The following is a 56,805-nucleotide window of genomic DNA, read 5'->3' on the forward strand; positions in this document are numbered from 1 at the left end:
GTTGTCATTCACGTCGTCCAACACATCTTTGAGTCGGCTTCGCGCTTCGGTAAACGTCACAACCTGCATATCTCCTCCTGTACAAGTTACGGTACAAGTATATCGGCAAGGTGATTATTTATCAATCAACTCGTCTTCACTTTCCCTGCCACCAGCAGCGCCGTCAGCAACATCAGCGTGCCGGAGATGACCAGCGGCGACGTCAGCCCAAGGTGGTCGAGCGCCACGCCGCCCACCGCCGCGCCGCATGTGTTCGCCAGCTGGATCACCGCCACCTGAATCGACCCGGCTTTTTCAGCCTGATCGGCCAGCGTGCGGGTGATCCACGTCGACCAGCCCACCGGCACCAGCGCAAAAGCAAAGCCCCAGATAATTGCAATCGCCGAGGCAACCCATTTGTCGCTGCCCCACAGGATCAGCACGACGGCACTGACAGCCAGTACCAGCGGGGCGCCAGCAAGCGCCACTTTCAGGGAGCGCTTCAGGAACTGAGACGACAGCGAGGTGCCGACAAAGCTGGCGATACCGAAGCTGAGCAGCACCAGCGTCAGGCCATCCACGTCAAAGCCCGCCATGGTCATAAAGACCGGGCGGATATAGGTAAAGAAGGCAAACTGCCCGGCAAAGGCCATGAAGATGGCGGTCATCCCCGCCAGCACGCCGGGGCGCTTAAGCAGACTGAACATGTTCTGTTTGTGGTGCGCCGCTTCGCCCGGCAGGGACGGCAGCGCTTTCCACACCCACAGAATGCAGAGAAAACCCATCACCGCTGCGGCGTTAAAGACGTTACGCCAGCCGATGATTCCCCCAAGGAAACTCCCCAGCGGCGCGGCAATCACCAGCGCGATGGAGACCGCGCCAAAGATAACGGAGAGGGCTTTCGGCACGGTGCGCGTCGGCACCAGTCGCATGGTGAGCGAGGCCGACATTGCCCAGAAACCGCCCAACCCCAGACCCAGACAGGCGCGGCCGAGCAGCAACAGGGTGAAGCTCTCCGCGAAAGAGACCAGCAGACAGGAGAGCGTCAGGAGCACGCTGAAGAGAATGACCACTTTGCGGCGATCAATCGCGCCAATAACCTGCGTGATAAACAGGCTGGCAAACATCGCCACAAACGCGGTCACGGTAACGGACTGCCCTGCCACGCCCTCGGAAATACCCAGATCCTGCGCCATCGGCGTCAGCAGGCTGACCGGTAAAAACTCAACGGTAATAAGACAGGCGACACAGAACGCCACGGAAAAAACCGCCGACCAGTTGGGGCGAGAAACCTCTTTGGTCTGCGGTCTGATCGTGGGCTGGATATGTTCTGTCATGGCGTCACCTGAAGATAAAAACGTGCGGGAAAGTCGCGCAGTTTATCATCAAAAGTGTGACGAATTTAACGTTTAGACAACTTTTCTTGCATCGCCGCTTTCGCCAGCCCGACGATCCACTCCTGATGCGCGTTGATCATGGGGTTCGGTAGGGTACGTGCTAATTCCTGCGCCGGTACGCCTTTCTGCGACTCCTGAGTCAAAATACGGACGCGGTTACCCGGTAAGTCTTCAAACAGCCAGGCGTGGATCACATCCAGACGCGAGCTGGCATCGCCCTCTACCCAGCCGTGCCAGGCGATCCGTGCGGCTTCACCGTCAACGGGCGGAATATACTCCGTAACCTGCGCCTCAACCGGAAAACCAAAGGTGGTGAAACGAAAGCGGGCGTCGGCACTCAGTTCCGGGCCACTGCCATCATGGAAACGAATATCGCTGGCGTTGCTGTAATAGCCCGGCCACAGGCTGGTGTCGTTGAGCTGCGCCCAGATCGCTTTCGCGCTCAGTCCGGCGACAATGATTTCATTGGACGCAAAGTTATCGGTGGTGCCTGGCAGGTAATCGTCTGGCCAGATAATGGCGGATTGTTTCATGGTTCACCTCATCGTGAGTGGATAAGGTGATGGTGCGCCCGTGAGTGGTATAAATCTAATGATGATGCCTTATACTCATCATCACGGTTCGTGATATCAGTGCAGGTAAAACACGCCCTCTTCCGGCAGAAAGAGCTGGTTGTAACGCAGCTGGAAAGCGTTCAGCTCCTGCGGATCCGGCTCCATCTCGCGCATAAAGCCGAGGGCGAGGCGGATTTGCGCATCGGTGATCGGCGCGGCCAGACGGGCTTTACGCAGCATGCGGTGCCAGGTGTGGAGATTCTCTTCGCTACCGTCGACGATACACACCTGCCAGATGAGCAGCACCTGGGCGGCGTTTTGCAGATGCGCTTCGTCCGGGCGTTCAAGGTAGCGGATAAACTCATTGCCGGGCGTTTTACCGAACTGATCGATCATCGACTCGACCGGCATCGGGGTGATACCCAGCCGTTCGCTTAAGCGTTTGATGGCGCGGCGGGAATCCGAGGTCAGGACACGAAACCCAACCACAAACACCACGGCAAGCGTTGCCAGCATTATCCAGACCATGCGTTCTCCTTTGAATAGCCGCTCATCATAGCGGGAAACTCAGGGTATCGACAGCGGGCACGGCCATAATAGTGAACTGAAAAAAGGTAGAATATCGTCATGAAAACGGATCTGCGCACGCTGGATCTTAACCTGCTGAAAACGCTCGACGCCCTGCTGGATGAACGCAGCGTCACCCGCGCGGCGGCGCGTCTGGCCCTGACCCAGCCGGCGGTCAGCGGCATGCTGAACCGCCTGCGGGATTACTTCGACGACCCGCTGTTTATCCGAGCGCCCCACGGCATCGTACCCACGACCCGTGCGGAAGAGCTGGCCGCGCCGGTGAAGCGCATCCTGGCAGATATCGACCTCCTGCTGCAGCCGGTGGCGTTTGACCCACTGCAGGCCACCCTCACCTTCACGCTTGCCGCCACCGATTACGCGCTCCGCGCGATTGCGGTGCCGTTTATCGCGGCACTGAAGGTGCGGGCACCGGCAATACGCGTGCGGGTTATACCTGTCGATTCCGAGCGCATGATGAACCAGCTTGAACGCGGGAACGTTGACGTGGCGCTGATCACGCCCCATACCACGCCAGACGACCTGCACAGCCGGGCGCTTTATGATGAACGGTACGTTTGCATGATGCGTGCCGACCACCCGGACGCGGGCAAACCGCTCTCTCTGGCGCGCTTTTGCGCCCTTGAACACGTGCTGGTCTCTTATGAAGGTGATAGTTTTCGCGGCGTGACGGATGGCGCGCTGGAAAAAATGGGCCGGACGCGGCACGTGGGGTTATCGGTGAGCAACTTCCTGGTACTGCCGGATGTACTGGCGATAAGCGATATGATCGCCGTGGTACCGTCACGGATAGCGGAAAACCAGACGGGAATGTTTGTCTGCAACACACCGGTTCCGGTGCCGGGTTTCACCAAGTGCATGGCCTGGCACGCCAGAACACACCGTAACCCCGCGCAAATGTGGCTGCGCGGGTTGTTGCTGGAAACCAGTCAGCGAGCCTGAAGCCCTTTCAGCAGTGCCTCGTGGAAGCGTGCAGGATCCTGCATCTGCGGCGCGTGCCCCATGTCGTTGAACTCAACCAGCGTTGCGTGCGGGATGCGTTTCGCCGTCTCCTTCCCCAGCACCGCATAGTTGCCGAGCGTTTTGCGGATCTCAGGCGGGGCGAGATCTTTCCCGATGGCGGTGTTGTCCTTCGTGCCGATCATCAATAATACCGGCATCTTCAGTTCACTAAATTCGTAGATCACCGGCTGGGTGTAAATCATGTCGTAGAGCAGCGCCGAGTTCCAGGCCACACGTTCTTATCCCGGCCCGTTGTTCAGCCCGGCGAGCATGGTGACCCAACGCTCATACTCCGGCTTCCACTCTCCGGCGTAGTAGGTATTTTTCTCGTACTGACGAATGCCATCGGCGCTGACCTTCAGCTCGCGCTGGTACCACTGATCGACCGTAATATGCGGCACGCCGCGCGCTTTCCAGTCTTCCAGACCAATTGGGTTGACCATCACCAGCTGCTCCACCTGCTGCGGCCACATCAGCGCATAGCGGGTCGCCAGCATGCCGCCGGTCGAGTGGCCGATAACCGTCACGCGATCGACGTCGAGCGTTTTCAGCAAGGCGTGGGTGTTATCAGCCAGTTGCTGAAAGGTGTACTGATAATGCTCCGGCTTGGTGGATTTACAAAAACCAATCTGGTCGGGAGCGATTACCCGATAACCGCTGGCTGAGAGCGCACGGATAGTGCCGTCCCAGGTACCGGCGCAGAAGTTTTTGCCGTGCATCAGCACCACGGTGCGGCCGTTGGGTTTTTCCGGCTTCACGTCCAGGTAGGCCATATTCAGAGACTGTTCCTGAGAGGTAAAGGTAAAGTGCTTTACCGGCCAGCCGTAGTCGAAACCTTCCAGCTTCTCGCCGTAGGTAGGCGCATCCGTAGCCATTGCGGGGGTTGTCAGCGCCATCAACAGCGCCAGGCAGGATAATCGTCGGGTCAACATGCAAGCTCTCCCATAGCAAAAGGAATAAGGCTGCGCGAAAGGCGGCAGCAAAAAAACTGTAGAGCAAGGAGAGGGGTGAGTGTGTAAAGCGGGGTAAAGACTGGAATTTAAAATAAAAAAGCCCGGCATCACACACCGGGCAACGAAGTCACCTGCACACTCAGGCTGCTTTTAATTTCTGCACACGATTTTCACGGCGAATTTTACGTTCTTCGAGCACCGCAACCATCGCCATCAGGACGATACAGCCGATGGCGGCGGCATCCAGCGCCGCAAAGGTGCCAGCCCAGCCGGTGAGGCCGAAAATCGGCGTGCCGTCGGCAATCATCCCCAGACCCAGCTTGGCGAAGCTGTCGCCGATCAGGTAGGCGAAGGTACCTTTAATCCCATCGGCGGCGCCGATCGCTTTTTTCGGTACAAAACCTACCGCCGCTACGCCGATCAACAGCTGCGGACCAAACACGAGGAAGCCGAGCGCAAACAGGGACGCCAGGTAAACGTACTGGTTGCTGGCGTGCTGGTAGACGCCCAGGGTAGCGATAATCAGCGCCAGCGCGACGCAGGCCACCAGCGCACGACGACCGTTGGCGAGGTCAGAGAGCCAGCCCCACAGCAGGGTGCCGACCAGCGCGCCCACTTCAAACAGGGTGAAGCCCTGAATCGCCACCTCTTTAGAGAGCTTCAGCTCCTGGAAGGCATACACGGTCGACCACTGGTCAATACCGATGCGCACCACGTACAGGAAAATGTTGGAGAAGCAGAGCAGCCAGATCACTTTGTTTTTCAGCACGTACTCAACAAAGATCTGCCATTTTGTCATCTCGTTCTCTTCGGTCTCTTTGTCCTCTTCGCTGATCGTCTCGCCGAACAGCTCTTCGGCTTTGCCGAGGCCGTAAGATTCCGGAGAGTCGCTGCCGAAACGCAGACCGATAAAACCGACAATCAGGGCGATAATCGACGGGAAGATAAACATGCCGATCACGTGACCGTCAAACAGGTAGTTCGCACCGAACAGCGCCACGCCTGCTGCACCCGCCCCGCCGAGGTTGTGGGAGATGTTCCACATGCCAAGGTATGAACCACGCTTACGGCGCGGGGTCCATTTGGTGATGGTGGAGTAGCTGCACGACCCACCGGTACTCTGGAAGAAACCGCTCAGGGCGTAGAAAGCGATCATCAGGAACAGGCTGATGGAGCCCGCGCCCATGCTGGCGCTGAAGCCGAGCATACAGATGGCGGAGAGGATCAGCATAAACGGCAGGAATTGCTTGGTGTTTTTGCCGTCTGCATAGTACGAGACAACGGTTTTGCCCACGCCGTAAGTGATGGAGAAGCCCAGGCCAATCATCCCCAGCTGCGTCATGCTCAGCCCGTAGGTGGAGATCATGTCGTTCTGCGCGATGTTAAAGTTTTTGCGGATCAGGTACATGGTCAGGTAGCCGATAAAGACCACCAGATAGGACTGCATGAACGGTTTGAACCACATCTTGCGCCGCACGTCGAGCGGCAGATCCAGGGTCGGCTTGCGCACCTGATTTAAGAAGGCCAGCATGACTGAGTTACTCCTGAGCTGATTTTTGCAGCATTGTAAAAATCAGCCGGGAGAGATGCCTGAGACAGCGTCCAGGTAAAACCGGGAAAATTTCTTAGTTTTGCGCCACTCGGGGTGAAAAGGTGAGGCGCATCACATCACCCTGGCTTCACGCGGCGCCTGCGCATGCAAAAACGGCAGCAGCAGCAGGGCCGATATCCCCGCCGCGATGGCGATCACGGCAAAGAAACCGCTCCAGTGCCAGATATCGATCACCCGCGCCAGCGGCCAGCCGGAGAGGGACGCGCCAAGGTAGGCAAACAGCCCGACGAAGCCCGTCGCCGCACCGGCCGCCTCTTTATGCGAGCATTCTGCCGCCGCCATGCCGATCAGCATCTGCGGGCCAAACACGAAGAAGCCGATGGTAAAGAAGCACGCCGCCTGCATCACGTAGCTGGCGAACGGCATCAACCACAGCGAGCCGACGGAGAGTAAGATTCCTGCCGCAAAGATGAGGTTCATCGGGCCACGGTTGCCGTTGAAGAGTTTATCCGAGCCCCAGCCCGCCACCAGCGCGCCGATAAACCCGCCCAGCTCGAACATGGTCACCGCCGAGTTGGCGGTCACCAGATCCACCCCCAGCGTCTCGGACATGTACAGGTTACCCCAGTCGTTGATGGCCGCGCGTACCACGTAGACCAGCACGTAGCAGAGCGACAGCAGCCAAATGTACGGGTTTTTCAGCACGTATTTGGTAAGGATCTCTTTGCGGGACAGCCCCGCCCCCTCCTGCTGCTGGGCAATCTCCATCTCGTCGTGCCGCCAGTCGCCTACCGGCGGAAGCCCCACAGTTTGTGGCCTGTCGCGCAGTCGCCAGCAGAGGAACAGCCCGGCCAGGATCGCCAGACCACCGGCAATCATCATCCCCGCGCGCCAGCCGTAGTGCAGCGCCGCTGCGCCCACCACCATCGGGATCAGCGCTCCACCGACGTTATGCGCGGTGTTCCAGATAGCCCACCAGCCGCCGCGCTCGTTGCGGGAATACCACGCCGTGAGCAGGCGGGCGCAGACCGGCGCGCCCCAGCCCTGGAAAAAGGCGTTCAGCGCCCACAGCAGGGCAAAGGCCCAGAGCGAGGTGGAAAAGCCAAACAGAATGTTCACCACGCCGGTGGCGATCAGCCCAAAGCCCATAAAGTAGCGGGCGTTGGAGCGGTCGCTGACGATGCCGGAGAAAAACTTCGACAGGCCGTAGGTGATGTAGAACAGCGTCGCCAGCAGGCCGATATCGGTGCGGGTCATCACGCCGCTGGCAAGGATTTCCGGCGCGGCGGCGTTGAAGCTTTTGCGGGTGAAGTAAAACAGCGCGTAGCCGAGCCAGATGGTGATCAGGATATGGCGACGCCAGTAGCGGTAGCGGGCATCGATCTCCGCTTTGTCACCTATCGGCGCGGCGTTAGCGGGGGTTTTAAACATGGTGGCTCCTTAGCGGCAGGCTGACGCTGACGCGTGTCCCGTGGGTGCAGGAGATACTCAGCGTGCCGCCCAGCGCCTTCACGCGCTCGCGCATACCCGCCAGACCAAAGCCCTGCTGCCCGGAGCCGGGCGGCAGACCGCAGCCGTCGTCTTCAATCACCAGCCTGAGGCTTTCATCCTGCTGCCAGCCCTGCAGCGTCACCGCGCTGGCGTTGGCGTGCTTAACGATATTATTCAGTCCTTCCTGACAGACGCGGAACAGCGTGACGCGTTGGCCTTCACTCAGCGCAGATTCGTTAATCTGCCAGTCGAGATGGCTGACAATCCCGCGGCTTTCCAGCTCCATCTCGCGCATCAGGGAGCGCACCGCCTGTTCCAGAGAGAGATCGTCCAGCTGGCGCGGACGCAGCCTGCCCAGCAGGCGACGCACCGAATCGTACACGCCAAGGGAGAGCTGTTCGATATGCGCCCCGCCCTGCTTCACCCCGGCGTTATCCGCCGCCAGACGCTGGACGATACCCGCCTGGGTGCGGATGGCGGTGATGGTCTGGCCGATGTCGTCGTGCAGCTCGCGCGCCACTTCCTGGCGTACATTCTCTTCAGTCTCCAGCAGACGCTCTGCCAGACGGCGATTGCGCGACAGCTCGGTTTGCAGGGACTGGTTCAGCTCACGCAGGCGCTGAATGCCCGCGCCGAGCAGCAGCCCGGTCAGGCTCTGCGCCAGCAGGGAGAGCAGCAAATCCACCGGATGATCGTGCCAGGTCTGGCTGGCAATCAGCGCAATGGCGTTCATCAACGTGGCGATAAGCGCCCCCTGCCAGCCGTAGTGCCAGGCGAGCGCAATGATCGGCAGCGCGAGACAAAACGGGGTAAAACGGGAAAGCTCGGCAGGCAGGCCAAGCTGTAGCCACAGGCTCACCACAAACAGAAGCAAGTACCAGATAAGATGCCGGGCGCGCCAGTTTACCGGCTGAGAGACCAGCGACGGACCGAGCGGCTGCCAGACGGTGCTGGTGAGATAGTGCCAGAAAACCAGACAGGTGGGGGCCAGCGTCAGGCCGCCGGTCAGGGTCAGCAGCAGGGCGTTAAGCATCTCCTTTTCGCCTACCCACGGCAGGGATTGCAGCAGCGCGGCGGCAATCAGCGCCGCCCCCTGACGCAGCAGCGTGCGCCAGTCGCGCTGGTGACGATAGCGGGAAATCAACGCAACCGGGAGGAGCGTGAGCAGGCTTCCGGTCATCAATAAGGGCAGATGCGCGAGGGCGACTTCCTGCGACAACCAGATCAGCATCAGCCACTCTGCGCCCAACAAAACCGGCCAGTAGCCGCGCGGGCATTGCAACATCAGCCCCAGACGCAGGCCAAAGGGAAACAGCAGCACCGCCAGCGCCGGGCGCTCCACCAGATGAAGGCTGATGCTCCACAGACAGAACCAGGCGGCAGAGAAGATAAAAAAGCTGGCAACAACGGCGATCAGCCGCGAAAAGACGGGGCTCATTGCCAGCTATCGAACATGCGGCGCGCCAGCTCGACGTCATTACTGACGTTGAGTTTTTCCATCAGGTTGGCGCGGTGAACGTGCACGGTTTTGGGCGACAAACCCAGTTCGGCGGCAATCTCTTTCACCGCCATCCCCTGAGCGAGTTTTTCCGCCACCTGACGCTCACGCCGGGTAAGCGGATCCTGACGTCCGGCGGCCAGCTTGAGGGCGATGTCCGGCGTCAGGTAGCAGCCGCCCGTCGCGACGGTGCGCACGGCGGCGATCAGCTCATCCGGGCTGCAGCGTTTTGACAGGAACCCACGCGCGCCGGCGTTGAGCGCCTGCTCCACCAGCGCCGGGCTGTCGTGAACCGAGAGCATGATAATCGCCATCCCTTTCGGTAACTGGCTCAGCAGCTCCAGTCCGGAGAGATCCGGCATGGAGATATCGCAGATACAGACCTGTACCCCACGCCCCGGCAGGCCCGCCAGCGCCTCGCGCCCGGAACCGAACTCGGCCACCACCTGAAAATCCGGTTCGAGGTTAAGAAGCTGGGCAAATCCGGAGCGGACGATAAGGTGGTCGTCGATAAGAGCGATGGTGGTCATGTCTGTTCCTGCGGTCTGAAAACGCCGGATGGCGCTGCGCTTATCCGGCCTACAAGAGCGAAAGACGCTTACCTTAAGCGATTTATTCGAAGAACACCGCAATTTTGTTAAACATGGTGGGATCGGACTGGTTGCGCGCCACTTTGGTAACGTCTTCCAGCTTGTCGATCTGGGCCATCATCTGCTCCAGACGCTGGTCATCGTTGACCAGTAGCCAGATGCGGCTGTGCTCGCTGCCCTGAATCGGCAGACAAAGAATGCCTTCCACGTTAAACGCGCGGCGGGCAAACAGCCCGCAGACGTGGGTCATGACGCCAGGGTGGTTGCGGACGGTGAGTTCCAGAATGACGTTTTCATGTTGTTTCTGCATGGCTTATTCCCCCACCATCTCAGTATTTGCCGCACCCGGCGGCACCATCGGATACACTTTTTGTTCAGGGTCGATACGGACGTGGATCAGCGCCGGGCCCGGACGAGAGATCGCCGCCTGCAGCGCTGCGTGGGCGTCCTCTTCTGCGTTCAGATCGCAGGTATGCAGGCCAAAACCGGCGGCAATTTGCATAAAGTTAATCATCCCCGGATAGGTCGCCGCAAACACCCCCTGCTTGTAGAACAGGCTTTGCTGCTGGTGTACCAGCCCCAGCGCCTCGTTGTTCATCAGGATGATTTTCACGTCTAACTGGTTTTCGGCCGCGGTGGCCATCTCCTGAATGTTCATCATCAGGCTGCCGTCACCGGAGAAGCAGATCACCTTGCGGTCCGGGTTCGCCAGCGCCGCACCAACTGCCGCAGGCAGACCAAAGCCCATGGTGCCCAGGCCGCCGGAGGTCAGCCACTGACGCGGACGGTTCAACGGATAGGCCTGGGCGGTCCACATCTGGTGCTGGCCCACGTCGGTGGTGATGATTGCGCTGTCGTCCACGCAGGCGGCCACGGCGTTAATCAGCCCGTAGTGGCTCAGCGGGTCGCCTTCGGTTGGGATCGCACCCGGGAACTCGCGTTGCAGATCCGCCACCATCTGACGCCAGTCGGCGCGGTCAGTTGCGTCCGTCTGCGGGATCAGCTGCGCCAGCACGTCGGCCACGTCCCCCTGAATCGCCACGTGCGGCTGTTTGATTTTACCCAGTTCGGCGCGGTCGATATCCACGTGAATGATTTTTGCGTTCGGGCAGAACTGCTCGGTTTTACCAATCGCCCGGTCATCAAAACGTGCGCCCATCACAATCAGCAAATCCGCCTCTTGCAGGATGTAATTGGTGCTGCGCGCGCCGTGCATGCCCAGCATTCCTAATGACAGCGGATGCGCTTTAGGCAGCATGCCGAGCGCCATCAGGGTCATGGTGGTGGGCAGGTTGGCTTTTTCAGCGAACTGACGGATTTCATCTGCGGCGTTGATTGCCCCGCCGCCCAGATAGAGCACCGGACGTTTAGCGGCATTGATCATGGCCGCGGCATCGCGCACGCTCTCAGCGCTGAATTCTGGCGCAGGTGCCCGCTCGCCCGGCTCCGGCAGTATGTCGATCTCAATTTCTGCGGTCTGGACATCCTTAGGAATGTCTATCCACACCGGGCCTGGACGACCGGACTGCGCAATGCGGAACGCATCGCTGATAACCTGAGGAAGCTCGGCGATGTCGCGAACTAAATAGTTATGTTTGGTGATGGGGATAGAAATACCGTAGGTATCCACTTCCTGGAACGCATCGGTACCGATCATTGAGGACGGCACCTGGCCGGTAATGCAAATCAGCGGAATGGAATCGAGACGCGCGTCGGCGATGGCGGTCACCAGGTTGGTCGCCCCCGGACCGCTACAGGCCATACAGACTGCCGGTTTACCCTGCGTACGCGCCATGCCCTGAGCGATAAACCCCGCGCCCTGCTCGTGGCGCGCCAGCACGTGACGAATCTGCGTGCTTTGGCTTAATGCATCGTACAACGGCAGTACCGTACCGCCCGGAATACCCGCAACCGTGGTAATGCCCTGTCGTTCCAGTAAGTGAACGATCAGCTGCGCGCCCGTAAAACGCGTCTTGGTGGATGTTGTGCCCGAACTTGCCATGCTCCAGTCCTTTTCTTCTGGGCCGACTTTCCGGGGAGGCTCTTAAACGAAAAACCCCGCCCGGTTTGCGCCGGCGGGGTTTTGGATTCGTGTGTTGATCCAGTCCCTACGGCGCATTGCCGACGACCACCACCACACGCACGACGACCACTGCGGCTGGTTGCGCAGTTTTTAGTAGGGTCGCGGTGTTCATGGATGCAGTCATGGGGGACCTGTGTTTGGAATCATTGATTGAATTTATACAAACACAGGTTTTCGGGCGTGACAATGGAAATATTTTCATCTGCGCAAAAATGCGTCAGGGATCACGTTTTAGTATGTTGCTCGCTCATTCCAGGCGTCACTATAGATGACATTTCCGTCGCAATGCTTCCAGGTGATTTTCTCATAGCGTATGAGAACCGTTTCGAGGTGTGTTCCGGTGTTGGCACCTGGATACAAATCGGGTGTAATAGAAGTTATTTTTACATTCTCCATGATGATATTAAAATACTCCTGCTCTAAACCAGCCTCATTAATCTGATACATCTTTATGGTGGCTGACTGAAGCGTTCTCCCCGTACTCAACGCCCGAAATAAAAACGGAGTGACACGATCAAATTCCTTCTGGAACATGACGGGCATATGTATGCGCGTGCCCGTCAATTTCCCGGTATTCCCGTCGACCGGGATATTGACATTATGAGTGAACGATTTGAGTTCAATTGCACCTTCACGCCCTGACACCAGGCAGGGACCTACCATTGGAGAACCATTTTCATCTGTCAGAAACAAATAAGCCGGATTTGACATACAAACTCCTTTTTATAAAACTCAATCGTACTTATCAAAGCGCCCGAAAATTATCGGATGAACAATAATAAATACAACGATAGCAATGAATGTTAATAATACCCAGTGGTTGGGCACCAGCCAGAGAAACAAAGAGGCGCAAGCAAAAATATAAACAGGGAATAAAACATCTGTAAAAAGAATGGATAGCAGACTCTTAAACATGCTACCTATCCTTTAAGTCGTTATAGATCGCATCAAAATCCTTGTAGAATCCCGTTTGCACTTTCTTAATGATTTCAGCCAGGAATGGTTCAAAAAAGTAGTAAAGCATCTCCAGTTGTGCGGCATAGAGGGTGGCGTAATACTTAGGATCCAACATTTTCAGACGACGGGCAGCAAGAGCGCACTTCTGGTCCGTACCCATCAGCTGCAGAGCCATAACAACATTAGGTACACGGCGCGCAAGCCGTTCGACGACGATTTCTGAAAGCAAGCCGGATTCCGATAGGGATTTAGCCAGCGCCCATGCTATCGCTAAACGCGCTGCCTTGCTTGCCGGGATGTTTTTAACAAGGCTGGTTACTTTTGAATCCGTCTTGCGAACGCGATTTTTTTCATTCCCATTTTCAGAATCGGTCATAATGCTTTCAAAATAAAGATAGAGCATGTGTGCTATTACATTGCGATAACGGTAAATAGACACAATTGAGAGGTACATCCTTTTTTCTTCTGAGAGTAACTCTTCACACACATCGTGATAGCTGGGGATTAAGCATGATGAATACCAACTAACACGCTCCATTCCTGAGTAGATATCAGAACCGATCCCCTTTAATGCTTTCCATGTCCCAGCAACGCCTTGTTGTCCATAAATAGCTAACTGCCTGTCGCTCTGGAACTTCATCTTCAAGTAATCAGATGCTTGCATAAACTATCCATACTGTTTTTATGGTTATGTGAATATACGTTGAAAAACCTGGTAATTCAAATCTGTGGGTTTTATTTAAATACATATTCATCTTAAAAATAAACAGACTTAGTTTTATTTAAATAATCTATATTTAAGGATTATTAAATGAAACATTAATATGTACCTTATTTCTGCCGGGTACGTTGCCAATAAGTCAACTGGCATCCCGTTCTGTACAGAAAGCAGAAAACAAAAAACCCCGCCGGAGCGAGGTTTTTATCAGGGTTTTACGGTTGGTCGCCGCAGAACACACTGTGTTACGTCAACGCACGAAGTATACGCGATCGAAGACGAACGCGCAATTCCGGCACGGATTTTGACGTTTTTGAGTATGGAACGGGTTTCGAATTTTGTCCACAAAATACTGTTCATGCATACAGTATTTATCTATAATGAGGATGTTCGCAGTGAGCGAGGGGGCCGCAGTTCTACCGGCGCAACGAAGTCCTGGCTGAAACGGGTGGTGCCGTCAGTGCCTTAACCCCTGAAGTGAGCACACTGTGTTACGTCAATCCAGGTGCTGGCAACAGGCGGCGGAAAGGTACGCCAGCATCGTGCTCCTTTTTACCAAAAGGAGACGCGTATGAGCGTAGTGGATATGGTGATTCTTATCCTCAAACTCATTGTTGCTGTACTGCAACTGCTTGATGCTGTCCTGAAATACCTTCGGTGATTCAGGTTCAAGTCGCACCTGAGAGGGGCGGGCAACCGCCCCTCTTTAATAACGAGGGAATGCTATGTCGCGTCTGTTAATTGAACCCATTACGCCAGAAGAGCCCGGGTACATCGCGCTTAAAGCCGAGAGCATCGCGGCGAATTTCAATATGCTGCGCAGGCTGGAAGAGAACTGGCTGCGCGGTGAAAACCGCTTTAACGCGCCGGGTGAAAAGCTGCTGGGTGCCTTTTTAAACGGCAAGCTGGTGGGCGTCTGCGGCCTTAACCGCGATCCCTTCAGCCAGCAACCGCGTGCCGGACGTATTCGCCATCTTTATGTCAGCGAGAAGTGCCGCGGTCTGGGCATTGGTAAACAGCTGTTAACGGTGGTGATGGCCGATGCCAGCATCTGGTTTGATTTCCTCAATACCCATGCACCGGATACGGCCTGCGGGTTCTACCGTCGTGCGGGCTTCAGCCTGGTGTCAGATGAACCACGGGTCACTCACCGTCTTTTTTGCGCGGTGTAGCTGGCTGGCGGCATGAGGTCGTGAATGTTACAGTTGAATGACAATTCACCGCCAGAGACGCCATGACCATCACCGTTTTCTGTATTTTGCTGTTTGCCGCGCTGCTGCACGCCAGCTGGAACGCCATCGTCAAAGCCGGAACGGATAAGCTCTACTCGGCGATCAGCGTTAGCGGCTCCGCCACACTCATTGCTCTGGTTTTACTGCCTTTTTCCCCGCAACCGTCGCCAGCCAGCTGGCCCTTTTTAGTAGTCTCCTGCGCGCTGCAGGTGGTGTATACGGTACTGGTGGCGAAGACGTATCAGGTCTCAGACATGAGCCAGACCTATCCGCTGATGCGCGGGACAGCCCCACTGCTGGTGGCGCTGATCAGCGTGCTGGTGCTCGGGGATAGCCTCTCCTGGCTCGCCTGGGCGGGCATCGGGGTGATCTGCCTGTCGATTCTGGCAATGGCGATGAATGGCCGGCTGCAGTCACGGAAGGGGATCTGGCTGGCACTGCTGAACGCCTGCTTTATCGCCGGCTATACGCTGGTGGACGGAACGGGCGTACGTTTATCGGATACCGCTCTGGGCTATACGCTGTGGACCTTCTTTATGAACGGCTTCTGCCTGCTGTGCTGGGCAATGGTAGCGCGACGCCGCGAAGCCTCCAGCTACCTGCGTTTGCACTGGAAAAAGGGATTGCTCGGCGGGGTTGGCACCATGGGCTCGTATGGCCTGGCCTTATGGGCAATGACGCAGGCGCCGCTGGCGGTTGTCGCTGCGCTGCGAGAAACGTCGATTCTCTTCGGCGCGTTGATCGCATTTGTGCTTTTAAAAGAAAAGGTTGCCGGACTGCGTATCGCAGCCGCGCTGGGTATTGCGGGCGGGGCGATCCTGCTGCGCCTGGCGTGATTCACTGGCAACATTTGTTGCCAATCTTGTTTACAAAACCTGCCTTACCCCCCTTCTGCATTCATCATGACAATGCTTTATTTGTCATCTCATTGTGGTAGATTCCTCGCGCATTTATGGGAATGCGTAGTCACTTATTCTTCATTTTTCTCTTTTGGCAAAAGTATTCAGCGACATGAAAAAACAAAGGAACGTTAACTTATTGTTGATGCTGGTGTTACTGGTGGCCGTCGGTCAGATGGCGCAAACCATCTACATCCCGGCGATTGCCGACATGGCAAAGGAACTCAACGTCCGTGAGGGCGCGGTACAAAGCGTGATGGCCGCCTACCTGCTCACCTATGGCGTTTCGCAGTTATTCTACGGGCCGCTGTCCGATCGCATTGGCCGCCGTCCGGTCATTCTGACAGGCATGTGTATTTTCATGGTCGCGACGGTGATCGCCATTACCACGCATAGCCTGACCGTACTGATTGCCGCCAGCGCGCTGCAGGGGGTTGGCACCGGCGTTGGCGGGGTGATGGCGCGTACCTTACCGCGTGATATGTACCAGGGCACGCAGCTGCGTCACGCCAATAGCCTGCTGAATATGGGTATTCTGGTCAGCCCGCTGCTGGCACCGCTGATTGGCGGCCTGCTGGATACGATGTGGTCCTGGCGCGCCTGCTATGCCTTCCTGCTGGTGCTGTGCGTGATTGTCACCTTCAGCATGGCGCGCTGGATGCCGGAAACCCGCCCGCAGGACGCACCGCGCACGAAGCTTATCGCCAGTTACAGAACGCTGTTCGGCAACGGAGCCTTTACCTGTTACCTGCTGATGCTGATCGGCGGTCTGGCGGGTATCGCGGTATTTGAAGCCTGCTCCGGCGTGCTGCTGGGTGCAGGGCTTGGCCTGAGCAGTATGGTGGTGAGCATTCTGTTTATTCTGCCGATCCCGGCGGCGTTCTTTGGCGCATGGTTCGCCGGACGTCAGAACAAACGTTTCTCGACGCTGATGTGGCAGTCCGTAATCAGCTGCCTGCTGGCTGGCCTGATGATGTGGATCCCGGGTCTGTTTGGCGTGATGACTGTCTGGACGCTGCTGATCCCGGCGGCGCTGTTCTTCTTCGGTGCGGGGATGCTGTTCCCGCTTGCCACCAGCGGCGCCATGGAGCCGTTCCCGTTCCTCGCGGGTACGGCGGGTGCGCTGGTGGGCGGTTTACAGAATATTGGCTCCGGCGCGCTGGCCTGGCTCTCCGCCATGATGCCGCAAACCGGGCAGGCTAGTTTGGGTTTGCTAATGACGCTGATGGGGCTGCTGATTTTACTGTGCTGGCTGCCGCTGGCGTCGCGTGTTCCGCATCACGAGCAGCCTGTTTAACCGCATGATGGCCCGGCTTCTCGCCGGGCTTTTCACATACCGGGGCAATCATCGCCTCCAGCAGCGGCTCTGGCGCTGGCCGCCAGGCCCCCTCTTCTCCGTCATAAAACTGGAAATCGGCGTTAATCGCATAGGGAATGTTCGCCTTTTGCAGCTCGCACGCCATAAAGGTCGCGAAAGCCATTTGCGACGCGGTGGGTGTAACGCGGTTTGACTCCCCCACGCCCCAGCCCCCGACCCAGCTGACGTGTCCGGTTTTTTGCTGCCAGTGCAGCGCCGTCGTAATGCGATTGTGAATCGCCGCTTTCTCCGCCGCCGTACCGGATGTCCACGGGTATTTGCCGTTATTTTTCAGCGGCCCCCACGGGAAGATATGCCATTCCGCCAGCAGGAAGTTTTGGCTGTGCGCAGGCAGCTTCAGGCTGGTGAGATCTTCGGGTGCCGCACGCAGGCGGGGGGCGATGAAGATCATCCGGTCCGCATCAATGCTGTGAATGACCTTGATAGTTTTCTCATACACCCGGTTGAGCGAGGCCGCGTTGTGGTTGAGCTTGTCTGCCGGCTCATAGATCAGGTCAAAGCCCAGCAGCGGCGAACGCTTGCCAAAATAGTGCGCCACGGCAATCCACCAGTCGGTGACCTCTTTTTCGTTATCCGCTTTCGGATCGTTTTTATAGTTGTCCGCCTGATACGCGATAATCGGGATCACGCCGTACTGCTCGCAGGCTTCCACCAGCTTACGCAGATGGATCAGCCGCGCTTCGGTCGGCTCATCGGCCACGCGAATACGCACGTGGCTGATACCTTTCGCGCGAAAATCGCGGACCACCAGCGGGTCGAATTCGCGTATGCCGCGCTCGGTGCGCGCCCAGTCCACGTCCATACCCACGCCCAGCTTTTGTGCATAAAGCGCAGCCGTCAGCGGCGGCTCAGCGGCTATCGCCCAGCCGGAAGAGAGAAGCAACGCGGTCGCAATAAGAGGCTTTAACACGTTTTACCCTGGATAAATCAAAAGGATTACCTGTATTTAGCACGCTTTCTCGCATTTGGTGTAGCGTCAAAGCGTAATAATTCTTCAGCCTGCCAGTTCTCTTAGCCAGCCAATAAAGGCGTCAATTTTCGGCCACTGACGGCCGGGAAGCGTTGAGATGTAATAGTGCTGATGGCATTTGAGGGTCTTGTTGCCAAACGGGGCGATAAGCTCGCCCCGCTCAAGGCGCTTTTGCACCAACCGCTTTCTCCCCATCGCCACGCCCACATGATTCATGGCTGCAACTATCGCTAAATCGGAACGATCGAAGCCAATACCCGATGATGACGGCATATTCATCGCAAAATGCTGCGCCCAGCTGAGCCACTCATCCGTACCGGAATCATTGCTCCAGGCCTGACGGTCGTGCAGTAACGTGCAGTGGCTGAGGTTATCGGGGTTTTTCAACAGCGCATGCTCGCGAGCATACGCGGGCGAGCAGACGGGCAAAATATCCTCGTCCATCAAGAAGTGATGAGAAAGGTAGTTTGGCGGCGAATCGTCGAAATAGATGGCCAGATCGATGCCGGTTCGCTGCATATTGACGTACTCATTGCCGGTGAGAATGGTGAGAGATATCGACGGATAACGGCGGGTAAAATCCCCCAGCATGGGGACAAGCCAGCACTGGGCGATTGACGGCCGGGAATACACCGTCAGCGTACCGGACAGCGCCTGGTTTTTAATATCCAGGATCTCCTGATTCAGGGTGTCGAGGGATGATTTTAGGGTCCAGTAAACGCGCTTTCCCTCCTGCGTCAGTTCAACTTTACGGTGCGAGCGGACAAACAGCTGAATGCCCAGCTCCTCTTCCAGCAGGTTGATGCGGTGGCTCACCGCGCTAGGGCTGAGCGACAGTTCCGCCGCCGCCAGCGCGAAGGATTCATGCCGGGCAGCCACTTCAAAAGTGTACATTTTTGACAGTTGCCAGCCATTTAGCAGCCGGTTTCTGACTTCATTCGCATCGGTCATCACAATTCTCACACGTTATTTCTACGCTCAGCATACCGCCCAGGCATGAATTTATGTGAACCAACAGCGAAATAAGTGCGCTTTTTTGAGTTCAGTCACTCAGTTGATCCAATCTGGCTCATCTGAACGGCAATTTTTATCGTTTGTCAGCTCATGCCGTTTTTTCGTCCAATACCCACAGATGACATAAGGGTGAGGTGAGATATGGGATCGCCGGTCTGGGTTGTGGTAACGCTGCTTGTCAGCATTGTGTTGATTGTTTTAACCATCGTAAAACTGAAGTTTCACCCGTTCCTCGCACTGCTGCTGGCGAGCTTTTTCGTCGGCGCGATGATGGGGATGAGCCCGCTGGATATGGTGAACGCCATTGAAAGCGGGATTGGCGGTACGCTGGGCTTCCTGGCAGCCGTCATCGGCCTGGGTACCATTCTGGGTAAGATGATGGAAGTCTCCGGTGCGGCGGAGCGCATCGGGATCACGCTACAGCGCTGCCGCTGGCTGTCAGCGGACGTCATTATGGTGCTGGTGGGTCTTATCTGCGGTATTACGCTGTTCGTGGAAGTGGGCGTGGTACTGCTGATCCCGCTGGCGTTTTCCATCGCCAAAAAGACGAATACGTCGCTGCTTAAGCTTGCCATTCCGCTCTGTACCGCACTGATGGCGGTGCACTGCGTGGTACCGCCGCATCCGGCTGCGCTTTTTGTCACCAACAAATTAGGTGCGGACGTCGGGACGGTGATTGTCTACGGTCTGCTGGTGGGTCTGGTGGCATCTCTGGTCGGTGGCCCGCTGTTCCTGAAACTGCTCGGCAACCGTCTGCCATATAAACCGGTTCCGGCAGAATTTTCCGACCTGAAGGTGCGAGAGGAGCAAACCCTGCCGTCGCTGGGTGCAACGCTGTTTACGGTGCTGCTGCCGATTGTTCTGATGCTGGTGAAGACCCTCGCTGAGCTCAATATGGCGAAGGATGGCACGCTGTATACCCTGCTGGAGTTTATCGGCAACCCGATCACCGCAATGTTTATCGCTGTATTTGTCGCCTACTACCTGCTGGGGATCCGCCAGCATATGGGCATGGGCGCAATGCTGACCCATACGGAGCACGGCTTTGGCTCTATCGCGAACATATTGTTGATTATTGGTGCCGGTGGCGCGTTCAACGCTATTCTCAAAACCAGCGGGCTGGCAGATTCGCTGGCACATATTCTCTCGAACCTGCACATGCATCCGATCCTGCTCGCCTGGCTGGTGGCGCTGGTGCTGCATGCCGCTGTAGGCTCCGCTACGGTCGCGATGATGGGTGCGACGGCGATAGTGGCGCCGATGCTGCCGCTCTACCCGAACGTAAGCCCGGAGATCATCACGATTGCCATCGGTTCCGGCGCTATTGGCTGCACGATCGTGACCGATTCGCTCTTCTGGCTGGTGAAGCAATACTGCGGCGCGACCCTTAATGAGACCTTCAAATACTATACGACGGCGACGTTTATCGCCTCGGTGCTTGCACTTGGCGGCACATTCCTGCTTTCTTTCATTATCTGAGCACGACGAGACGTATTATGGAAAACGCAACTATCACTGCTTTAACCGCACAGTTTCCTCTGGTTGAGGATCTGATTGCCCTGAAAGAGACCACCTGGCTTAACCCGCGCACCACCTCGCTTGCCGAAGGGTTGCCTTACGTCGGGCTGACCAAAGCCGACGTGGATGACGCGCATGCGCGCCTCAACCGCTTCGCGCCGTATCTGGCGAAAGCCTTCCCGGAAACCGCGGCAACGGGCGGGATTATCGAGTCTGAGCTGGTTGCTATTCCGGCAATGAAAAAACGGCTGGAGAAGGAATCTGGCAAGGCCATTCCCGGCACGCTGCTGTTGAAAAAAGACAGCCATCTGCCCATCTCCGGCTCGATTAAAGCGCGCGGCGGCATCTATGAGGTACTGACCCACGCAGAAAAGCTGGCGCTGGAAGCGGGATTGCTGAGCACTGAAGATGACTACAGCATCCTGCTGGAGCCGCGCTTTAAAGACTTCTTTAGCCAGTACAGTATTGCGGTGGGTTCAACCGGCAACCTCGGGATGTCCATCGGCATCATGAGCGCACGCATTGGCTTTACGGTGACGGTACATATGTCCGCCGACGCCCGAGAGTGGAAGAAAGCCAAACTGCGCAGCCATGGCGTCACCGTTGTGGAATATGAGCAGGATTACGGCGTGGCGGTGGAACAAGGGCGAAAAGCGGCGGAAAGCGACCCGAACTGCTTCTTTATCGACGATGAAAACTCCCGCACCCTGTTCCTGGGCTATGCGGTTGCTGGTGAGCGCCTGAAGGCGCAGTTTGCCGAACGGGGCCGCGTGGTGGATGCAGAGCATCCGCTGTATGTCTACCTGCCGTGCGGCGTCGGCGGTGGTCCTGGCGGCGTGGCATTTGGTCTGAAGCTGGCGTTTGGCGACAACGTCCACTGCTTCTTTGCCGAGCCAACGCACTCCCCGTGCATGCTGCTGGGGGTTTATACCGGCCTGCACGATGAGATTGCCGTGCAGGAGTTGGGTATCGACAACGTGACGGCGGCGGACGGGCTGGCGGTCGGACGCGCGTCAGGCTTTGTGGGCCGTGCGATGGAACGTCTGCTAGACGGGTTCTATACCCTGTCCGATCAAAGCATGTACGACATGCTCGGCTGGCTGGCGCAGGAGGAAGGGATCCGTCTGGAGCCATCGGCGCTGGCGGGCATGGCCGGGCCGCTGCGTGTTCAGGCTGATGCCAACGTCACCCATCTGGTGTGGGCGACCGGCGGCGGCATGGTGCCGGAAGACGAGATGGCGAAGTATTTAGCAAAAGGCCGTTAACCGTAGGCCCGGTAAGGCGCAGCCGCCACCGGGCTTATAAGCTCACAATTTGCTGAATGTGTGTAATTGCAAAGAGTAAAGACAGAGACAGTACAGCCAACGCAATCAGGAACTTATCCCGCACCGCCTTCGGCTGCACAAAATCGTCCTGTGCCACGTCCATCACGTTACGGCTGCGGGTATAGCGCCATAAAATGATGGCCACCAGCGCCAGCACAACCAGTGAGATCCAGAAGGGCACTCCCGTGCGGTGCCAGTTGTGCTTAATCGCCAGGGCAATCAGCGCGCCATATCCCAACAGCGTACGCAGCCACGCCAGCGACGTCCGCTCCGGCTGCAGGCCGGGGTCCGCTTCGCGTCGCGCTTTGCGGCTATCCGCCATAGAACACCAGTAACATCACCACGCCCGCCACCGTCAGCAAAATCGCACTGATAATCAGTAACCCGCGCGTATAGGGCAGATCCTGCTTCAGGCGCATCGCCTTTTCGTTACGCAGCCAGCGCAGGTAGCCGTAAATCGCCAGTACACCCGCAAACAGGCACAGCAGCAGCGCCAGCACTTCACGAATCAACGGCGTGGCGAAATCGGGCGCGAGCTGATCAAGTCCGACGCCGGCGGCCAGAAACCCCAGTGCAGTGCGGATCCACGCCAGAAATGTACGTTCATTGGCCAGCGAGAAGCGGTAGTCCGGGGCTTCACCGAGGCGGGAAATTTTCATGAAGGCTCCTTGTCATGCTGCAGGCAGGCTTCAGCATAGCGTAAATCGGCCAGGGCAAGGAAACCGGCATCAGGCGATGCCGGTCAGGAGGGTTAATGCAGTTCTGGCCAGTAATCCTTATTGGCCTCGATCAGATCATCCAGAATGGCTTTGGCAACAGACGCGCTTGGTACGGTTTTCGACAGGGTGATCGCCTGCCAGAGTTTCTGGTACGAGCGTTGCTCCCAGGCATCCACCACCAGTTTTTCCACCGCCACCTGCTGGCTCATCAGCCCTTTCTGGAAGTGAGGGATATCGCCCACGGTGAGCGGCTCCGGCCCGTTATGGCCCACCAGACACGGAATTTCCACCATCGCGTCGGCATCAAAGTTATGGATGGCCCCGTTGTTTGGCACAATCAGCAGCATCCGCTCCTGAGTGTTGAAGGCAATCGCCGTTGCCAGATCGACGATGTACGACGCATGTTCGTCGATCTCCAGCTCACCGGCAGAGGATTTTCCGGCTTCAATAATCGCCCGGCACGAACTGAACACGTGCTTCTCACGGTGATCCATGACTTCATTAGCGCGGGTCCGTTCCGGATTTGAGTGCGCGACCACATAGTCCGGGAACAGGTAATACTTCAGATAAGTGTTTGGCATGGTGTCCGGATCCAGCGCCTGCACGTCTTTGGCTTTGGCGAAGGTATCGTTCCAGCTCGCTTCGGTATGAGCATTGTCAGAAGGCGGTACATAGCCGTGTTTCGCCACATATTCGCGCAGTTTCGGCATCAGATCGTTACCGTTCAGATCTTCAATTGATGTCCACCAGCCGAAGTGGTTCAGACCGTAGTAGCGCACGCGCATCTCCTTGCGGTCTTTCAGGCCGACAATCTGCGCCATACGCCCTTCTATGCCGATCGGCATATCGCAGATGTTAAGAATCCTGGCATTCGGCCGCAGGCGACGGGTCGCTTCCGCCACAATCGCCGCCGGGTTGGAGTAGTTCAGCATCCACGCATTCGGTGAGTACTGCTCCATGTAATCCACCAGTTCCAGCACGCCGCCGATGGAGCGCATGCCGTAAGAGATCCCACCCGGGCCGCAGGTTTCCTGCCCCAGCACGCCGTGACGCAGCGGGATTTTTTCATCTTTTTCACGCATCGGGTATTTGCCCACACGAATGTGCGCCATCACGAAATCCACATCGGTAAACGCCGCTTTTGGATCGGTGGTGTAGCTAAACTCAATCTCCGGCGCCTGTTCCCTGAGGATAATTTTGCACGCCTCGGCGATAGTCTCCTGACGTGCGCCGTCGTTGTCATAGAACTTCAGGGCTCGCAGCGGGAAACGGTCACGGTTGGCTAACAGCATCAGGACGATACCAGGCGTAAAGGTGCTGCCGCCGCCTGCAATGACAACTGAGAATTTTTTCATGATATAGCCTCTGTCAGGGTGGTTTGTTCATTCGTTAAAGGGGTTTTCATCAGCGATTCCAGCTGGTCGCGCACCTGGGGAACGTGCAGGCCAACGATCACCTGTATGCCGTTGCCGCGTCGCACCACGCCATGGGCCCCCAGGGCTTTGAAGACCTCATCGCTTTGGGTTTGCGCCATGTCGACCAGCGCGATACGCAAGCGGGTAGCGCAGTTGTTGATGCTTTCGATGTTGGCCGCGCCGCCCAGCGCCTGCAGGAATCCGGCGGCTTGCCCGACCTGCTGGCTGGCGGCAGCCGGGGCGGTGGTTTGTCCGCGTGCCGCCTTATAGTCCGCCTTGCTGTAGAGTTTGATTTCACTCTCTTCACGGCCCGGCGTTTTGAGGTTCAGACGCTCAATCAGCGTTTTGAAGACCACGAAGTAAAGGCCGGTGAAGCAGACGCCGATGCCAATCTGGGTGAATACCGTTGAAGCGTGGTTATGGAACATGGGGATCCAGTTTTGCGGCAGGAACTGATCCAGCAGGCCACCGCCCATGTTGCCCACCACGCCAAAGGTGTACATCACCGTCGCCATGGTGGCCGCCAGCACCGCGTGAATGGCAAACAGCAGCGGCGAGATAAACAGGAAAGTAAATTCCAGCGGTTCGGTAATGCCCACCAGCACAGCGGTAAGCGTGGCCGGGATCAGCAGGCCCGCGACCTTGACGCGATTTTCCGCTGATGCGGTGTACCAGATCGCCAGCGCAATCCCGACCGAGCCAAACACTTTTGAATTGCCGTGCAGCGCGAAACCGCCTTCCGGGAACAGGGTTTTCAGCGGCAGCGTGCTCTGGCTGAACGCCTGAAGATGCTGCGCCCAGTAGACCTGAATCCCGCCCTCAACGGCGGCCGGGCCAAAGATAAACGGACCGTAGACGAAGTGGTGCAGCCCGGTTGGGATCAGAATGCGTTCCAGGAAGGTATACACCCAAACGCCGAGCGCACCGGCGGAGCGTAAGAACGCCTGCAGGGACTCAATGCCCATCTGCACTTTCGGCCAGCCCAGCAGCGTGAGCCAGGCGCAGGGGATCATGACGAAAAACGCGATTATCACCACAAACGAGGTGCCCTGGAAAATGCCCAGGAAAACCGGCAGCGGTTTCTCGAAAAAACGGTTATGGATCGCAGTGACAATACCTGAAATCGCAATGGCCCCAATAATGCTGGTATCAAGGGTTTTGATCCCGGCAATCATCGCCAGCCCGCTTCCCGCCGTCGGTTCGGCGGAAAAGTCGACGCCAAAGAAGTGGCCCCAGGTCATCCCCATCGCGTTGATGAAGTAGTTCCAGGTCAGGAAGCTTATCAGCACCGCCAGACAGGCGCGGCCCTGCGCCTGTTTCGCCAGACCAATCGGTAAGCCAACGGCAAAAATCAGCGGCATATTGCGGAACACCGCCCAGCCGCCCTCTTCAATGATGTGCACGATCTGCGCGAACAGATTATCAGGAGCCGTTAAGGCTTCGCCCACGAAAAGCGGGTTGCGAAGCATGATGGCGATTCCCACCACGATCCCGGCAAAGGGAAACAGCAACACCGGGGTAAACATGGCACCACCAAAACGTTGTATTTGACTGAGCATTTTTAAATCCTCACGTAACAACCTGTAGGGGAGAGAGGCCTTTATGGTTTTGTGCTGGCCTGAGGTGAGCATAAGAACTTACTGATGCGCGAACATGGCATGCCGCTGCGATTCGTGATCGCATTCATGGTTTTATTTTGACCAATCAGGTCTACTTTTCGCTGTAAATATGGACATGTCAGGATGCAATCCACGCCCTGATACGGGCAGAGAGGTCTACTGGTGATCTACAAATCCATTGCCGATCGATTACGGCTACGGCTGAATTCATCGGACTACAACATCGGCAGCCCCATTCCGGGTGAGAAAGCGCTGGCGCAGGAGTTTGGCGTGGCGCGTATGACCATTCGCAAGGCACTGGATCTGCTGGTGAGCTGGGGGCTGGTGGAGCGGCGGCACGGCAGTGGGACGTTTGTGGCACGCAAAGATGTGCACCATGAAACCACCAATCTGACCGGGCTGGTGGAGGTACTGCGTCAGCAAGGCAAAGAGGTGCAGAGCAAGGTGCTGCAGTTTGAAGTGATGCCCGCCCCGCCCGCCATCGCCAGCCAGCTGCGGATCCAGGTGGATGAGCGGATCTACTTTTCCCGCCGGGTGCGCTACGTGGACGGAAAACCGCTGATGCTGGAGGACAGCTTTATGCCCGTGAAGCTGTTTCGCAACCTCTCGCTGGCGCATCTGGAAGGGTCAAAGTTTGATTACATCGAGAAGGAGTGCGGAATTACAATCAGCGGCAACTACGAGAGCCTGACGCCGGTGCTGGCCGATAAACAACTCGCTGGTTACATGAACCTGCCGGAACAGACGCCGCTGCTGCGCATTACCTCTCTCTCCTACAGCGACAGCGGCGAGTTCCTCAATTATTCCGTGATGTTTCGTAATACCAGTGATTACCAGGTGGACTACCATCTGCGGCGCATCCATCCGGACGACCTGCTAGCTCATTCCCCAGAACAGCACCGCCAGTAGCTGCGGAGTGATGATGCGCAGGAACATGACCAGCGGATAGACCGTGGCGTACGACAGCGCCGCCGCGCCGCTGGTGGCATGCAGGTTATTGGCAAAGGCCAGCGCCGGTGGATCCGTCATCGACCCCGCCAGCATGCCGCAGAGCGTCAGATAGTTCATTTTAGCGAACATTCGCGCCAGTATGCCGACCGTCAGCAGCGGGATCGCGGTGATGAAGATGCCATAGCCGACCCAGCTCATCCCTTCCCCTCTGACCAGGGTATCGACAAAATCGCCACCGGATTTTAGACCTACAACCGCCAGAAACAGCACAATCCCCAGCTCGCGCAGCGCCAGGTTGGCGCTCGGTGGCATAAACCAGTAGAGCTTACCGATACAGCCGATTCGACCGAGGATCAGCGCCATAATCAGCGGCCCGCCCGCCAGGCCCAGCTTGAGGGCCACCGGGAACCCCGGCACATAGACCGGGATGGAGCCAAGCAGCACGCCCAGCCCGATACCGATAAACACCGGCAGCATCTGTACCTGCTGCAGTTTTTGCTGGGCGTTACCGACCATATCCGCCACGGCGTCAATGGATGACGGACGCCCGACCAGGTTGAGAATATCGCCGAACTGCAGGCTGGCCTCCGGGCTGGCGACCAGCTCGACACCCGCGCGGTTAAGTCGGGAGATGACCACGTCATAACGCTCTTTAACCTGTAGATCGCGTATTTTCTTGCCCAGAACCTGCTCGTTAGTTACCACCACACGCTCCACGCGCATATCGGTGCCGCGGGTGGAGAGCGAAGTATCCACTTCCTGACCAATCACCAGTCGCGCGTTGTTTAAATCGCCGGGCTGGCCGACCAGGTGCAGCAGATCGCCTTGCTGAATAATGGTGCCAGGCGCGGGCACCATCAGCATCTCGTCACGTTTAAGGCGCGAGCAGATGATATTGGCGCTGTTCAGGATCGGTACGTCCTGAATCGCCATGTTGTTCAGATTGGGGTTATCGACGCGGATGTTGATGGTTTTGATCGGCATATGGCCATTGGTAAGCGTGGTTTCGTGGTCCTTCGCCTCTTTGTCGACGTTAATGCGAAAGAGCACCCGAACCAGCCACATGGAGAGCAGAATGCCGCAAATCCCAAACGGATAGGCCATGGCGTAGCTCATCCCCATCTGGTCGACAATGCCGGGTTCGATACCTAAATCGCGCAGGATTTGCTGGCCCGCACCCAGCGCGGGCGTGTTAGTCACGGCCCCGGAGAAAATACCCAGCACCACGGGCAGCGGAATTGCGAAGAGTTTATGCAGGATAGCGGTGACCAGCCCGCCCATTACGACGATGCCGAGGGCAAACAGATTGAGGCGTAATCCGGAAACCCGCAGGGAGGCGAAAAAGCCCGGCCCGACCTGAATACCGATGGTATAGACGAAGAGGATCAGGCCGAATTCCTGCGTAAAGTGGAGCATATCGGCGCTGAGAACCAGCCCGAGTTTGTCAGCAAAGTGCCCGACAAAAATGCCGCCAAACAGCACCCCACCGATCCCAAACCCAACGCCACGGATTTTGATGTTGCCAATCCATAGTCCAACAACAGCGACCAGGGCCAACACGCTGACGGTTAACGCGATATCACTCATGATCCACTTCCTTGCATAACCTTAGTTATGTTAAGGATTCTCTCAGAGGTGAAGGGCGTTGTATGGGTGATGGCGCACAAAAAAGCCCTGCCGGGGCAGGGCTTTAACTTTTCACCCTCTTCCTGTGGGAGAGGGCCGGGGTGAGGGCACCAGCCCGCACAGCATTAACTGTTCAGCGCCGGCCGCGCGCTAATGGCGATACGCTGTGGCGCGATGGCTTCCGGCACGTTACGGACCAGGTCAATATGCAGCAACCCGTTGGTAAAGGTCGCGCCGGAGACTTCCATATGATCTGCCAGGGTAAAGCTCAGGCTAAACGGCTGGGTCACCAGACCCTGATGCAGCCATTTGGTCTCGGTTTCTTGTTTTTCCGGCGACCCTTTCACGGTCAGACGCGTGCCTTCGAGCTGGATATCCAGGTCATCCTGGCGGAACCCGGCCAGCGCCAGCGTGATGCGATAGTGGTTATCATCGCTTTTTTCGATGTTGTACGGCGGAAACGTCTGGTGCTCAGTGGTGCTTTGCAGGGCGTTAGCCAGTTTGTCAAAACCAATCCACTGACGCAGCAGGGGGGATAAATCGTAGTTACGCATACTAAATCTCCTTCTGAGAAGCGAGTTCGGCACAGTTTATTTTTGTGCGCAGTTGTTCCTGCAAATCCTTGTGGATTCGCATATGCTCCCGGTTCGGCAAGCAATTCTGAGTGGGCCGCTAATGCGACCCGCGTAATTAATTAATTTCGATACGGCGCGGTTTTTTCTCTTCCGGAATCACACGTTCCAGCTCGATAAACAGCAGACCGTTGACCAGGTTCGCGCCTTTAACGTGAATGTTCTCAGCTAACTGGAACTTGCGCTCAAAGTTACGCTCGGCGATGCCCTGGTAAAGGTAGGTACGTTCTTTCTGCTCGGCCGTATGTGAACCTTTCACCACCAGCAGGTTGTCCTGCGCGGTGATCTCCAGTTCGCTCTCTGCAAAACCGGCCACGGCAATGGCGATGCGGTAGTGGTTTTCATCAACCAGCTCAACATTGTATGGAGGGTAGCCGTTGCTCTGGCTTTGGTTATTTTCTAAATGGTTAAACAGGCGGTCAAAACCAATTGCAGAACGGTATAGCGGGGAAAGATCGAAGTTACGCATAAATAAAAGCTCCTGAAATCAGCGAGAAATTTTTGCCTTCCACCATGGACAGGCTATTGCGCCCCCGAACACCCATCAGGCGTGTTCGTTATCGGGTTACATTCTTAAAATGGGTCTGGAACCGGTGTTTTCAACCGCGACGTTCGCACTTTTTTTTGCACTTTTGTGCTTCTCGCTTAGACTGGGACAACAGCACAAAGGGTTAAATTGCGATGGCTGCCACAGTGCGGGGTTATCGGGCTATTCATTTTGAACAAGGCTCGCTATAACCCAGAGTTGCAGGTCTATGCAGTGCCATTAACGATGACTGAGTGATGATGAAAAATGTTCTGATTAAGCTGACGATGTTCAGCGGGGTGGTTTTACTTTGCGGGTGTTCGAGCGTGATGTCTCACACCGGCGGTAAAGAAGGAACATATCCGGGGACGCGCGCCAGCGCGGCGATGATCTCCGATGATGACACGAACTGGGGCACCAAATCCCTGGTGATCCTCGATATGCCGTTTACAGCAGTGGCGGATACCCTGTTGCTGCCCTGGGATATGTTCCGCACGGACAGCTCCGTACGCTCGCGCGTTGAGAAAAGCGAGCAGCAAAATCTAGCCACCAACGCCGTTATCCCGCCCGCCGAGATGCCGCGACGCTAATCCTGTGCGGTTTCCGTTAGCCACAGCTGGCGGAAACCCTCTGTCTCTTCCATCCATGCAATAGCGCGTCCGTCCGGGGAAAAGACGACCGCATCAGCAGACGGCGGATTGCCGTGATCGGACGTCAAAAACGTGACCTCTCCGGTCTGCGCATCGCAGCAGGCGATACGATTTTCCAGCACAAATCCCAGACTGTCGCCCGAAGGATGCCAGTTGAATGCCGACTGGATACCGCTTTCAGTATGCGTTAACTGACGCGGCTCGCCCCCCTCTGGGGAGATCAGCCACACCTGGACAATGCCGTTATCATCGCGCATCAGAAAAGCAATCTGCGTACCCTGCGGGTTGCTGCGCACCCAGTGGCGCGGCACGTTCACCAGCCCCGGATACGCCTTCTGATGGGTGAAGGTCAGACGACGCTGCAGCACGCCAGCAGGCGGTGCAGGCATCGTCTCCGGCGTGCCCTGCAATGGCGCATCGCCTGCCTGTTTCCAGCCCTGCGCGTCTTTGGGCAGATCGACAATAAACAGTTCAGGCACTTTTTCGCCTTTCACAGACAGGGTATCGCCAATAAACGCCAGCCTGCCGTTGCCCACCCAACCCTCTTCATAGGCGCGATTGATCTCATCGCTGCCCGGCTGCGGGGTTGGCGTCGTGCGGCTTACCAGCACGCTCCAGAAGGTGCCCGGATATTCATGGGGATGGTTGCCCTGCGGGATGACCGGGCCAAAAGGTGCGGCGACGCCAACGTTACGTAAATCGCGCTTCGGATCGCGTTCATGCAACACATGGTCGTTATAGGTAAAGCTGACGAACTGCCCGTTCGGGCTAAAGACGTGGACATGGCTGCCGCCACGGAGTGCGCCTGCGGTATAGGGCGCGGTGATATCCATGGCATCGAGGTTGCTCGCCTGGCCGTTATGGACAATCACGCCCTGACGATGATGAAAATCGTATTGCCAGTCTGCATCCGGGTTTTTCGGGCCGTGGATAAAGACGTATTTGTCTTGTGCAGGATGAACGGTCACCACGCCCACATGCGCGCCGTGCGTGGCACGATAAATCACCTCAACCTCGCCCGTACTGACGTTTACCCGCTCAATGGTTTCGCCGGTGAACGATGCCCCGGACGGGCGCACATCATAGACCAGCCACTGGCTGTCCGGTGTCCAGGTATTGATATTGGTGAGCTGATGGTTGCGGGAAGCGAAGGTGATTTGTTTCATGGGATACCCTGATGCGCAGTTATCGCATCAGGGTAAAACATCCGAAGGGATTAGCCTACTCGTTTCACGTCGCCGACCAGCAGGATGTAGGAGAGCGCGCCAATCAACGCCACGGCGGAGATGTAGACCAGGGCCGGGCCAAAGCCGTAGTCCTGCGCCAGGTAGCCGATGACCAGCGGCACAGTGATCCCGCCGAGTCCACCGACGAAGTTAAACACACCACCGGTGAGGCCAATCAGACGCATCGGCGCCAGAGATGACACCAGCGACCAGGTGATAGAGGCAAAACCGTTGCCGAAGAACGCAAGCGCCATCAGGGTCATAATCCACACCGGATCGTTGGTATAGTTGGCACCCATGATGCAGGTAGAGATCAGCAGCCCGCAGATAATCGGCGTTTTACGCGCAACACCTAATGAGAGACCTTTTTTTACCAGCTTATCCGCCAGCCAGCCCGAGAGCAGCACGCCAAAGAACGCGGCAAGGAACGGTACGGTGGTCATAAAGCCCGCCTTCAGCGCGGTGATGCCCTTTTCCTGCGTCAGGTAGTTCGGGAACCAGGTGAGGAAGAACCACAGCGTTGAGGTGACCGCAAATTGCCCCAGATAAACGCCCACCAGCTTACGATGGAAAACCAGCTTCCAGTCCGCTTTGCTCAGCGGCTGACGCGCCTCTTTTTTCACCGGCGCATCACCGTCCACCAGGCCGCCACCATCGCGAATATAGTCCAGCTCCGCTTTGCTGATGCTCCTGGTCAGCCGCGGCGGCTGATAGACCTTAATCCAGATAAACGACCAGATAATGCCGATCCCACCGGTAACGATAAACACCCAGTGCCAGCTTAGCAGCTCCTGGATCCAGATCAGCAGCGGGGTCAGGAACGCCAGGCCGACAAACTGCCCGGAGGTGTAAAAGCCCACCGCAGAGGCACGCTCATGCTCCGGGAACCAGCTGGTGACCATACGGTTGTTGGTGGGGAACGCGGGTGCCTCGAAAACTCCGGTGATAGCACGCAGGCCAATCAGCGACATCAGCCCGGTCGCGAAGCCCTGGAACAGGGTTGCCACGGACCAGCCTAAAATGGCGATGAAGTAGGTCAGACGCGACCCCACGCGGTCGAGGAACCAGCCGCCGGGGATCTGGCAGAGCGTATAAAGCCAGGCAAACGCCGAGAAGACATAGCCCATTTCCGCTTTGGTGATCCCAAACTCTTCCTGAATATGGGCCGATGCCACGGCTAGGTTGGCGCGGTCAACATAGCAAATGACCACGGTAATAAAGATCATGATTAGCGTCAGGTAGCGGCGACGCCCGGTCTTTGTAGCAGTAACTGGAATATCCATCGCAATCTGTCTCCAGATTTTGGGCATAGCGAAGCCGCTCACCATGCCCTGTAATTTACAGAGGGTGTATTTGGTTTTTTTAATTAAAAACGTAAACAGAATGCGCTAAATAATTCGTGCTGGGGGAAGGCGGCAAGTTTTCGCATCCCCGGGAGCATACAATAGTATGTGACCGGGGTAAGAAAACGCAGCCAACGCATCACCAGCGCGAAGTATGACGCGCATTTACCATTCCGCTACGCTGCCATCTTCATGACGCCACAGCGGGTTACGCCAGTCCGGCGCATTTTTACTGAGCTCAATGACTTTGGCTTCGTCAATGTCCACGCCAAGGCCCGGCTTCATTAATGGTTTGAAGAAACCGCCATCCATGCTGAAGTCTTCTTTGTTTTTCACAAAGTCGAGCAGTTCCGCGCCCTTGTTATAGTGAATGCCCATGCTCTGCTCCTGGAACACGGCGTTGCGGGAGACAAAATCCACGTGCAGGCAGGCCGCAAGTGCAACAGGTCCCAGCGGACAGTGCGGTGCCAGCGCCACATCATAGGCTTCCGCCATCCCGGCAATTTTGTAGCATTCAGTGATGCCGCCCGCATGGGAGAGATCCGGTTGCAGGATCGCAATACCGCCTGCTTCCAGCACGCGTTTAAACTCGAAGCGCGAGAACATGCGTTCACCCGCGGCGATAGGAATATGGGTCTGTTCAGCCAGTTTCGGATAGTATTCCGCCTGCTCGGCCAGCACGGGCTCTTCAATAAACAGCGGACGATAGGGCTCCAGCTCTTTAATCAGCACTTTGGCCATTGGCGCACTGACGCGTCCGTGGAAATCCAGACCAAACTCTATCTCATTACCGAAAGCTTCACGGATTTGCGCCACTGTATTCACCGCCCGGTCCACCGCGCGCGAGTTGTCGATCACGCCCATCTCTTCACAGCCGTTGAGCTTAAAAGTATCGAAGCCGATATTACGCAGCTGCGTAATGCCGTCGATCACTTCCGCAGGACGGTCGCCACCCACCCAGCTGTAGGCTTTGATTTTGTCGCGTACCAGGCCACCCATCAGCTGCCAGACCGGGGCATTCAGCACTTTGCCTTTGATATCCCACAGCGCCTAGTCAATACCGGCGATGGCGCTCATCAGGATTGGACCTCCGCGATAAAAACCCGCCCGGTACATCACCTGCCACAGGTCGTTAATGCGTGCCGGATCCTGACCAATCAGGTATTCACCCAGCTCATGGACTGCGGCTTCCACGGTACGTGCCCGTCCTTCTATCACCGGTTCACCCCAGCCAACCACGCCTTCATCGGTTTCGATTTTCAGGAACATCCAGCGCGGGGGTAAACGGTACGTGGTGAGTTTGGTTATTTTCATTGCACTGCCTCTCGATACGCTTTCACAAATGCTGCCGCCTGCTGCGCAGTACGCTCAACGGACTGTCCGGCGCGATAGAGATCGCTGCCCAGCCCCGCACCCACACAACCTGCGTTAATCCACTGCGCCAGGTTTTCTGGCGTCACGCCGCCCACGGCAAAGACCGGCACCCTGGCAGGCAATACTGCTTTCAGTGCTTTGATATAATCAGGACCAAAGGCTGAAGAGGGGAAAATTTTGAGTGACTGCGCACCCGCATCGAGGGCGGTAAAGGCTTCAGTAGCCGTCGCACATCCCGGACAAACGGTCATCCCATGGCTCACCGCGCGGCGGATCACCTCGGGGTTGATGTTGGGGGTGACGATGAGTTTGCAGCCCATCTTCGCCAGCCTTTCCACCTGCTCCGGCTGTAACACGGTTCCTGCGCCGATCAGCGCTTTATCACCAAAGGCATCCACCACTGTCGGAATACTTTTTTCCCACTCAGGAGAGTTGAGCGGGATTTCCACCGCGTCGAATCCGGCGTCAATAACGGCACCGACGTGCGCCAGCGCCTCATCAGGGGTAATGCCGCGCAAGATTGCGATAAGGGGAAGACTAGTTTGCCACTGCATGAGCGATGCTCCTTATTCCTGCCTGAAATGCCGTGTCGCCGGATACCGTTGATACTTCACGGCCAATCGCGCGAAACGCCTGCTCGTAACGCGACGTCAGCGCTGCACCAGCGACAATCGTGACAGCCTGCTCGCGCCCGACGAATTCACGCATGCTGGCGACCTCTGCGCCAATCAGCAGGCCAGAGAGAAACTCGCTGACCTGCTCGCGCGGGAGATTTCCCAGCACGTGCGAGGCGCGAACCTCAAAAAGTTGCGGCAAAACATCAGGAGAAGCGATCCCACGCGCCAGACCGGCAGAAAACGCCGCTGCCGAGGGCGCTTGCTCTGGCAGACCCGCCCCTACCAGCGAATGAGCGAGCAGCAAATGATGCAATTCGCCGGTCATCACGGTGCGAAAATCGTGGATTTGCTCAGCATCTGCCTGGACCCACTTGCAATGCGTTCCGGGCATGACGTAGACAGAAGAAGGAGAAAGCGTGCGCGCACCGAGCAGCTGTGTCTCTTCGCCGCGCATCACATTATGATTATCGTTACGCGAGACGCACAAACCGGGAATAATCCAGATATTGTCGCCAACCGACGTTAACTGCTCGCCAATCGCGGAGAAATGAGCAGGAACAGGCAGGTAAGGCGCGATTTTCCACCCCACGTTGCTGCCCACCATTCCCGCCATCACGACGGGCGTGGCGCTGTCGCGCCAGTTTCGCGTCACCTCTGCTAACACCGCTTCAGGGGATTTACCGTTCAGGCGCGTAACGCCTGCTGCTGATTGCCTGCTCTCCAGGCACTGTTCGCCCTGACAGAGCCAGGCGCGCAGGTTGGTCGATCCCCAGTCAATTGCGATGTAGCGTGATGTCATGTGATTTCCTTCAGCCTTCGTGTCGAGCTGGCAATCATGGTGAGCGCCGCCTGCTCTGCCGCATCGCCGTCCTGATGCCGTATCGCATCGAACAGCGCTTTATGTTCCTGGAGTGTTTTCGGCATATTGGCCTCATCGCCCATCCAGGTACGTTCAAATACCGCTCGCTGAAGCGAGCTGATCGCCACGCTAAGCTGCTGTAACACCGGATTATGCACCGACTGCAGAACCGCCTCGTGATAGCGAATATCCGCCTCGTTGAACGCCTCCCGGTTCTGGTTATTGGCGATCATGTCGTTCAGCGCCGACTCAATCTGCGCCAGGTCCCCTGACGTTGCCCGTTCTGCTGCCCAGCGGGCGATGGCCGGTTCTACCAGGTTTCGTACCTCGCTCATGGCGCCAATCAGCCGCGGGTCGTAATCGTTTTCCAGTACCCACTGCAGAACATCGGTATCGAGGTAGTTCCACTGGTTGCGCGGCGCAACAAACGCGCCGCGATAACGTTTCATTTCAATCAGCCGCTTCGCCATCAGCGAGCGGAACACTTCCCGGATGATGTTGCGGGAGGTTTCAAACTCCTCACACAGTTCCGCCTCTGCTGGCAGTGGCGAGCCGGGAACATATTTGCCACCCACAATCTGTGTACCCAGCGTGATGACAATGCGATCGGTTTTATTGAGAGTCATGGAGAGTCCTTGTGCTCTGTAAGTCCATCACTACTTTACCGCGACCGCTGAATTTCGCCTCACTTTTGCAGTACAAACGTGAGGCCTTTCGCCTTTACTGTGATGACAATGTAGTACAATCACTTAATTTTGTACTACAATCCAGATCACAAAAAGAACAATTCGATAAATTCAGGGCCAAAAAAAGCCCCGGTTGATAACCGAGGCTGATGATCTGAAATGCCGGTTACTGCAGCACAAATTTGTCGATCGCGTGGGCAACGCCGTCTTCCAAGTTGGATTTGGTGACGAAATTCGCCACTTCTTTCACGGAGGGGATCGCGTTTTCCATCGCCACACCCATACCTGCATATTCAATCATTGCGATGTCGTTTTCCTGATCGCCCAGGGCCATGATCTCTTCAGGCTTAATGCCCAGCGCGTCGGCAAGCGACTTCACGCCGGTGCCCTTATTGACGCGTTTATCGAGGATTTCGAGGAAGTACGGTGCGCTTTTCAGCACGGTGTATTTCTCTTTGACCTCCGCCGGGATGCGCGCAATGGCTTTATCGAGGATCTCGGGCTCATCGATCATCATCACTTTCAGGAACTGGGTGGCCGGATCCATTTTTTCCGCTTCACAGAACACCAGCGGAATGGTGGCCACATACGATTCGTGCACGGTGTAGTAACTGATGTCGCGGTTAGCGGTGTAGAGCGTAGTGCGATCGAGCGCGTGGAAGTGGGACCCGACTTCACGGGACAGTTTTTCCAGGAACAGATAGTCATCATAGTTCAGCGCAGTTTGCGCAACCGTGCTGCCGTCCGCCGCTTTCTGCACCAGCGCGCCGTTATAGGTGATGCAGTAATCACCCGGCTGATTCATGTGTAGCTCTTTGAGGTAGCTGTGCACGCCCGCATACGGACGCCCGGTGGTCAGTACCACATTCACGCCCTTTGCGCGCGCCGCGGCGATCGCGTTTTTAACGGCTGGAGAGATAGTGTGGTCTGGCAGCAGCAGCGTGCCGTCCATATCGATTGCAATGAGTTTGATAGCCATGAGGTCCCCGGGATAAATGAGTGCTACCTCATGCTAACGCGATTAAGCACACAAAAATAGAGCTACATTGCGCAACAGAAATACCCCTTTTCCGCAATCCCGGGGAACGTTGACTCACTCGCGGGTGAGGACGATTTTACCAAACGCGCCGCGATCGAGGTGTTCCAGCGCCTGTTCAAGCTGGTCAAAACGGTAGCGCTGCTCAATGACCGGTTTCAGCCCTGTCACCTCCACGGCGCGGACAAAATCTTCCAGCGCGCGGCGATGCCCGACGCCAATTCCCTGAATAACCGGGGATTTCAGTAGCAGCTCACCTGCTGACAGCGAAATGTCGGTCCCGGCCAGCACGCCAATAACCGAGATGCGTCCATGAACGGCGACGGCACGCAGGGAGTGCTTCAGGTTTTCTCCACCCACGGTTTCAATAATATGGTCGATGCCACGATCCTGAGTCAGCGTTAAAAGCGCTTCAGCCCAGTCGCCTTTCAACCGGTTGATCCCCCGATCGGCCCCCAGTTTTTTGGCCCGCGCCAGCTTTTCATCACTCCCCGAGGTCACGTAAACCTCTGCACCGAATGCTTTTGCAATTTGCAGTGCGAAAATCGCCACCCCGCCGGTGCCTTGTACCAGCACCGATTGTCCGGCGCGCAAGTTCCCGCGCTCCACCAGCGCAAACCAGGCGGTTAGCCCTGCACACGGTAATGTGCTGGCCTCAACGTCATCCAGGGTTTCCGGAGCGGCCACCAGCCCGTTTTCATTCACGATCACGTACTCAGCCAGCATCCCCGGGAAGTACCCTCCGCTCGTTTTATAAGGCAAATCGCGGGCATCCGCCTGCGGCTTGCCGTCCATCCACTCCGGGAAGAACGTCGAGATAACACGGGCACCGGGTTTGAAACGCGTCACGCCTTCACCAATGCTGTCCACCACGCCGGCCATATCAGACGCCGGTGTGAACGGGAAGGAGAGCGGGATCGGCATAATGCCTTCAATAACCATTTTATCGCGATAGTTGAGCGCAACGGCATTCACCCGCACGCGCACTTCGCCTGGACCTGGCGCAGGAATGGGCTCCTGGGTGAGTTTGAGATTCTCGCGCCCGAGAGCGTCCATTGACCAGCGTTGCATTGTCTCTGCCATCGTTTTTCTCCTGCCGTTAAATGAGCTTCAGTATCGACAGTCTACCGTTGACTACAGGTTGCCAGTGGCGATAACTTTTCCCACTATTGACGCCATAATGGAAACAATACATGACCAGTACGCTGAAGGATATTCCCGTTTTTGTGGCCGCCGTGGAGGCGGGCAGTTTTGCGCAGGCCGCGATCCGCCTGCATTTGTCACGCTCCGCGGTGGGAAAAAGCATTGCTCGCCTGGAAGAGCGGCTCGGAGTCCGTCTGTTTCACCGCACCACCCGCAGCCAAAGCCTGACCGATAACGGGGCACTTTTTTATGAGCGCTGCCTGCGCGCACTGGAGGAGATTCGGGGCGCAGAAAACCTGCTGGAAACGGGGAAGCAGCAGGTCAGAGGCCGCCTGCGTGTGGCCATGCCGGTGCTGTTTGGTCGCCAGTGTGTCGCCCCACTGCTGATAGAACTGGCGCAGGAACATCCCGGTCTTGAGCTGGAAATGTCATTCAGCGACCGCGTGGTGGATCTCGTAGAGGAAGGGTTTGATATGGCGGTGCGCAACGGCACGCTGCAGGACAGTAGCGTTATGGTGGCCAGAAGACTGGGAGAACATCGCATGGTGCTGTGCGCCGCACCAGATTATCTGCAGAAAAGCGGTCTGCCAGAAACCGTTGCGGATTTACCCCACCATACGGCCATTAACTATCTGCGCGCAGGCAGAGTGTTACCCTGGCAACTGATGGATAACGAAGGAACGTCGCACACCTTTACTCCACGCTCATCCCTCAATATGGATGATTTGCAGGCGATTTGCGACGCAGCGCTGGCAGGCCACGGCATTGCATGGTTGCCCTGCTGGATGGCCAGCAGAGAAATTCATCAGGGAAAACTCATCCCGCTTTTAAAGCAGGCGCCGGATGTGCGCTTCGACGTTCATGCGGTCTGGCAACAGACGCCGCATCTGCCACTCAGAGTCAGAATTGCCGTCGATACGCTTGCCAGCCGACTACCATCAGTGCTGTCGCTGGAAATGCCTGCGCCCAAAAAAAAGCCGCGCTAAATGCGCGGCCTGAGTCGTGCTGTGTAACAACGATTAAATATCGATATTCGCCGCTTTCAGCGCGTTCTCTTCGATGAAGGCACGACGTGGTTCAACCGCATCACCCATCAGGGTGGTGAACAGCTGGTCGGCAGCAATCGCGTCTTTAACGGTAACGCGCAGCATGCGACGGCTTTCCGGATCCATGGTGGTTTCCCACAGCTGATCCGGGTTCATTTCGCCCAGACCTTTATAACGCTGGATAGAAAGGCCGCGACGGGACTCTTTCACCAGCCAGTCCAGCGCCTGCTCGAAGCTGGCTACCGGCTGACGACGTTCGCCACGTTCGATGAATGCATCGTCTTCAATCAGACCGCGCAATTTCTCGCCGAGGGTACAGATACGACGGTATTCCGGGCCGGTCACAAACTCGTGCTCCAGCGGGTAATCGGTATCGACGCCGTGGGTACGCACGCGAATAATCGGCTCAAACTGCTGAGCAGCATTCTGCTGAACGTCGAACTTCCACTGGCTACCGTGCTGCTCTTTCTCGTTCAGCTCGCTCACCAGAGCGTTTACCCAGCGGGTCACAGCCTGCTCGTTGCTCAGATCGGCTTCAGTCAGGGTTGGCTGATAGACCAGCTCCTTCAGCAGCGCTTTTGGATAGCGACGCTCCATACGACCAATCATTTTCTGCGTGGCGTTGAACTCAGACACCAGACGCTCCAGCGGCTCACCTGCCAGTGCCGGGGCGCTGGAGTTTGCGTGCAGGGTCGCGCCATCAAGTGCGATCGCGATTTGGTACTGATCCATCGCGTCGTCATCTTTAATGTACTGTTCCTGTTTGCCTTTCTTCACTTTGTACAGCGGCGGCTGTGCAATGTAGACGTGGCCACGTTCAACGATTTCCGGCATCTGACGGTAGAAGAAGGTCAACAGCAGCGTACGGATATGCGAGCCATCGACGTCCGCATCGGTCATGATGATGATGCTGTGATAGCGCAGCTTGTCCGGGTTGTATTCGTCACGGCCAATGCCGCAACCCAGCGCGGTGATCAGCGTCGCTACTTCCTGTGAAGAGAGCATTTTGTCGAAACGCGCTTTCTCAACGTTGAGGATTTTACCTTTCAACGGCAGGATAGCCTGGTTCTTACGGTTACGGCCCTGCTTCGCAGAACCGCCCGCGGAGTCCCCTTCCACAAGGTACAGTTCGGACAGCGCCGGGTCACGTTCCTGGCAGTCAGCCAGTTTGCCCGGCAGGCCAGCTAAGTCCAGCGCGCCTTTACGACGGGTCATTTCACGGGCTTTACGCGCCGCTTCACGGGCACGCGCTGCATCGATAATTTTACCAACAACAATTTTCGCGTCGTTCGGGTTTTCCTGCAGGTAGTCGCTCAGCAGTTCGTTCATCTGCTGTTCAACCGCCGATTTCACCTCAGAGGAGACCAGCTTGTCTTTGGTCTGTGAGGAGAACTTCGGATCCGGCACCTTCACGGAAACCACGGCAATCAGGCCTTCACGGGCGTCATCACCGGTGGCGCTGACTTTCGCTTTCTTGCTGTAGCCTTCTTTGTCCATATAGGCGTTCAGGGTACGGGTCATCGCCGCACGGAAGCCGGCAAGGTGCGTACCACCGTCACGCTGTGGAATGTTGTTGGTGAAGCAGTAGATGTTTTCCTGGAAACCATCGTTCCACTGCAGGGCCACTTCCACGCCGATACCGTCTTTTTCGGTGGAGAAATAGAAGATATTTGGGTGAATTGGCGTTTTGTTCTTGTTCAGGTATTCAACGAACGCTTTGATACCACCTTCATAGTGGAAGTGGTCTTCTTTGTTGTCGCGTTTGTCACGCAGACGAATTGAGACGCCGGAGTTCAGGAACGACAGTTCACGCAGGCGTTTTGCCAGGATGTCGTACTCGAATTCGGTGACGTTGGTGAAGGTTTCGAGGCTCGGCCAGAAACGCACCATGGTACCGGTTTTTTCGGTATCGCCGGTCACCGCCAGCGGCGCTTCAGGCACGCCGTGCTGATAGATCTGACGGTGAATTTTGCCTTCGCGCTGGATAACCAGTTCCAGTTTCTGCGACAGGGCGTTTACCACGGAAACACCTACGCCGTGCAGGCCGCCGGAGACTTTATAGGAGTTATCGTCAAATTTACCGCCTGCGTGCAGAACGGTCATGATCACTTCTGCAGCAGACACGCCCTCTTCCGGGTGGATACCGGTCGGGATACCACGGCCGTCATCCTGTACGGAAACGGAGTTATCGGCGTGGATGGTGACGATAATGTCTTTACAGTGACCCGCGAGCGCTTCGTCGATAGCGTTATCTACCACCTCGAATACCATGTGGTGCAGACCGGTGCCGTCATCCGTATCGCCGATATACATACCCGGGCGCTTACGCACCGCATCCAGCCCTTTCAGGACTTTGATACTGGAGGAGTCATAAGAATTCGACATCAACGTTTCTCGCTCATTTCAACTTGGGTTAATCCGTTATTTTACCCTTTTCCACGGTAAACATCTTCGAATTTTCGTCCGACATGTCCATAACGTGTTCAGCGCTAATGGCGCTGACGAAAACCTGCGACTGCGTGGCTTTTAAGCGGCTGGCAAGCAGTCCGCGCCGCGCGTCGTCAAGTTCCGAGGCAAAATCATCTATCAGGTACAGGCAGCGTCGCCCACTCTCACGGGTTAAAAACTCCCCCTGCGCCAGGCGCAGCGCGCACATCAGGAGCTTGAGCTGCCCACGCGACAGTGTGTCTTCCACCGGCGCACCGTCAGCACGAATGCGGAAATCCGCCTTGTGCGGGCCGTGCGCGGTGTAGGTCAACATACGGTCGCGCTCGAAGTTTCTCTCCAGCACATCGGCATAATCCGTCTCTTTTTCCCAGCCACGCTGGAAGGAGAAGGTGAGAGAAAATTCAGGTAAAAACTGTTTGCAGGTGTCGGCCATATCTTCGGCGATACCTGCGCTGTATTCGGCACGCCAGCGGCTGATTTGTTCCGCAAGAGGAATTAATTCCATGTCCCACGGGCGCAGCTGGGCGTAGCGCGTGACCTGGCGCAATGCGGCGTTACGCTGCTTAAGCAGACGCTTCAGGTTGCTCCAGGCGTTAAAGAAACCGGCTTCGTTGTGAAAGCATCCCCAGTCGAGGAACGCTCTTCTGTATTTGGGGCCGCCGTTGAGTAAAGTAAACCCCTCCGGCGTGATCAGCTGCATCGGCATCAGCAGCGCCAGCTCCGCCACTTTGTGGCCGTCGGTACCGTCGATGCGCACCTTGCTGTCGCCCTGCTTGTCCTTGGTCAGGCCAATGGCGGTTTCCCGCTCCGCCCCCTGCAAACGCCCGTGCAGAACAAAGGATTCCTGTTCGTGGCGAATCACGCGACCAATCTGCAAACTGCGAAACGCCCGGCCGTGGCCGAGCGTATAGATGGCTTCAAGCACGCTGGTTTTGCCGCTGCCGTTCGCGCCAACCAGGAAGTTAAAGCCAGGGGATAAAGCGAGATCCGCGCTTTCAATATTGCGAAAGTCGCGGATCAACAGACGGGTGAGCGACATTACAGTCTCATTGGCATAACAACATAAGCCGCGCTTTGGCTGGCCGCATCTTCAATCTGTACGCTCGAAACGGAGTCAGTCAGCAGAATGCGAACGTTCTCGCATTTCAGTGCATTCAGCACATCCAGCACGTAGCTGACGTTGAAGCCGATTTCCATCTCAGCCCCGGCGTAGGTGACATCCAGAATCTCTTCTGCCTCTTCCTGCTCCGGGTTGTTGGCGGTGATTTTGATCTGGTTTTCGCTCACATACAGGCGCACCCCACGGAATTTCTCGTTCGAGAGAATCGCCGCACGGGCAAATGCCTGCTTAAGGCTATCGCAACCCGCTTCCAGCGTTTTGTCCGGATTCTTCGGCAATACGCGGCGATAATCCGGGAAACGACCATCAACCAGCTTGGATGTGAAGACGAAATCGCCCACGTGTGCGCGGATGTTGTTGCTGCCGATTTGCACGCGCAGCGGCGTGTCGCCACCGTCGAGCATACGCATCAGCTCAATCACGCCTTTACGCGGCACGATCACCGAATGGTTTGGCAGCGCGTCACCAATCGGCATAGAACAAACCGCCAGACGGTGACCGTCGGTGGCCACGGTACGCAGCTCTTCACCTTCGGTTTCGAACAGCATGCCGTTTAAATAGTAACGAACGTCCTGGTGCGCCATAGAGAACTGCGTGGCTTCAATCAGACGCTTCATCGTCGCCTGCGGCAGGGTGAATTCAACTTCACTTTGCCAGTCGTCCAGGTTCGGGAAGTCAGCAGCAGGCAGCGTAGAGAGGGAGAAACGGCTGCGGCCAGAGCGCACCAGCATACGGTCGCCTTCCAGCTGCACCGCGATCTCAGCGCCTTCCGGCAGCCCACGGCAGATATCAAAGAATTTACGTGCCGGAACCGTGGTCGCGCCTGCGTCGTGCGGCTGAGTCAGCGTAACGCGCGCGATCATTTCCATTTCCAGGTCTGTGCCGGTCAGCGACAGCGTACCGTCCGCGACCTGAAGCAGCAGGTTTCCGAGGATAGGCAGCGTTGGGCGGCCACCTAATGGGCCACTCACCTGTTGCAGCGGTTTTAATAAATGTTCACGTTCAACGGTAAATTTCATAGCGTCACGATGATAATGTTCTGATTAAATTGGAAAAATCTTCTTTTATGTCGTGGCTTTCTTCGCGTAACTGCTCAATCTTGCGACAAGCGTGCAGCACGGTCGTATGGTCACGGCCACCAAACGCATCGCCGATCTCCGGCAAACTGTGGTTGGTTAACTCCTTTGCCAGCGCCATCGCCATCTGACGCGGGCGCGCCACCGAGCGGGAACGACGTTTAGACAGTAAATCTGCCACTTTGATTTTGTAGTACTCGGCCACCGTCTTCTGAATGTTGTCGATAGTGACCAATTTTTCCTGCAGTGCCAGCAAATCGCGCAGCGCTTCACGCACAAAGTCGATGGTGATCGCGCGGCCGGTAAAGTTGGCATTGGCGATTACGCGGTTCAGCGCCCCTTCCAGCTCACGTACATTTGAGCGCAGGCGCTTGGCAATGAAGAATGCCACTTTACCCGGCAGGCGAATGTCATTCTCATCGGCTTTTTTCATCAGGATCGCGACGCGGGTTTCCAGCTCCGGCGGCTCGATCGCCACGGTCAGGCCCCAGCCGAAGCGGGATTTCAGACGATCTTCCACACCGTTGATCTCTTTGGGATAACGATCCGAGGTCAAAATGATCTGCTGGTTACCTTCCAGCAGCGCATTGAAGGTGTGGAAAAACTCCTCCTGCGATCGTTCTTTATTCGCAAAGAACTGAATGTCATCGATCAGTAGCGCATCAACAGAACGATAATAGCGTTTAAACTCTTCGATCGCATTGTTTTGCAGGGCCTTTACCATGTCCTGAACGAAGCGCTCGGAGTGCATATACACCACTTTCGCATTGGGCTTGCGCGCCATAATGCCGTTACCCACCGCGTGCAGAAGGTGCGTTTTACCCAGACCCGTGCCACCATAGAGGAACAGCGGGTTATAGGCACCACCAGGGTTATCTGCCACCTGGCGAGCCGCCGCGCGTGCCAGCTGGTTCGATTTACCTTCCACGAAGTTATCGAAGGTGTGTTTGACGTTAACGTTAGAGCGGTAGGTCGGTTCTGCCGGGGCAGGAACGTTATCCCAACCTGGACGAGCGGCAGGGGCAACGCGAGGAGCCGGCGCGGGTGCGGCCTGAGCAGGCGCCGCCACGTTTACGGTTTCACGCACCGTCTGGGTGACCGGCTTTGTGCCCACTTCAAAGCGCAGTTGCGGGGCGTCTGACCCGCAGAAATCATTCAGCAGTCCGTTGATGTTATTAAGGTACTTGTCCCTTACCCAATCGAGCACAAAACGGTTTGGCGCATACAAAGCCAGCGTGTTATCGCTCAGTTCCGCCTGCAACGGGCGGATCCACATACTGAATTCTGTGGCTGGTAACTCATCCTGCAATCGGGCAAGACACTGCTGCCAAAGCGAAAGTGACACGGCGGACTCCACTCGAACAATAAAAGAAAACTATTGAATATTCATGATTGTTGGCGCACACCGACATGACCCCATCAGGGTGATGTGCGAACCGCTATCTGCGGTTATACACGCCATCGTTGAGACAACCTGAACGATGTTGTGTTTATGCCCGGCCAGGATCGTTGGATCCCGATCGGGACCGCGGATCATAGCCTAAACTGAGCCAGAGATCTTCTGTTTCTCACAGATTCTTCCCGATTTATCCACAGGAAGATCCGAAACCGGGTAAGTGTAAACGATCCTGGCAGGAGTGCCCCACGATTTAGCCCGCATATTGGAAAATTTAATGAGAACAGACAATTTTTTGCTTAAATGATCTAACGAAGATCCAGGACGATCCTTGCGCTTTGTTGATGAGACCGTATAATCCTCGACCCGGCGCGTGATGCTCATCTTCCTGCGTCGTCCGTTGCTCATTTTCCACGCGAAATCGTGCGGAAATACGCGGGAAATAAGGAAAGAGAATTGACTCCGGAGTGTACAATTATTACAATCCGGCCTCTTTAATCACCCACGCTGAGGCGTTAGTCGTTCGAATCTCGTTCGGGTATACGCAAAAGTCAGTGAATTTATTCAAGTTTAGGTAGAAATCGCCATGAAACGCACTTTTCAACCGTCTGTACTGAAGCGCAACCGTTCTCACGGCTTCCGTGCTCGTATGGCTACTAAAAATGGTCGTCAGGTTCTGGCACGTCGTCGTGCTAAAGGCCGCGCTCGTCTGACCGTTTCCAAGTAATAAAGCTAACCCCTGAGTGGTTAAGCTAGCATTTCCCAGGGAGTTACGTTTGTTAACTCCCACTCAATTCACTTTCGTCTTCCAGCAGCCACAACGGGCTGGCACGCCGCAAATCACCATCCTCGGCCGCCTGAATTCGCTGGGGCATCCCCGCATCGGTCTTACTGTCGCCAAGAAAAACGTTAAGCGTGCGCATGAACGCAACCGGATTAAACGTCTGACGCGTGAAAGCTTCCGTTTACGTCAGCACGAACTGCCTTCTATGGATTTCGTGGTGGTGGCGAAAAAAGGGGTTGCCGACCTCGATAACCGTGCTCTCTCGGAAGCGTTGGAAAAATTATGGCGCCGCCACTGTCGCCTGGCTCTCGGGTCCTGATAGCCCTCATTCGGGTCTATCAACGCCTGATTAGTCCGCTACTCGGGCCGCACTGCCGTTTCACGCCAACATGCTCAAGCTACGGAATTGAGGCATTGCGCAGGTTTGGAGTGATAAAAGGCAGTTGGTTGACGGTGAAACGCGTATTAAAATGCCACCCTTTACACCCAGGTGGAGACGACCCCGTCCCCCCAGGACCCTTTGATACCAGAGAACACTAACGATGGATTCGCAACGCAATCTTCTTATCATCGCTTTGTTGTTCGTGTCTTTCATGATCTGGCAGGCATGGGAGCAGGATAAAAATCCTCAACCCCAGCAGCAGACCACGCAGACCACGACCACCGCAGCGGGTAGCGCCGCCGACCAGGGCGTACCGGCCAGTGGCCAGGGGAAACAGATTACGGTTAAGACCGATGTGCTTGAGCTGACTATCAACACCCGTGGTGGTGATGTTGAGCAGGCGCTGCTGTTGACCTACCCGAAAGAGCTGAAGTCTACCGAACCGTTCCAGTTACTGGAAACCACGCCTGAGTTTATCTACCAGGCGCAGAGCGGCCTGACCGGTCGTGATGGCCCGGATAACCCAGCTAACGGTGCGCGTCCACTGTACAACGTCGAGAACGACACTTTTGTACTGGCTGATGGTCAGAACGAACTCGTTATCCCGATGACCTACACCGACGCGGCAGGCAACACGTTCACCAAAACCTTCACCCTGAAACGCGGTGAATACGCAGTGAACGTGGGCTACAGCGTACAGAACGCCGGTGCGAAACCGCTGGAAGTATCGACCTTTGGTCAGCTGAAGCAGTCCATCAATCTGCCGTCTCACCGTGACACCGGAAGCAGCAACTTTGCGCTGCATACCTTCCGTGGCGCGGCGTACTCCACGCCTGATGCGAAGTATGAGAAATACAAATTCGACACCATTGCCGATAACGAAAACCTGAACGTCAGCGCTAAAGGCGGTTGGGTGGCCATGCTGCAGCAGTATTTCGCGACGGCATGGGTGCCAAATAACGACGGTACCAACAACTTCTACACCGCGAACCTGGGCAACGGTATTGCAGCCATCGGCTACAAATCTCAGCCGGTTCTGGTTCAGCCGGGTCAAACCGGTAAGCTGGCAAGCACCCTGTGGGTGGGCCCTGAAATCCAGGACAAGATGGCCGCAGTTGCGCCACACCTGGATCTGACCGTCGATTACGGCTGGTTGTGGTTCATCTCTCAGCCTCTGTTTAAGCTGCTGAAGTTCATCCACAGCTTCCTGGGTAACTGGGGCTTCTCCATCATCGTTATCACCTTCATCGTGCGTGGCATCATGTACCCGCTGACTAAAGCGCAGTACACCTCCATGGCGAAGATGCGTATGCTGCAGCCGAAGATTCAGGCAATGCGCGAGCGTCTGGGCGATGACAAACAGCGTCAGAGCCAGGAGATGATGGCCCTGTATAAAGCAGAGAAAGTGAACCCACTGGGTGGCTGCTTCCCGCTGCTGATTCAGATGCCTATCTTCCTTGCGCTGTACTACATGCTGATGGGTTCCGTTGAGCTGCGCCATGCGCCGTTCGCACTGTGGATCCATGACCTGTCCGCACAGGACCCGTACTACATCCTGCCGATCCTGATGGGCGTGACGATGTTCTTCATCCAGAAGATGTCTCCGACCACGGTGACCGACCCGATGCAGCAGAAGATCATGACCTTCATGCCGGTCATCTTCACCGTGTTCTTCCTGTGGTTCCCGTCAGGTCTGGTGCTGTACTATATCGTCAGCAACCTGGTGACCATCATCCAGCAGCAGCTGATTTACCGTGGTCTGGAAAAACGTGGCCTGCATAGCCGCGAAAAGAAAAAGTCCTGATTCGGTGAGTTAACGCTAAAATAAGGGCGGTCGATTGACCGCCTTTTTTATTTGTTTTGAACGAGAGCAACCATGAGCCATAACGACACTATCGTCGCCCAGGCAACCCCACCGGGACGCGGTGGTGTAGGCATTTTGCGTATCTCCGGCCTGAAGGCGCGCGAGGTCGCTGAAGCGGTGCTGGGTAAACTGCCAAAGCCGCGCTACGCTGATTATCTGCCGTTTAAAGATACCGACGGTACCCCACTGGATCAGGGCATTGCGCTGTGGTTCCCCGGCCCGAACTCCTTTACCGGTGAAGACGTGCTAGAGCTGCAGGGTCACGGTGGCCCGGTCATCCTCGACCTGCTGTTAAAACGCATTCTGACATTGCCGGGCCTGCGCATTGCAAAGCCGGGTGAGTTCTCCGAACGTGCCTTCCTCAACGACAAGCTCGACCTGGCACAAGCCGAGGCGATTGCAGACCTGATCGACGCCAGCTCTGAACAGGCGGCTCGCTCTGCCCTGAACTCGTTGCAGGGCGCGTTTTCCGCACGCGTAAATCATCTTGTGGAAGCACTTACTCACCTCAGGATCTACGTCGAAGCAGCGATTGACTTCCCGGATGAGGAAATCGACTTTCTCTCTGACGGTAAAATTGAAGCCCAGCTCAATGATGTGATGGCCGATCTCGATGCCGTTCGCGCTGAAGCGCGTCAGGGGAGCCTGCTGCGTGAAGGGATGAAGGTGGTCATCGCGGGTCGTCCGAATGCCGGGAAATCGAGCCTGCTGAACGCCCTGGCGGGCCGCGAAGCGGCTATCGTGACCGACATTGCCGGGACCACCCGTGACGTGCTGCGCGAGCATATTCACATTGATGGCATGCCGTTGCATATCATCGACACCGCGGGTTTGCGTGATGCCAGCGACGAAGTGGAGCGTATTGGTATCGAGAGAGCCTGGCAGGAGATTGAGCAGGCCGACCGAGTGCTGTTTATGGTAGATGGCACCACGACCGACGCCGTTGACCCGGCGGAGATCTGGCCGGACTTTATCGCCCGTCTGCCGGCTAAACTGCCGATCACCGTGGTGCGTAACAAAGCAGACGTTACCGGCGAAACGCTGGGCATCAGCAATGTGAATGGTCACTCACTTATTCGTCTGTCGGCCCGCACCGGCGAGGGCGTTGATGACCTGCGTAACCATCTCAAGCAGAGCATGGGCTTTGACACCAGCATGGAAGGCGGCTTCCTGGCGCGCCGTCGCCACCTGCAGGCGCTGGAAGAGGCGGCACGTCACCTCGAGCAGGGCAAAGCCCAGCTGATTGGCGCATGGGCGGGTGAACTGCTGGCAGAAGAGCTGCGCCTGGCGCAGCAGAATCTGAGTGAGATCACCGGGGAGTTTACGTCGGATGATCTGTTAGGGCGGATCTTCTCAAGCTTCTGCATTGGTAAGTGAACCCTGCTACTGAATGGTGGTTTCCCCTCAGGAAATCACCATTGTCCAAATGGCAACTCGCCTCTTTCCCTTTCTCCCCCTATTCTGCTTGCCTGCATTCATGGGGGTTTTATGGCTCGTTTTCTGTTCTGTAGTTTTGCGCTGGTACTGCTTTATCCGTCTGGCATTGATATGTATCTGGTTGGGTTGCCACACATCGCCCATGATCTCGGGGCCAGCGAAGCGCAACTGCACATCGCGTTTTCGGCCTATCTGGCGGGGATGGCGTCGTCGATGGTGTTTGCCGGAAAAATCGCGGACAGGGCCGGTCGTCAGCCTGTCGCCATCGCCGGTGCGGTGATTTTTGCTCTGGCTTCCCTGCTCTGCTCAGTTGCGCAGGACAGCACCCTGTTTCTTACGGGGCGCTTTATCCAGGGGATTGGTGCAGGTGGCTGTTACGTGGTGGCCTTCGCGATCCTGCGCGATACCTTAAGTGCCCAGCGGCGCGCCAAAGTCCTCTCGATGCTGAACGGCATCACCTGCATCATTCCGGTGCTGGCACCGGTCGTGGGTTATTTGATCATGCTGAAATTCCCGTGGCAGAGTCTCTTCTGGACCATGGCGGCCATGGGCGCGCTGGTATTTGTTCTGTCAATTGCCGTACTGAAAGAGAGCCATCCGGGTTCGCAAAGTACGGGGCATACCGCCACCCTCCATCCGGCCGAAAAGCTCCTTAACCGCTTTTTCATCAGCCGGTTAACGATCACCACCCTGAGCGTGGCCGTGATCCTCACCTATGTAAACGTTTCCCCGGTGCTGCTGATGGAAACCATGGGCTTCGATCGCGGGCAGTATTCCACGGTTATGGCGTTAACCGCGATGGTCAGTATGGCGGTCTCGTTCTCGACGCCGTTTGCGCTGAATATCTTCCGCCAGCGCACGCTGATGCTCACCTCACAGGGACTGTTTCTCGTCGCGGGTGTGATCCTGGCTGCTACCAGCTCTCATGCGGTAATGCTGGTGGGGATCACCCTGATTTGCGCCGGATTCTCCGTTGGCTTTGGCGTGGCGATGAGCCAGGCACTTGGTCCGTTCTCGCTTCGGGCTGGCGTGGCAAGCTCCGCGCTGGGTATCGCCCAGGTATGCGGTTCGTCTCTGTGGATATGGCTTGCGGCCATAATGGGCCTTAATGCGCTCAATATGCTGATCGGGATTCTGATTGGCTGTAGCATGCTCTGCATCATTTTACTTATGGTCATCCAGCCCGCGGCGCATTATGAAGAAGCCAATCAGCAGTCTCGATCTTAACCTGTTGTTGTGCCTGCAGCTTTTACTGCAGGAACGCAGCGTCACCAAAGCCGCGAAGCGGATGAATGTGACGCCGTCGGCGGTGAGTAAATCGCTGGCGAAACTGCGCGACTGGTTCGACGACCCGCTGTTTGTCAAAACGCCGTTAGGACTCCTGCCGACGCCGCTGACCATGAGCCTGGAACAGGATCTGGCTGACTGGATGCAAATAGGCAACCAGATCCTCGACAAATTCCACCATGACGCGCCGGGCGGGCTGACGTTCGTGCTGGCAGCCGAAACACCGCTGATGCTGATCCGCTTTAACGCCCTGCTTGAGCAGGTGAACCAGCGCTATCCGCAGGCTACGGTAAAGATGCGTCACTGGGACTACGACTCGCTGGATGCCATCACGCGCGGCGAAGTGGATGTTGGCTTCACCGGACGAGAGACGCACCCGCGTTCGCGCGAGCTGCTGAAGCTGATGCCGTGGTTTATCGATTACGAGATCCTGTTCAGTGACCGTCCTTGTGTCTATCTGCGCGAGGACCATCCCGCGCTTCAGGAGGAGTGGAACCTCGAGACCTTCCTGCGCTATCCGCATATCAGCATCTTCTGGGAGCGCAGTGACACCTGGGCGCTGGATGAGGTACTAAAAGAGATGGGGCGCGAGCGAAACATTGCCATGAGTCTGCCCGGTTTTGAACAGTCGATGTTTATGGCGGCACAACCCGGACATAACTACATCGCCACTGCGCCACACTACTGCCATCACTATAATCAACTCCACCAGCGGAAGCTGATTGCCCTTCCGATTCCCATTGATGAAGCGCAGGCTGAAAAACTGAACGTTCCCTTCACGCTCATCTGGCATAAACGGAACAGCCATAATCCGAAAATCCTCTGGCTGCGCGAGACCATCAAGGCGTTATATGGTGCCAGCGATCCAATTTTCGCCTAAGAAAATGTAAAGTTGGGTCCTCAGCCTTTTCTTACGACCATTTACTGATTAAAACAGGAGCTGAGTTAGGCGATAATAATGTAACCGTTTAACCGACTACGACCATTATCAAGGAGCGAAAAATGGCTACGCACTTTGCAAGAGGGATACTGACAGAAGGTCGTCTCGTATCGGCCAGAATTTCGTCAGCGTGTCACAGTGAAGCGCTCAAACTTCCGGAGCACCGCAGGACGCGTTTTCTGGCTTCCCGGGCGCTGCTTGCTGAACTGCTCTTTATGCTGTACGGCACCAGTGAGCTGCCGGACATCATCAACCAACCAGAAGGTCGCCCGGTCTTTGCCGACCCGGAACTGCCGCGTTTTTCCATTGCCTATACGGGCAATATTATTGGCGTAGCACTCACCACCGAAGGAGATTGCGGGCTGGATATGGAGCTTCAGCGCGCGACACGTGGTTTCCACGGCACTAACCCACATGACGACTACCCGCTCTCCAGCAATGAGCAGCTGTGGGTGCGCAACCAGAACGATCCCACTGAGGCCCGGGCCCAGCTTATCACCTTGCGCCAGAGCATTCGCAAGCTCTGTGGCTGCGCGTCAGACGACGCCCGTCAGTTGCAGCTGTTGCCGGGTTCCGGTCGCCTGCGCTCCACGCAAGCCGCGCTGGTAGAAGCGCTCAGCGATGTCGAGGACGTGTTGATCTGGTCTGTCGCGGTGACTCCCGCCATTGAGCGGCTGAAAATCTGGGAATTTGACAGTAAACAGGGATGGAGTAGCCTTCCGGATGTGCCCGAGCGTGCCAACGAACCTGCCGCGCGCCTGATGAGATTAACCAGTTTACCGGCAGAAAAAGCATATACCCTTAGCTGATCCATTCAGGGTCATCATGATGAAACAGGAGTAATCATGTCTGATACGTTGAAAGTCGTTACATTACTGGGAAGCCTGCGCAAAGGTTCATTTAACGGGATGGTTGCCCGTACGCTGCCACAGCTGGCACCGGCGGGTATGGAGATTAGCGCCCTGCCTTCCATTGGTGACATCCCGCTTTACGATGCGGATGTGCAGCAGGAAGAAGGGTTCCCGCAGAGCGTTGAAGCCCTGGCTGAGCAAATTCGTCAGGCTGACGGGGTGGTGATTGTGACGCCGGAGTATAACTACTCGGTTCCGGGTGGTCTGAAAAACGCGATTGACTGGTTATCCCGTCTGCCGGAGCAGCCGCTTTCAGGTAAGCCGGTGCTGATCCAGACCAGCTCAATGGGTGCCATTGGCGGTGCGCGCTGCCAGTATCATCTGCGCCAGATCCTGGTATTCCTGGATGCAATGGTCATGAACAAGCCAGAATTTATGGGCGGTGTGATTCAGAATAAGGTCGACCCGCAGACGGGTGAAGTGGTGGATCAGAGCACGCGTGACCATCTCTCTGGCCAGCTGACGGCGTTTGGTGATTATATCAAGCGGGTGAAGGCGTAAGCCGGAGCGGCCTTATGCCCTCACCCCAGCCTTCTCCCACTAGAGAGGCTGCAAACACTAAAGCCCTTTTCTTCGAAAAGGGCTTGCTGTTTATTTGGCGTCGATAAACACAATCTTCAGCACAAACAGCAGTGCCACAATGATGACGCACGGGCTGAGGTCACGGAAACGACCGGTACCAATCTTCATCACGCAGTAGGAGATAAAGCCCAGCGCGATACCTTCAGTAATGGAGAAACTGAACGGCATCATTACCGCGGTAATAAACGCCGGTACTGCTTCGGTTAAATCATCCCACTTCACGCGCGACAGGCTGGAGGTCATCAGTACCCCCACGTAGATCAGCGCACCGGCAGCCGCATACGGTGGAACCATGCCAGCCAGGGGAGAAAGGAAGATCACCAGCAGGAACAGAATCCCCACCACTACCGCGGTCAGACCGGTACGGCCACCCACAGAGACACCGGAAGAAGACTCAATGTAAGCGGTAACAGATGAGGTCCCGATAAAAGCACCGCTGACAGAAGAGATACTGTCCACAAACAGCGCCTGCTTCATACGCGGGAATTTGCCTTTCTCATCCGCCAGACCCGCTTTGTCGGTCACACCGATCAGCGTGCCGGACGAGTCAAACAGGTTCACCAGCATGAAGGAGAAAATCACCCCCGCCAGGCCCAGATTCAGGGAACCCGCCAGATCTACATGGCCAACGACGGTAGAGACGCTCGGTGGTGCGGAGACGATGCCGTTGTAGTGAACGTCACCCAGCATCCAGCCCAGCAGGGTGGTTACCACGATGGACACCAGCACCGCCGCATGAATATTGCGGGAAGCGAGGATCGCGATGATAAAGAAGCCCAGTACGCCCAGCAGCACATTATGGGAGGTCAGGTGACCGATGCTCACCAGCGTATCCGGGTTAGCGACGATAACACCGGCATTTTTCAGCCCCATCATACCGATGAACAGACCGATACCGCTGGTGATACCCACGCGCAGGCTGACAGGAATGTTCGCAATCATCCAGTAGCGTACGCGGAAAACAGTCAGCAGCAGCAGGCCAACCGCGCCCCAGAAGATAGCGCCCATGCCGACTTGCCACGGCAGCCCCATCGCCTGAACCACCACGAACGCAAAGAATGCGTTAAGCCCCATCGCCGGAGCCAGTGCAACCGGCAGGTTAGCAAACACACCCATCAGAATGCTGCCAAGTGCAGCGATCAGGCAGGTCGTAACGAAGACGGCGCTGGTATCCATGCCAGCAACGCCCAGAATTTGTGGGTTAACAAAAACGATATAGACCATCGTCAGGAAGGTGGTGAAACCGGCGATCACTTCGGTGCGTGCCGTTGTGCCGTGCTCGCGCAGTTTAAACACGCGCTCAAGCAGACCCTGACCAGATGTCTGGGTTGTGTGTTGTTGACTCATCATCAATTTCCGAACAAGGAGGGAAAATTCGTCGCTATCCTATACCAAAATGCGACAATAGTGGCGGTTACGAGATACTTTTTTCATTGATTTTGCTTATACGGCAACGATTGCGTCTCGTTTAACTGCTATACGTAAACGTTAAACTTGTTAAAAGGGAAAGGCATGTCCGGAATTGAAGCGGTATTTTTCGACTGCGACGGTACGCTGGTCGACAGTGAGGTCATTTGTTCCCGCGCGTATGTCGCCATGTTCCAGGAATTTGGCATTACGCTCGATCTCGACGAGGTGTTCAAACGCTTTAAGGGCGTGAAGCTGTACGAGATCATCGACATCATTAACGACGAACACGGTGTGGATCTGGCGAAAACGGATCTGGAACCGGTGTACCGCGCCGAGGTCGCACGCCTGTTCGATTCTGAGCTGGAGGTCATTGCCGGCGCAAACGCGCTGCTGGATGCCATGACGGTACCGATCTGTGTGGTCTCCAACGGTCCGGTCAGCAAAATGCAGCACTCGCTGGGTAAGCTTGAGATGCTGCACCACTTCCCCGAAAAACTGTTCAGCGGCTACGATATCCAGCGCTGGAAGCCAGACCCTGCGCTGATGTTCCATGCGGCAAAGGCGATGAACGTTAACGTGGAGAACTGCATTCTGGTGGATGATTCCTCTGCGGGCGCGCAGTCGGGCATTGATGCAGGAATGGAAGTGTTTTATTTCTGTGCCGACCCGCATAACAAGCCGATCGATCATCCCAAAGTGACGACCTTTACCGATCTGGCGCAGCTGCCAGCGTTGTGGAAGGCGCGCGGGTGGGATATTACGCGGTAGATTTTTGTAGGCCCGGTAAGCGCAGCGCCACCGGGCATTTTAACGACTGATTACTCTTTCGGATCTTTACCCGCCAGCAGCTTGTCCAGCTCGTCGCCGCCCACGTGACGGAAGTCCTGACCTTTCACGAAGTAGAAAATGTATTCGCAAATGTTCTGGCAGCGGTCGCCGATACGCTCGATAGAGCGCGCGCAGAACAGGGCGGTCAGTACGCTCGGGATCGTACGTGAATCCTCCATCATGTAGGTCATCAGCTGACGCACGATACCTTCATACTCCTGGTCGACTTTCTTGTCTTCACGGTAGATACGCACCGCTTCGTCCAGATCCATACGTGCAAAAGCATCCAGCACGTCGTGCAGCATTTGCACGGTGTGACGACCCAGCGACTCCAGGCTCACCAGCAGCGGCTGGTGCTGCTGAGAGAATTTCTCCAGCGCGGTGCGGCAGATTTTATCCGCCACGTCACCAATACGTTCCAGCTCGGCGATGGTTTTAATGATGGCCATCACCAGACGCAGGTCGCTCGCTGTCGGCTGACGCTTGGCGATGATGCGCACGCACGCTTCGTCAATCGCCACTTCCATCATGTTGACGTTTTTATCGCCTTCGATAACGCGCTTCGCCAGTTCGCTGTCCTGGTTATGCATCGCCGTGATCGCATCAGAAAGCTGCTGCTCGACCATGCCACCCATGGTCATGACCTGAGTACGAATACTTTCCAGCTCTGCGTTGAACTGGCCGGAAATGTGTTTATTAAGATTGAGATTGTCCATAGCGCGCTCCTGAATCAACCGTAACGGCCGGTGATATAGTCTTCTGTTTGCTTTTTAGCGGGCTTGGTGAACAGATCGTCCGTGTTACTGAACTCAATCAACTCGCCCAGGTACATAAACGCCGTGTGATCGGAGCAACGCGCAGCCTGCTGCATGTTGTGAGTCACGATAACCACGGTGTAATCCTGCTTCAGCTCGGTGATCAGCTCTTCAATACGACCGGTTGAGATCGGGTCCAGCGCTGAACACGGCTCATCCAGCAGCAACACTTCCGGGCGAATGGCGATACCGCGCGCAATGCACAGACGCTGCTGCTGACCACCGGAGAGAGAGTAACCGCTCTGGTGCAACTTATCTTTGGTTTCGTTCCATAATGCGGCCTTGGTCAACGCCCACTGTACGCGCTCGTCCATATCGGCACGGGAGAGCTTTTCAAACAGGCGTACGCCAAACGCGAT

The 56,805-nt window shown here is 56.4% G+C and carries 56 protein-coding genes, 2 pseudogenes and 1 other annotated feature (2 of these 59 only partly in view); of the genes and pseudogenes, 20 read left to right on the top strand and 38 right to left on the bottom strand.

The annotated features are described in order from the left end of the window. From EKN38_RS18435 to EKN38_RS18450, 4 genes are all read right to left on the bottom strand, one after another. Positions 1–69 carry the 5' portion of a type II toxin-antitoxin system Phd/YefM family antitoxin gene (locus tag EKN38_RS18435; protein WP_014830065.1) on the bottom strand. The gene continues 204 nt to the left of window position 1, outside the view, so only the first 69 of its 273 coding nucleotides appear in the window; the start codon lies at positions 67–69; the stop codon falls past the left edge of the window. Between the two features lie 56 nt (positions 70–125). Then, positions 126–1,316 carry a purine ribonucleoside efflux pump NepI gene (gene nepI, locus EKN38_RS18440; protein ID WP_014830064.1) on the bottom strand — a complete coding sequence of 397 codons (1,191 nt, stop codon included), beginning with the start codon at positions 1,314–1,316 and terminating at the stop codon, positions 126–128. A 65-nt stretch (positions 1,317–1,381) separates the two neighbouring features. After that, the gene (locus EKN38_RS18445) at positions 1,382–1,909 is read right to left on the bottom strand and encodes a polyketide cyclase (protein WP_014830063.1); all 528 of its coding nucleotides are present in this window, start codon (positions 1,907–1,909) and stop codon (positions 1,382–1,384) included. Between the two features lie 96 nt (positions 1,910–2,005). Further along, positions 2,006–2,458: a DUF1198 domain-containing protein gene (locus EKN38_RS18450; RefSeq protein WP_014830062.1), complete on the bottom strand. Its 453-nt coding sequence runs from the start codon at positions 2,456–2,458 to the stop codon at positions 2,006–2,008. Positions 2,459–2,557: 99 nt separating this feature from the next. Here EKN38_RS18450 and EKN38_RS18455 point away from each other — a divergent pair, with 99 nt between their 5' ends. Further along, entirely contained in the window at positions 2,558–3,460 is a 903-nt protein-coding gene (locus EKN38_RS18455) for a LysR family transcriptional regulator (protein ID WP_014830061.1), read from the top strand. Here EKN38_RS18455 and EKN38_RS18460 read toward each other — a convergent pair. The 10 genes and pseudogenes from EKN38_RS18460 to EKN38_RS18510 all read right to left on the bottom strand — a co-directional run bounded on the left by EKN38_RS18460 (position 3,448) and on the right by EKN38_RS18510 (position 13,308). Continuing rightward, positions 3,448–4,452: pseudogene (locus tag EKN38_RS18460) on the bottom strand (alpha/beta fold hydrolase). The gene EKN38_RS18455 and the pseudogene EKN38_RS18460 overlap by 13 nt on opposite strands. Positions 4,453–4,612: 160 nt before the next feature. Then, complete coding sequence (gene uhpT, locus EKN38_RS18465) at positions 4,613–6,004, bottom strand: hexose-6-phosphate:phosphate antiporter (protein WP_014830059.1); 1,392 nt, start codon at positions 6,002–6,004, stop codon at positions 4,613–4,615. Positions 6,005–6,136: 132 nt separating this feature from the next. Next, positions 6,137–7,456 carry an MFS transporter gene (locus EKN38_RS18470; protein ID WP_014830058.1) on the bottom strand — a complete coding sequence of 440 codons (1,320 nt, stop codon included), beginning with the start codon at positions 7,454–7,456 and terminating at the stop codon, positions 6,137–6,139. Continuing rightward, positions 7,449–8,954: a signal transduction histidine-protein kinase/phosphatase UhpB gene (gene uhpB, locus EKN38_RS18475; protein ID WP_014830057.1), complete on the bottom strand. Its 1,506-nt coding sequence runs from the start codon at positions 8,952–8,954 to the stop codon at positions 7,449–7,451. The genes EKN38_RS18470 and uhpB overlap by 8 nt, the downstream gene beginning before the upstream one ends. After that, on the bottom strand, positions 8,951–9,544 hold the full coding sequence (uhpA, locus tag EKN38_RS18480; protein WP_014830056.1) for a transcriptional regulator UhpA: 594 nt from the start codon (positions 9,542–9,544) through the stop codon (positions 8,951–8,953). The genes uhpB and uhpA overlap by 4 nt, the downstream gene beginning before the upstream one ends. Positions 9,545–9,626: 82 nt before the next feature. Continuing rightward, positions 9,627–9,914 (bottom strand): acetolactate synthase small subunit, encoded by a 288-nt coding sequence (gene ilvN / locus EKN38_RS18485; RefSeq protein WP_006808802.1) that lies wholly within the window; start codon positions 9,912–9,914, stop codon positions 9,627–9,629. Between the two features lie 3 nt (positions 9,915–9,917). Further along, positions 9,918–11,606 carry an acetolactate synthase large subunit gene (ilvB, locus tag EKN38_RS18490; protein ID WP_014830055.1) on the bottom strand — a complete coding sequence of 563 codons (1,689 nt, stop codon included), beginning with the start codon at positions 11,604–11,606 and terminating at the stop codon, positions 9,918–9,920. 106 nt (positions 11,607–11,712) lie between these two features. Next, positions 11,713–11,811, bottom strand: coding sequence for an ilvB operon leader peptide IvbL (ivbL, locus tag EKN38_RS18495; protein WP_071830013.1), 99 nt, complete (start codon positions 11,809–11,811; stop codon positions 11,713–11,715). A gap of 107 nt (positions 11,812–11,918) precedes the next feature. Beyond that, on the bottom strand, positions 11,919–12,398 hold the full coding sequence (locus EKN38_RS18500) for an Hcp family type VI secretion system effector (RefSeq protein ID WP_013094807.1): 480 nt from the start codon (positions 12,396–12,398) through the stop codon (positions 11,919–11,921). A gap of 205 nt (positions 12,399–12,603) precedes the next feature. Further along, positions 12,604–13,308 (bottom strand): hypothetical protein, encoded by a 705-nt coding sequence (locus EKN38_RS18510; protein ID WP_014830054.1) that lies wholly within the window; start codon positions 13,306–13,308, stop codon positions 12,604–12,606. 625 nt (positions 13,309–13,933) lie between these two features. On the opposite strand from EKN38_RS18510, the gene tisB reads away from it, so the two are divergent. From tisB to emrD, 4 genes are all read left to right on the top strand, one after another. Next, positions 13,934–14,023: a type I toxin-antitoxin system toxin TisB gene (tisB, locus tag EKN38_RS18515; RefSeq protein ID WP_020684667.1), complete on the top strand. Its 90-nt coding sequence runs from the start codon at positions 13,934–13,936 to the stop codon at positions 14,021–14,023. Positions 14,024–14,087: 64 nt separating this feature from the next. Beyond that, positions 14,088–14,534 carry a GNAT family N-acetyltransferase gene (locus tag EKN38_RS18520; RefSeq protein ID WP_014830053.1) on the top strand — a complete coding sequence of 149 codons (447 nt, stop codon included), beginning with the start codon at positions 14,088–14,090 and terminating at the stop codon, positions 14,532–14,534. 62 nt (positions 14,535–14,596) lie between these two features. Next, positions 14,597–15,430 carry an EamA family transporter gene (locus EKN38_RS18525; RefSeq protein WP_014830052.1) on the top strand — a complete coding sequence of 278 codons (834 nt, stop codon included), beginning with the start codon at positions 14,597–14,599 and terminating at the stop codon, positions 15,428–15,430. 175 nt (positions 15,431–15,605) lie between these two features. After that, positions 15,606–16,790: a multidrug efflux MFS transporter EmrD gene (gene emrD / locus EKN38_RS18530; RefSeq protein ID WP_014830051.1), complete on the top strand. Its 1,185-nt coding sequence runs from the start codon at positions 15,606–15,608 to the stop codon at positions 16,788–16,790. Here emrD and EKN38_RS18535 read toward each other — a convergent pair. Then, complete coding sequence (locus EKN38_RS18535; protein ID WP_014830050.1) at positions 16,693–17,781, bottom strand: cellulase family glycosylhydrolase; 1,089 nt, start codon at positions 17,779–17,781, stop codon at positions 16,693–16,695. The genes emrD and EKN38_RS18535 overlap by 98 nt on opposite strands. Before the next feature lie 84 nt (positions 17,782–17,865). Next, positions 17,866–18,792 carry a DNA-binding transcriptional regulator DsdC gene (gene dsdC / locus EKN38_RS18540; RefSeq protein ID WP_014830049.1) on the bottom strand — a complete coding sequence of 309 codons (927 nt, stop codon included), beginning with the start codon at positions 18,790–18,792 and terminating at the stop codon, positions 17,866–17,868. A gap of 204 nt (positions 18,793–18,996) precedes the next feature. On the opposite strand from dsdC, the gene dsdX reads away from it, so the two are divergent. After that, positions 18,997–20,334 (top strand): D-serine transporter DsdX, encoded by a 1,338-nt coding sequence (gene dsdX, locus EKN38_RS18545; RefSeq protein WP_046888833.1) that lies wholly within the window; start codon positions 18,997–18,999, stop codon positions 20,332–20,334. Positions 20,335–20,351: 17 nt separating this feature from the next. Continuing rightward, positions 20,352–21,638: a D-serine ammonia-lyase gene (dsdA, locus tag EKN38_RS18550; RefSeq protein WP_014830047.1), complete on the top strand. Its 1,287-nt coding sequence runs from the start codon at positions 20,352–20,354 to the stop codon at positions 21,636–21,638. A gap of 34 nt (positions 21,639–21,672) precedes the next feature. Here dsdA and EKN38_RS18555 read toward each other — a convergent pair whose 3' ends face one another. The 4 genes from EKN38_RS18555 to EKN38_RS18570 form a co-directional block, all read right to left on the bottom strand. After that, complete coding sequence (locus EKN38_RS18555; protein WP_014830046.1) at positions 21,673–22,020, bottom strand: DUF202 domain-containing protein; 348 nt, start codon at positions 22,018–22,020, stop codon at positions 21,673–21,675. Then, positions 22,010–22,357, bottom strand: a complete 348-nt coding sequence (locus tag EKN38_RS18560) for a YidH family protein (protein WP_014830045.1) — start codon at positions 22,355–22,357, stop codon at positions 22,010–22,012. Before EKN38_RS18560 ends, EKN38_RS18555 begins: the two co-directional genes overlap by 11 nt. A gap of 92 nt (positions 22,358–22,449) precedes the next feature. Beyond that, entirely contained in the window at positions 22,450–23,772 is a 1,323-nt protein-coding gene (locus tag EKN38_RS18565) for a 6-phospho-alpha-glucosidase (RefSeq protein WP_014830044.1), read from the bottom strand. Next, positions 23,769–25,391: an alpha-glucoside-specific PTS transporter subunit IIBC gene (locus EKN38_RS18570; protein WP_014830043.1), complete on the bottom strand. Its 1,623-nt coding sequence runs from the start codon at positions 25,389–25,391 to the stop codon at positions 23,769–23,771. Before EKN38_RS18570 ends, EKN38_RS18565 begins: the two co-directional genes overlap by 4 nt. Before the next feature lie 222 nt (positions 25,392–25,613). Between EKN38_RS18570 and EKN38_RS18575 the strand changes: the two genes are divergently transcribed. Further along, positions 25,614–26,360 (top strand): GntR family transcriptional regulator, encoded by a 747-nt coding sequence (locus EKN38_RS18575; protein ID WP_014830042.1) that lies wholly within the window; start codon positions 25,614–25,616, stop codon positions 26,358–26,360. On the opposite strand, the gene EKN38_RS18580 is transcribed toward EKN38_RS18575, so the two are convergent. The 3 genes from EKN38_RS18580 to ibpA all read right to left on the bottom strand — a co-directional run bounded on the left by EKN38_RS18580 (position 26,328) and on the right by ibpA (position 29,129). Further along, entirely contained in the window at positions 26,328–27,989 is a 1,662-nt protein-coding gene (locus EKN38_RS18580; protein ID WP_014830041.1) for a putative transporter, read from the bottom strand. The two genes, EKN38_RS18575 and EKN38_RS18580, sit on opposite strands and share 33 nt — an antisense overlap. Positions 27,990–28,153: 164 nt before the next feature. Beyond that, positions 28,154–28,582 (bottom strand): small heat shock chaperone IbpB, encoded by a 429-nt coding sequence (gene ibpB / locus EKN38_RS18585; protein ID WP_014830040.1) that lies wholly within the window; start codon positions 28,580–28,582, stop codon positions 28,154–28,156. A 136-nt stretch (positions 28,583–28,718) separates the two neighbouring features. Beyond that, positions 28,719–29,129, bottom strand: a complete 411-nt coding sequence (gene ibpA, locus EKN38_RS18590) for a small heat shock chaperone IbpA (protein WP_006177605.1) — start codon at positions 29,127–29,129, stop codon at positions 28,719–28,721. Then, positions 29,123–29,195 (bottom strand) — a sequence feature (ROSE (Repression Of Heat Shock gene Expression) occurs in the 5'-region of heat shock genes and acts as an RNA thermometer to modulate expression.). (Overlaps the previous gene by 7 nt.) 248 nt (positions 29,196–29,443) lie before the next feature. Here ibpA and EKN38_RS18595 point away from each other — a divergent pair. Further along, positions 29,444–29,776: a YceK/YidQ family lipoprotein gene (locus tag EKN38_RS18595; protein WP_020685435.1), complete on the top strand. Its 333-nt coding sequence runs from the start codon at positions 29,444–29,446 to the stop codon at positions 29,774–29,776. On the opposite strand, the gene EKN38_RS18600 is transcribed toward EKN38_RS18595, so the two are convergent. The 8 genes and pseudogenes from EKN38_RS18600 to EKN38_RS18635 all read right to left on the bottom strand — a co-directional run bounded on the left by EKN38_RS18600 (position 29,773) and on the right by EKN38_RS18635 (position 38,060). Then, positions 29,773–31,002: a DUF3748 domain-containing protein gene (locus EKN38_RS18600; RefSeq protein WP_014830038.1), complete on the bottom strand. Its 1,230-nt coding sequence runs from the start codon at positions 31,000–31,002 to the stop codon at positions 29,773–29,775. The genes EKN38_RS18595 and EKN38_RS18600 overlap by 4 nt on opposite strands. 50 nt (positions 31,003–31,052) lie before the next feature. Next, the gene (locus tag EKN38_RS18605) at positions 31,053–32,390 is read right to left on the bottom strand and encodes an MFS transporter (protein WP_176489214.1); all 1,338 of its coding nucleotides are present in this window, start codon (positions 32,388–32,390) and stop codon (positions 31,053–31,055) included. Positions 32,391–32,570: 180 nt separating this feature from the next. Beyond that, a pseudogene (dgoD, locus tag EKN38_RS18610) lies at positions 32,571–33,719 on the bottom strand (galactonate dehydratase). Next, on the bottom strand, positions 33,716–34,333 hold the full coding sequence (locus tag EKN38_RS18615; RefSeq protein ID WP_014830035.1) for a 2-dehydro-3-deoxy-6-phosphogalactonate aldolase: 618 nt from the start codon (positions 34,331–34,333) through the stop codon (positions 33,716–33,718). The pseudogene dgoD and the gene EKN38_RS18615 overlap by 4 nt, the downstream one beginning before the upstream one ends. After that, on the bottom strand, positions 34,317–35,195 hold the full coding sequence (locus EKN38_RS18620; protein ID WP_014830034.1) for a 2-dehydro-3-deoxygalactonokinase: 879 nt from the start codon (positions 35,193–35,195) through the stop codon (positions 34,317–34,319). The genes EKN38_RS18615 and EKN38_RS18620 overlap by 17 nt, the downstream gene beginning before the upstream one ends. Continuing rightward, on the bottom strand, positions 35,192–35,881 hold the full coding sequence (gene dgoR / locus EKN38_RS18625) for a D-galactonate utilization transcriptional regulator DgoR (protein WP_003861109.1): 690 nt from the start codon (positions 35,879–35,881) through the stop codon (positions 35,192–35,194). The genes EKN38_RS18620 and dgoR overlap by 4 nt, the downstream gene beginning before the upstream one ends. A 226-nt stretch (positions 35,882–36,107) precedes the next feature. Then, positions 36,108–36,920, bottom strand: a complete 813-nt coding sequence (gene yidA / locus EKN38_RS18630; RefSeq protein WP_014830033.1) for a sugar-phosphatase — start codon at positions 36,918–36,920, stop codon at positions 36,108–36,110. A gap of 114 nt (positions 36,921–37,034) precedes the next feature. After that, positions 37,035–38,060 (bottom strand): zinc-dependent alcohol dehydrogenase family protein, encoded by a 1,026-nt coding sequence (locus tag EKN38_RS18635; protein ID WP_014830032.1) that lies wholly within the window; start codon positions 38,058–38,060, stop codon positions 37,035–37,037. 110 nt (positions 38,061–38,170) lie between these two features. On the opposite strand from EKN38_RS18635, the gene EKN38_RS18640 reads away from it, so the two are divergent. Continuing rightward, entirely contained in the window at positions 38,171–39,106 is a 936-nt protein-coding gene (locus EKN38_RS18640; RefSeq protein ID WP_014830031.1) for a LysR family transcriptional regulator, read from the top strand. Between the two features lie 33 nt (positions 39,107–39,139). Here EKN38_RS18640 and gyrB read toward each other — a convergent pair whose 3' ends face one another. From gyrB to dnaA, 4 genes are read right to left on the bottom strand one after another with little or no spacing between them, the layout of a single operon-like run. Next, complete coding sequence (gene gyrB, locus EKN38_RS18645; protein ID WP_014830030.1) at positions 39,140–41,551, bottom strand: DNA topoisomerase (ATP-hydrolyzing) subunit B; 2,412 nt, start codon at positions 41,549–41,551, stop codon at positions 39,140–39,142. A 28-nt stretch (positions 41,552–41,579) separates the two neighbouring features. After that, positions 41,580–42,653, bottom strand: a complete 1,074-nt coding sequence (gene recF, locus EKN38_RS18650) for a DNA replication/repair protein RecF (protein WP_014830029.1) — start codon at positions 42,651–42,653, stop codon at positions 41,580–41,582. Continuing rightward, positions 42,653–43,753 (bottom strand): DNA polymerase III subunit beta, encoded by a 1,101-nt coding sequence (gene dnaN / locus EKN38_RS18655; RefSeq protein ID WP_014830028.1) that lies wholly within the window; start codon positions 43,751–43,753, stop codon positions 42,653–42,655. The genes recF and dnaN overlap by 1 nt, the downstream gene beginning before the upstream one ends. Positions 43,754–43,757: 4 nt before the next feature. After that, complete coding sequence (dnaA, locus tag EKN38_RS18660; protein ID WP_126522513.1) at positions 43,758–45,155, bottom strand: chromosomal replication initiator protein DnaA; 1,398 nt, start codon at positions 45,153–45,155, stop codon at positions 43,758–43,760. Positions 45,156–45,792: 637 nt separating this feature from the next. Between dnaA and rpmH the strand changes: the two genes are divergently transcribed. The 9 genes from rpmH to EKN38_RS18705 all read left to right on the top strand — a co-directional run bounded on the left by rpmH (position 45,793) and on the right by EKN38_RS18705 (position 53,312). Beyond that, entirely contained in the window at positions 45,793–45,933 is a 141-nt protein-coding gene (gene rpmH / locus EKN38_RS18665) for a 50S ribosomal protein L34 (RefSeq protein WP_000831330.1), read from the top strand. Positions 45,934–45,949: 16 nt separating this feature from the next. After that, positions 45,950–46,309, top strand: a complete 360-nt coding sequence (rnpA, locus tag EKN38_RS18670) for a ribonuclease P protein component (protein WP_014833841.1) — start codon at positions 45,950–45,952, stop codon at positions 46,307–46,309. Continuing rightward, positions 46,273–46,530 (top strand): membrane protein insertion efficiency factor YidD, encoded by a 258-nt coding sequence (gene yidD / locus EKN38_RS18675; RefSeq protein WP_001307474.1) that lies wholly within the window; start codon positions 46,273–46,275, stop codon positions 46,528–46,530. The genes rnpA and yidD overlap by 37 nt, the downstream gene beginning before the upstream one ends. 2 nt (positions 46,531–46,532) lie before the next feature. Beyond that, positions 46,533–48,176 (top strand): membrane protein insertase YidC, encoded by a 1,644-nt coding sequence (yidC, locus tag EKN38_RS18680; protein WP_014833840.1) that lies wholly within the window; start codon positions 46,533–46,535, stop codon positions 48,174–48,176. Positions 48,177–48,248: 72 nt separating this feature from the next. Next, a complete protein-coding gene (mnmE, locus tag EKN38_RS18685) occupies positions 48,249–49,613 on the top strand; it encodes a tRNA uridine-5-carboxymethylaminomethyl(34) synthesis GTPase MnmE (protein ID WP_014833839.1) in 1,365 nt (454 codons plus the stop codon). Between the two features lie 111 nt (positions 49,614–49,724). After that, positions 49,725–50,900, top strand: a complete 1,176-nt coding sequence (locus EKN38_RS18690; protein WP_014833838.1) for an MFS transporter — start codon at positions 49,725–49,727, stop codon at positions 50,898–50,900. Further along, positions 50,869–51,840 (top strand): HTH-type transcriptional regulator YidZ, encoded by a 972-nt coding sequence (gene yidZ, locus EKN38_RS18695; RefSeq protein WP_014833837.1) that lies wholly within the window; start codon positions 50,869–50,871, stop codon positions 51,838–51,840. The genes EKN38_RS18690 and yidZ overlap by 32 nt, the downstream gene beginning before the upstream one ends. Positions 51,841–51,962: 122 nt before the next feature. Then, positions 51,963–52,709, top strand: a complete 747-nt coding sequence (locus EKN38_RS18700) for a 4'-phosphopantetheinyl transferase family protein (protein ID WP_014833836.1) — start codon at positions 51,963–51,965, stop codon at positions 52,707–52,709. 36 nt (positions 52,710–52,745) lie between these two features. After that, complete coding sequence (locus tag EKN38_RS18705) at positions 52,746–53,312, top strand: NADPH-dependent FMN reductase (protein ID WP_014833835.1); 567 nt, start codon at positions 52,746–52,748, stop codon at positions 53,310–53,312. Between the two features lie 90 nt (positions 53,313–53,402). Here the strand turns inward: EKN38_RS18705 and adeP are convergent, their stop codons facing one another. Continuing rightward, complete coding sequence (gene adeP / locus EKN38_RS18710; RefSeq protein ID WP_014833834.1) at positions 53,403–54,740, bottom strand: adenine permease AdeP; 1,338 nt, start codon at positions 54,738–54,740, stop codon at positions 53,403–53,405. A 165-nt stretch (positions 54,741–54,905) separates the two neighbouring features. Between adeP and yieH the strand changes: the two genes are divergently transcribed. Beyond that, positions 54,906–55,571, top strand: a complete 666-nt coding sequence (gene yieH, locus EKN38_RS18715; protein ID WP_014833833.1) for a 6-phosphogluconate phosphatase — start codon at positions 54,906–54,908, stop codon at positions 55,569–55,571. A gap of 50 nt (positions 55,572–55,621) precedes the next feature. Here yieH and phoU read toward each other — a convergent pair whose 3' ends face one another. Both phoU and pstB read right to left on the bottom strand, forming a co-directional pair. After that, the gene (gene phoU / locus EKN38_RS18720; RefSeq protein ID WP_008500182.1) at positions 55,622–56,347 is read right to left on the bottom strand and encodes a phosphate signaling complex protein PhoU; all 726 of its coding nucleotides are present in this window, start codon (positions 56,345–56,347) and stop codon (positions 55,622–55,624) included. 14 nt (positions 56,348–56,361) lie between these two features. Further along, positions 56,362–56,805, bottom strand: partial view of a phosphate ABC transporter ATP-binding protein PstB gene (gene pstB / locus EKN38_RS18725; protein WP_014833832.1) — the 3' portion only. It continues 330 nt past the right edge of the window; the window shows 444 of its 774 coding nt (coding positions 331–774); the start codon falls outside the window, past its right edge; it ends in the stop codon at positions 56,362–56,364.

The organism is Enterobacter sp. WCHEn045836, from assembly GCF_003965585.1.
GTDB lineage: Bacteria > Pseudomonadota > Gammaproteobacteria > Enterobacterales > Enterobacteriaceae > Enterobacter > Enterobacter dissolvens.

Coding starts and splice junctions, on each gene's coding strand:
- EKN38_RS18565 (WP_014830044.1), bottom strand. CDS start 23,772: ATGAAAAAATTCTCAGTTGTCATTGCAGGCGGCGGCAGCACCTTTACG.
- mnmE (WP_014833839.1), top strand. CDS start 48,249: ATGAGCCATAACGACACTATCGTCGCCCAGGCAACCCCACCGGGACGC.
- EKN38_RS18580 (WP_014830041.1), bottom strand. CDS start 27,989: ATGAGTGATATCGCGTTAACCGTCAGCGTGTTGGCCCTGGTCGCTGTT.
- EKN38_RS18525 (WP_014830052.1), top strand. CDS start 14,597: ATGACCATCACCGTTTTCTGTATTTTGCTGTTTGCCGCGCTGCTGCAC.
- EKN38_RS18470 (WP_014830058.1), bottom strand. CDS start 7,456: ATGTTTAAAACCCCCGCTAACGCCGCGCCGATAGGTGACAAAGCGGAG.
- dsdX (WP_046888833.1), top strand. CDS start 18,997: ATGGGATCGCCGGTCTGGGTTGTGGTAACGCTGCTTGTCAGCATTGTG.
- EKN38_RS18615 (WP_014830035.1), bottom strand. CDS start 34,333: ATGCAGTGGCAAACTAGTCTTCCCCTTATCGCAATCTTGCGCGGCATT.
- EKN38_RS18595 (WP_020685435.1), top strand. CDS start 29,444: ATGATGAAAAATGTTCTGATTAAGCTGACGATGTTCAGCGGGGTGGTT.
- yidA (WP_014830033.1), bottom strand. CDS start 36,920: ATGGCTATCAAACTCATTGCAATCGATATGGACGGCACGCTGCTGCTG.
- nepI (WP_014830064.1), bottom strand. CDS start 1,316: ATGACAGAACATATCCAGCCCACGATCAGACCGCAGACCAAAGAGGTT.
- yidZ (WP_014833837.1), top strand. CDS start 50,869: ATGAAGAAGCCAATCAGCAGTCTCGATCTTAACCTGTTGTTGTGCCTG.
- EKN38_RS18705 (WP_014833835.1), top strand. CDS start 52,746: ATGTCTGATACGTTGAAAGTCGTTACATTACTGGGAAGCCTGCGCAAA.
- EKN38_RS18700 (WP_014833836.1), top strand. CDS start 51,963: ATGGCTACGCACTTTGCAAGAGGGATACTGACAGAAGGTCGTCTCGTA.
- uhpB (WP_014830057.1), bottom strand. CDS start 8,954: ATGAGCCCCGTCTTTTCGCGGCTGATCGCCGTTGTTGCCAGCTTTTTT.
- EKN38_RS18635 (WP_014830032.1), bottom strand. CDS start 38,060: ATGGCAGAGACAATGCAACGCTGGTCAATGGACGCTCTCGGGCGCGAG.
- ilvB (WP_014830055.1), bottom strand. CDS start 11,606: ATGGCAAGTTCGGGCACAACATCCACCAAGACGCGTTTTACGGGCGCG.
- EKN38_RS18690 (WP_014833838.1), top strand. CDS start 49,725: ATGGCTCGTTTTCTGTTCTGTAGTTTTGCGCTGGTACTGCTTTATCCG.
- dsdA (WP_014830047.1), top strand. CDS start 20,352: ATGGAAAACGCAACTATCACTGCTTTAACCGCACAGTTTCCTCTGGTT.
- yidC (WP_014833840.1), top strand. CDS start 46,533: ATGGATTCGCAACGCAATCTTCTTATCATCGCTTTGTTGTTCGTGTCT.
- ibpB (WP_014830040.1), bottom strand. CDS start 28,582: ATGCGTAACTACGATTTATCCCCCCTGCTGCGTCAGTGGATTGGTTTT.
- EKN38_RS18450 (WP_014830062.1), bottom strand. CDS start 2,458: ATGGTCTGGATAATGCTGGCAACGCTTGCCGTGGTGTTTGTGGTTGGG.
- EKN38_RS18560 (WP_014830045.1), bottom strand. CDS start 22,357: ATGAAAATTTCCCGCCTCGGTGAAGCCCCGGACTACCGCTTCTCGCTG.
- adeP (WP_014833834.1), bottom strand. CDS start 54,740: ATGAGTCAACAACACACAACCCAGACATCTGGTCAGGGTCTGCTTGAG.
- yidD (WP_001307474.1), top strand. CDS start 46,273: ATGGCGCCGCCACTGTCGCCTGGCTCTCGGGTCCTGATAGCCCTCATT.
- uhpT (WP_014830059.1), bottom strand. CDS start 6,004: ATGCTGGCCTTCTTAAATCAGGTGCGCAAGCCGACCCTGGATCTGCCG.
- dgoR (WP_003861109.1), bottom strand. CDS start 35,881: ATGACTCTCAATAAAACCGATCGCATTGTCATCACGCTGGGTACACAG.
- recF (WP_014830029.1), bottom strand. CDS start 42,653: ATGTCGCTCACCCGTCTGTTGATCCGCGACTTTCGCAATATTGAAAGC.
- EKN38_RS18600 (WP_014830038.1), bottom strand. CDS start 31,002: ATGAAACAAATCACCTTCGCTTCCCGCAACCATCAGCTCACCAATATC.
- EKN38_RS18640 (WP_014830031.1), top strand. CDS start 38,171: ATGACCAGTACGCTGAAGGATATTCCCGTTTTTGTGGCCGCCGTGGAG.
- EKN38_RS18555 (WP_014830046.1), bottom strand. CDS start 22,020: ATGGCGGATAGCCGCAAAGCGCGACGCGAAGCGGACCCCGGCCTGCAG.
- EKN38_RS18620 (WP_014830034.1), bottom strand. CDS start 35,195: ATGACATCACGCTACATCGCAATTGACTGGGGATCGACCAACCTGCGC.
- EKN38_RS18520 (WP_014830053.1), top strand. CDS start 14,088: ATGTCGCGTCTGTTAATTGAACCCATTACGCCAGAAGAGCCCGGGTAC.
- EKN38_RS18455 (WP_014830061.1), top strand. CDS start 2,558: ATGAAAACGGATCTGCGCACGCTGGATCTTAACCTGCTGAAAACGCTC.
- emrD (WP_014830051.1), top strand. CDS start 15,606: ATGAAAAAACAAAGGAACGTTAACTTATTGTTGATGCTGGTGTTACTG.
- ivbL (WP_071830013.1), bottom strand. CDS start 11,811: ATGACTGCATCCATGAACACCGCGACCCTACTAAAAACTGCGCAACCA.
- uhpA (WP_014830056.1), bottom strand. CDS start 9,544: ATGACCACCATCGCTCTTATCGACGACCACCTTATCGTCCGCTCCGGA.
- EKN38_RS18605 (WP_176489214.1), bottom strand. CDS start 32,390: ATGGTGAGCGGCTTCGCTATGCCCAAAATCTGGAGACAGATTGCGATG.
- rpmH (WP_000831330.1), top strand. CDS start 45,793: ATGAAACGCACTTTTCAACCGTCTGTACTGAAGCGCAACCGTTCTCAC.
- phoU (WP_008500182.1), bottom strand. CDS start 56,347: ATGGACAATCTCAATCTTAATAAACACATTTCCGGCCAGTTCAACGCA.
- EKN38_RS18500 (WP_013094807.1), bottom strand. CDS start 12,398: ATGTCAAATCCGGCTTATTTGTTTCTGACAGATGAAAATGGTTCTCCA.
- EKN38_RS18510 (WP_014830054.1), bottom strand. CDS start 13,308: ATGCAAGCATCTGATTACTTGAAGATGAAGTTCCAGAGCGACAGGCAG.
- gyrB (WP_014830030.1), bottom strand. CDS start 41,551: ATGTCGAATTCTTATGACTCCTCCAGTATCAAAGTCCTGAAAGGGCTG.
- EKN38_RS18445 (WP_014830063.1), bottom strand. CDS start 1,909: ATGAAACAATCCGCCATTATCTGGCCAGACGATTACCTGCCAGGCACC.
- dnaN (WP_014830028.1), bottom strand. CDS start 43,753: ATGAAATTTACCGTTGAACGTGAACATTTATTAAAACCGCTGCAACAG.
- yieH (WP_014833833.1), top strand. CDS start 54,906: ATGTCCGGAATTGAAGCGGTATTTTTCGACTGCGACGGTACGCTGGTC.
- dsdC (WP_014830049.1), bottom strand. CDS start 18,792: ATGACCGATGCGAATGAAGTCAGAAACCGGCTGCTAAATGGCTGGCAA.
- EKN38_RS18570 (WP_014830043.1), bottom strand. CDS start 25,391: ATGCTCAGTCAAATACAACGTTTTGGTGGTGCCATGTTTACCCCGGTG.
- ilvN (WP_006808802.1), bottom strand. CDS start 9,914: ATGCAGAAACAACATGAAAACGTCATTCTGGAACTCACCGTCCGCAAC.
- tisB (WP_020684667.1), top strand. CDS start 13,934: ATGAGCGTAGTGGATATGGTGATTCTTATCCTCAAACTCATTGTTGCT.
- ibpA (WP_006177605.1), bottom strand. CDS start 29,129: ATGCGTAACTTCGATCTTTCCCCGCTATACCGTTCTGCAATTGGTTTT.